We start from the raw sequence: 54,903 nt of genomic DNA, 5'->3' as shown, positions 1-54,903 counted from the left end.
GATCTGGGCGAAGGCGCCGACGCCACGCTCGAACGCCGCGCCGAACCGCGCGCGCCCCGCAAGACCACCGCGCGCTCGCAACTGCCGCGCACGCCGCGCAGCACGGCGTCCGACTATCGCGTCGCCGAGCAGCCGGCTTTCGTGCTGCACAGCTATCCCTATCGAGAAACCAGCCTGATCATCGACGTGCTGTCGCGCGATCACGGCCGCGTCGCGCTCGTCGCGAAGGGCGCGAAGCGGCCGCATTCGGCGCTGCGCGGCGTGCTGCAAACCTTCCAGCCGCTCACGCTGAACTGGACCGGCAAGGGCGAAGTGCGCACGCTCACGGGCGCCGAATGGGTCGGCGGCATGTTGCCGCTGACCGGCGACGCGCTGTTGTGCGGCTTTTACGTCAACGAGCTGCTGGTGAAGTTTCTCGCGCGCGAGGACCCGCATCCCGCGCTCTTCAATCATTACGTCGTCACGCTCACGCGCCTCGCGCACGATCTGCCGCCCGTACAGGTGCTGCGCTCGTTCGAGCGCGTGCTGCTGCGCGACACCGGCTACGCGCTCGCGCTCAACCGCACCGTGAACCGCAAGACCGTGCTGGCCGAAGGGCGCTACGTGTTCGATCCCGAGCGCGGCGTGCGCGAAGCCTCGGACGAGTGGCCCGCGCAATGGCCGGTGCTTTCGGGCCAGACGTTGCTCGATATGGAAGAGGACGATTACCATCGTCCCCAGACCGTCGCGCAGAGCAAGGCGCTGATGCGTTTCCTGCTGAATACTTACCTTGGCGGCACGCCGCTCGCGACGCGCCAGATCCTGATCGACCTGCAGAACCTATGAGCTTCTTTCTGACTTCGCCCAACGTGATCGACCTCGGCGTCAACATCGACCACGTCGCCACGCTGCGCAACGCGCGCGGCACCGCTTATCCCGATCCGATCCGCGCGGCGCTGCTCGCCGAAGAGGCGGGCGCCGATGCGATCACGCTGCATCTGCGCGAGGACCGCCGTCATATCGTCGATGCCGATGTGCGCACGCTGCGTCCGCTGCTCAAGACGCGCATGAATCTCGAATGCGCGGTGACAGCCGAAATGCTCGACATCGCCTGCGAGATCCAGCCGCACGACGTCTGCCTCGTGCCCGAGAAGCGCGCGGAACTCACGACAGAAGGCGGCCTCGACGTCGCCGGCCAGTTCGAAGCCGTGGCCGCTGCCTGCCGTCAGCTCGCCGCAGCGGGTTGCCGCGTGTCGCTCTTCATCGATCCGGACGAAACGCAGATCCGCGCCGCGCAGGCCGCGGGCGCGCCCGTGATCGAACTGCACACGGGCCGCTACGCCGAAGCGCACGAAGCCGCCGAACAGCAGCGCGAGTACGAGCGCGTGGTGGCGGGCGTGAACTGCGGCATGAGCCTCGGCCTGAAGGTCAACGCGGGCCACGGTCTGCACTACACGAACGTGCAGCCGATCGCCGCCATCGAAGGCATTCACGAACTCAACATCGGCCACGCGATCGTCGGGCATGCGGTGTTCGTGGGCTGGGAAAACGCGGTGCGCGAGATGAAGGCGATCATGGTGTCGTCGCGTCTCGCCGCGCAGAACGCGTAACAGCGCCGCGCCGCGCGCGTCGCGTGTTGTGCCGCGCGCGCCACGACCATCCGTTCATCACGAGGAATACATGGCGATTTACGGCATCGGCACGGACATCATCCAGGTGAGCCGTGTGCAGGCAGTGATGGAGCGCACCGGCGGGCGCTTCGCGCAGCGCGTGCTCGGCCCCGAGGAACTCGCGGTCTACGAGGCGCGCAAGGCGCGCTCGGCCACGCGCGGGCTCGCGTATCTGTGCACGCGTTTTTCGGCGAAGGAAGCGTTCTCGAAGGCGATCGGCCTCGGCATGCACATGCCGATGACCTGGCGCGCCGTGCAGACGCTCAACGCGCCCGGCGGCAAGCCGTACATGGTCGCCAATGGCGACCTCGTGCAATGGCTCGAGGAGCGCGGCATCACGACCCATGTGACGATCACCGACGAACGCGATTACGCTGTCTCGTTCGTGGTCGCCGAAACCGACCGCCCGCCGGTTCAGACGCCCGTTCGCTGATCCCTTCCATCCGCTCGCGCCGCGCGCCGCTCGCGTGGCGCGGCCTTCTACGCCCAATACGCCCAACGATCGATGAAACTCATTCCCGGACCGGTCATGCTCGACGTGGTCGGCACGTCGCTCAACGATGACGACGTGCGCCGCCTCGCGCATCCTTCCACCGGCGGCGTGATTCTGTTCGCGCGCCACTACGAGAACCGCGCGCAGCTCGTCGCGCTGACCGATGCGATCCGCGCCGTGCGCGACGACCTGCTGATCGCCGTCGATCACGAAGGCGGCCGCGTGCAGCGCTTTCGCACCGACGGCTTCACCGTGCTGCCCGCGATGGGCCGCATCGGCGCGCTGTGGGACAAGGACGTGCTGCTCGCGACCAAGCTGGCGACGTCGGTCGGCTACATTCTCGCGAGCGAGCTGCGCGCCTGCGGCATCGACCTGAGCTTCACGCCGGTGCTCGATCTGGGCTACGGCCAGTCGAAGGTGGTGGGCGACCGCGCGTTCCACCGCGATCCGCGCGTGGTTACGCTGCTCGCCAAGAGCCTGAATCACGGCCTCGCGCTCGCGGGCATGGCGAATTGCGGCAAGCACTTTCCGGGGCACGGTTTCGCGACCGCCGATTCGCATGTCGCGGTGCCGGTGGACGAGCGTCCGCTCGAATCGATTCTCGGCGAGGACGCGCTGCCGTACGACTGGCTCGGTCTGTCGCTCGCGGCGATCATGCCGGGTCACGTGATCTATCCGAAGGTCGACGAGAAGCCGGCCGGTTTTTCGCACGTGTGGGTCAAGGAGATCCTGCGCGACCGTCTGCGTTTTCCGGGCGCGATCTTCAGCGACGATCTGTCGATGGAAGCGGCGCGCCAGGGCGGCACGCTCGCGCAAGGCGCGCGCGCCGCGCTCGACGCGGGTTGCGACATGGTGCTGATCTGCAACCAGCCGCACGAAGCCGAAAAGGTGCTCGACGCGCTGCGCACGGAAGAGCCGTCGCGCGAGCGCAAGGCGTCGTCGAAGCGCATCCGCCGTCTGATGCCGCGCGGCAAGGCGCTGCGCTGGGACAAGCTGGTGGCCGATCCCGCGTATCTCTCCGCACAGGCGCTGCTGCGCAGCGTGCTGCCTTGAACTGAGCGCCAGACGCGTGGCCACACAGCAAAACGGCGGTCCTTCTGCTGAGAAGGGCCGCCGTTTTTTCGTGCGCGAATGCGTCGTGCAGATCAGTTCAGGCGCATGCGCTGCAGCTTGTTGTAGAGCGTCTTCGGGCTGATGCCGAGCAGCGACGCCGCACGATGGCGCGTGCCGCCGACGGCGTCGAGCGTGGCGCGGATCAGCATTTCCTCGACGTCGGCGAGCGGCGTGCCCACCGTCACCTGCACGCGGTTGCCGTTGCCGTCGCGCGTGCCGCCGCCGTTGCTTTCTTCGGCCTGCAGCGTCTCCAGCACTTCGCCGGACGCGTGCCACGCGCGCTGCACGCGTTCGTGCAATTCGCGCACGTTGCCCGGCCAGTCATAGCCCAGACATTCGCGGATAAAGGCCGGCGACACGAGCCGCGTCGTGCCGGTCAGTCCGCGCGAGTGCGCCTCGATATTGAGCGCATCGACGCACGCGAGGGCGAGGAGGGCGGCGTCTTCGTCGCGCTCGCGCAGCGGCGGCAGTTGCAGCGCGGCGGCGTCCAGACGCAGCCACAGATCCTCGTGCAGCATGCCTTGCTGCACCGCATCGCGCGGCACGGTGCGCGTAGCGGCGATGAGGCGGAAATCGGTGCCGACTTCGCTGCTGCCGCCGACGCGCATGAAGGTCTGCGAGTCGAGCGCGCGCAGCAGCGCTTCCTGCTGGGCGCGCGGCAGATCGGTGAGTTCGTCGATGAAGAGCGTGCCGCCCGACGCCTGATCGACGAGACCGGGCTCGCGCTGCTCCGCGCCGTTGAACGCGCCGCGCTCGTGGCCGAACAGGATGCTCGCGAGCGGCCGTCCGCCCGCGGCCTCGGCGGCCAGCGCGCGCACGTCGCAGACCACGAACGGCCCTTTGCGGCGTCGGCTCAGCTGATGCAGCGTGCGCGCGGCGACTTCCTTGCCCGTGCCGGGCTCGCCCTGCACGAGAATCGCCGATTCGGTCGGCGCGAACTGTTCGATCGCGTCGTAGACGTGCTGGATCGCGTTGCTGCGGCCGAGCATCGGGCCGAAACGGCCGAGTTCGCGCAGCGACGCGCGCAACGTGCGCACTTCCTCGCTGAGTTCGTACGGACGCGGAATGCGTGCGAGCAGGCTGCGCAGGCGCGGGATGTTGACCGGCTTGAGCAGGTAGTCCCAGATGCCGTGGCGCAGGCCTTCGATCGCGCTTTCGACCGTCGCGTTGCCGGTCATCACGATCACGGGCAGCGCGCCGCCGGGCGGCTGGGCGGGCAGATGCGGGAGCAGTTCGAGGCCGCTGCCGTCGGGCAGGTTCAGGTCGACGAGCACGACGTCGGGGATGAAGCGTCCGAGCGCCGCGCGCGCGTCGGCGAGCGTGGCGGCGGTATCGACCGAGAAACCATCGGCGGCCAGGATGGCGGAGAGGCCGGACAGGCTATTGGGATCGTCTTCGACAATCAGGGCGTGTGGCATGGCGCAAGGGCTGACGGATGAGCGCAGACACGCCCGACACGCGCGCAGACGCACGCGCCGGACCAGCCCGACGCGGCGTCGCGGCACGCACGGGCGCGGCGCGATACGGAAGAGTTCAACGGGATCACCGCAGTGTCCCGAGGCAGGTTATTCAGTTCCGGTCCTCCCAGATTGGCGCTCGCTTCCAGCGGTCCTGCTGCGTCTGTCCGCTTTTTCGTTTCGCGGACCCGCGGTGCATTTCGCGGATCCGGCAGCCGACTCGCCGCGCGCTGCGCCGGCCCTGAGCGCCGCAAGATGCCGCGCCGGGCCGTTTTTTTACCCCCAACACCGGCCGCCTTTATCGGGCAGCCGGCTTGAACCTGCGTAATTCCTGCTTGTTCCTGCTTGTACCCGCTCTGCTTGTACCAAGGTCCGGGCAACTATCCGCAAATCAGCGCGCAAACCGGCGCTGACATCAGTCGAACGGCCGATGCGCGTCGAACCAGCGCCGCACTTCCAGTTCCGCCTCGTCACGCGTCTTGCCGTAACGTTCCTGGATCAAACCGGCGAGGCGATCGGCGTGGCCTTCCGCCTTGGCCAGCTCATCGTCCGTGAGCTCGCCCCAGGCGGCCTTCGCCTTGCCGATCAGCTGCTTCCACTTGCCTTCTGCGATGTCGTTGTTCATCGAGTTCTCCTGGTTCCGGGAAGAGGGTGCGTTAGCCGCGATAAAAAGTGGCTATCCCAGAAATAAACCAGCAGAAACCATGCCAGGAGCGCCTTGCCTTGCTGCGCCGATATTGCTCACGTTTTGCGCACCGGCAAAACCGGTAAGGTTTTCCCATGGCACTCACAAACATACACGTTCGGCAAAAAAAGAAAAAGCGCCCCGAGGGGCGCTTTCGCGATTGCATCCGCCATGCATCGATGCGGACGCGTTCGCGTTGCCGTTTGCCTCGTGAAGCTTAGGCGCGGCTGCGGTACTCGTTCGTACGCGTGTCGATTTCGATCTTGTCGCCGATGTTGCAGAACAGCGGCACTTGCAGTTCGAAGCCCGTGGTCAGCTTGGCTGTCTTCAGCACCTTGCCCGACGACGTGTCGCCCTTGACAGCCGGTTCCGTGTAGATGATTTCGCGCACGAGCACCGTCGGCAGTTCGACCGAGATGGCCTTCTCGTTGTAGAACACGACTTCGCAAGCCATGCCGTCTTCGAGGTAGTTGAGGGCGTCGGCCATCATCTCGCCTTCGACTTCGTACTGGTTGTAGTCGGCGTCCATGAACACGTACATCGGGTCGGCGAAGTACGAGTACGTCACTTCCTTGCGGTCGAGCACGACGACGTCGAACTTGTCGTCCGCCTTGTACACGGTTTCCATGCCCGCGCCGGTCAGCAGGTTCTTGAACTTCATCTTCACGACGGCGGAGTTACGGCCCGATTTGTTGTATTCGGCCTTCTGCACGACCATGGCGTCGTTACCGATCATCACGACGTTGCCGACGCGGAGTTCCTGTGCGGTCTTCATAAAAAACTGTCCTGTCCAGATTTAGATAGCTTTGGGTGTGCGCGACGGCAAACGTCGCAAGCGTTCGTTGTGGCCCCCTGCCGGAACGCGTAGCGCTTCGAACGGCGTGTTCGTGTGCGTATTCGCGTATGACCTGCAAGGCGTGCGGAAATCGAGGTCGCTTGAGACGGCTGCCGCCGGATAACCGCTTATTTTAACTGAGTTTTTGCGAATTCGGCCAGATTTCCAGCGAGATCGCCGGTCAGGGCCAGTTCGGCTGCCCAGCCGTGCGCGCGCGCTTTCAGGGCGGGCAGGTGGCGGGCGAGGTCGGCCCAATCCGGCACACGATCCGGCGCACGATCCGGAGCCTTTTGCGCGGTGCCTGGCGCGATCTCAGGCGCGGTCTCAGGCGCGGTCTCAGGCGTGGCGTTATCGGCGGCCGCGATCGTCCCGCTCGCGCCACCGTCGTGCGCGCCAGCCGCGTGCCCGGTGTTGCCGTTCCACGCGTGCCAGAAGCGTTCGAGCGCCTCGCGCGGCGCGGCGTCGAGCGTGCGCGTGTAGTGCTCCAGGGCGGCGTCGAGCTTGGGCAGATGCGCGTCGTCGGCTTGCGGATAGATGTGCCAGACGAACGGCCGCGCCGCCCACTGCGCGCGCACGAACGAATCTTCGCCGCGCACGAAGTTCAGATCGCTCGCCCACAGGAGCGCGTCGTAGCCGCGCTGATCGGTGAAGGCGAGGCTGTGCGCCGTGAGCGACCCGCGCTCGCCGCGCGCGCCCGCGCCGAACGACGGGACGCCGAAGAAGCGCGCGAGCGCGCCCGAAATGCGTCCTTGGGGCGCGAGCAGCACGACCGGCGTCGGATTGTCGCGCCACTGTTCGAGCAGCGTGTCGATGGCGGGATTCTCGTAGGCGAACAGCGAGATCACCGTGGCTTCCGGGCCCGGCGGCGGGCCGCCGGTCGCGCGTTGCCACCACGCCTCGCGCGCGTCGGGCGAGCTTTCGAACGCCGCGCGCGCCGCGTCGAGATCGCGCTCCTTGAGCACGCCGCCCGTGCCCGCGCCGAGGCCCGGAAAGAAAAAGTGCTTGAGCAGCCCGTAACGCGGATGCGGCGACGGACGCAGATGGAAATCGGCGACCCAGTCCTCGGCGCTCAAATATTCGAGATTGAGCCACACGGGCGTGGGCGTGCGTTCGGCCATCGCCGCGACATACGCCGACGGCAGTTCGCAGGCGAACGCCTCGATCACCACATCGGCGATCCGCAGCGTTTCGCCCACGTGATCGGTCTCATGCCAGTGCTCGACGACCACGCCTTCGACCATCTGCGACGCGCGCGACGCGTCGAGCGTCGGGCAGAGCTTTTCGAACGCATGCAGATCGTCGACGAACAGGCGCACCTCCCAGCCGTGCTCGCGCGCGAGCTGACGCGCGAGACGCCAGCAGACGCCGATGTCGCCGAAGTTGTCGATCACGGCGCAGAAGATGTCGCAGGCGAGGGGCGCGGCGGCGTCGTGCGGACGGACGGCGTCGGGCGCGGGGCCGGCGGTGGAGCGGGGAGCGTGGGACATGACGTGGGCTGGCGAGTAGGGCTGGCGGCGGGCGGGCTGCTTCGAGCCGGCTTGTGGGCGCGGCTTTGGGCGGCTTCCGGGTTGCATCCCGGGTACTTCTGGCCCGCGCGGAATGATCTAAACTTGCGATTCTAGGGCAGCCGCATGACCGCGTCGCGTCGCGCGCGCGGATGTTCACCGCCGCTCACCCGCAAGCCTGCCCCGACACGACGCAACTCGACGCTCACAGACGTCCCCAGACTGGATGACCGATTCTCACGATCCCGCCGACTCCCACGGTTCCGCCGCCGACTCCAACGATCCCGCAGACGCGCCCGAAGCCGCCGCCGAAGTCGTCGCTGAAGCCGTAGTCGAAGCGTTCGACCCGAAGGAAGTGCTGGCGCAACTGCCGCATCTGCCCGGCGTCTACCGCTACTACGATGCGCGCGACGCGGTGCTCTACGTGGGCAAGGCGCGCGACCTGAAGAAGCGCGTCTCGAGCTATTTCAACAAGACGCAGCTCTCGCCGCGCATCGCCATGATGGTGACGCGCATCGCGCGTATCGAGACCACGGTCACGCGCTCGGAAGCCGAAGCGCTGCTGCTCGAAAACAACCTGATCAAGGCGCTCGCGCCGCGCTACAACATTCTCTTTCGCGACGACAAGTCGTATCCGTTCCTCAAGCTCACGGGCCACAAGTTTCCGCGCATGGCGTATTACCGCGGCGCGGTCGATCGCAATAACCAGTACTTCGGACCGTTTCCGAGCGCCTACGCGGTGCGCGAAAGCATCCAGATCCTGCAGCGCGTGTTTCAGTTGCGCACCTGCGAGGATTCGGTGTTCAACAACCGCACGCGGCCGTGTCTGCTGCATCAGATCGCGCGCTGCACGGCGCCGTGCGTCGGCGCGATCAGTCAGGACGATTACGCGCGCGATGTAAGCAACGCCTCGCGTTTTCTGCTCGGCCGTCAGAGCGAGGTGATGAAGGAGCTGGAGACGAAGATGCACGCGTTCGCCGCCGAGCTGAAGTTCGAGCAGGCCGCGTCGGTGCGCAACCAGATGAGTTCGCTGTCGACCGTGCTGCATCAGCAGGCGATCGAGACGGGCAGCGAGAGCGACGTCGATATTCTGGCCGTGGTCGCGCTGGGCGGGCGCGTCTGCGTGAATCTCGCGATGGTGCGCGGCGGCCGCCATCTGGGCGACAAGGCGTACTTCCCGGCGCACGTCGAGCGCGCGCTGACCGACGAAGAGGGCGGCGTGGCGGAAACCATCGGCGAGGAAACGGTGGTCGCGGCGACGGCGCTGAAGTCGCTGCCGTCGCTCGCGCGCAAGGCGCTGGTGGCGAGCGCGGGCGCGGCGGCGCAGGCGGAAGACGAAGAGAACGCGGCTGATGAAGCAGGCGCGGACGCAAGTGAAAGCGTAAGCGAAGACATAAGCGAAGACGCAGGCGACCAGCCCGATCCGCTCGCGATCGCGGAAGAACTCGGCAGCGAAACCGAAGCGTCCGACGCCGCTGACAGCCTCGACGAAACCTCCGCCGCGAAGCCGAAATCGTCGAAACGCGCGGCCCGCGCGAACGGCATCGAATCCGAAGTGCTCGATGCTTTCATCGCGCAGCATTACTTCGGCAACCGCGTGCCGCCGGTGCTGGTGGTGAGCCATCCGCCGGCGAACCGCGAGCTCGTCGACGTGCTGTCCGAGCAGGCCGGCCACAAGGTCGCGGTGCTGCGCCAGCCGCAAGGCCAGAAGCGCGCGTGGCTCGCGATGGCCGAGCAGAACGCGCGTCTCGCGCTCGCGCGGCTGCTCTCGGAACAAGGCTCGCAGCAGGCGCGCACGCGCACGCTCGCGCAACTGCTCGGTCTCGAACTCGACGATCTCGCGCATCTGCGCATCGAGTGCTTCGACATCAGCCACACGATGGGCGAGGCGACGCAGGCGTCGTGCGTCGTCTATCACCATCACAAGATGCAGTCGAGCGAGTACCGGCGCTACAACATCACGGGCATCACGGGCGGCGACGATTACGCGGCCATGCGCCAGGTGCTCACGCGCCGTTACGAGAAGATGGTCGCGCAGTCGGCGCGCAACGAAACCGATGAAGCGCAGGCGCTGCAAAGCACCGATCCCGCCGATCCGTCCGCGTCGCCGGACGGCGCGGAACCGGTCGCGACGGGGGGCACCTTGCCCAACATCGTCCTGATCGACGGTGGCAAGGGGCAGGTTGAGATCGCGCGGCAAGTGTTCGACGAACTCGGACTCGACCCTGCGATACTCGTGGGCGTGGCCAAGGGCGAAGGGCGCAAGGTCGGCCTCGAAACGCTGGTGTTCGCCGATGGCCGCGCGCCGCTCGAACTCGGCAAGGAGAGTGCGGCGTTGATGCTGGTCGCGCAGGTCCGCGACGAGGCGCACCGTTTCGCGATCACGGGCATGCGCGCCAAGCGCGGCAAGACGCGCCAGACGTCGCGGCTCGAAGAACTGGAAGGCGTCGGCGCGAAACGGCGTCAGCGGCTGCTCGCGCGCTTCGGCGGTCTGCGCGGCGTGATGGCGGCGAGCGTCGAGGATCTGGCGAGCGTCGAAGGCATCTCGCATGCGCTGGCGGAACAGATCTATCAGCAGCTTCATTGAGGCCGTGTCCGCGCACGGGGAATCGACGGTGCGCGGACGCCAACCTTACGCTTGCTTGTGGCAGCCCCGGTGACGCGGCACAATTGCATCTCCCATAATTGCAACTCCCCCTGACAGACTGCGCGCGCCGATGCCGTTCAATATCCCGATTCTCCTGACGTGGCTGCGGATCGTGGCGATTCCGCTCGTAGTGGGCGTGTTCTATCTGCCGCAGTCGATGCTGAGCCCGATGCATCAGAACGTCGCAGCCATGTGGATCTTCATCCTCGCGGCGCTGACCGACTGGTTCGACGGCTATCTCGCCCGCAAGTGGAACCAGACTTCGTCGTTCGGCGCGTTCCTCGATCCGGTCGCCGACAAGCTGATGGTCACGGCCGCGCTGCTCGTGCTCGTGCACCTGCAACGTCTCGACGCGGTGATCGCGCTCGTGATCGTGGGCCGCGAGATCGCGATTTCGGCGCTGCGCGAGTGGATGGCGCAGATCGGCGCTTCGAAGAGCGTGGCGGTGAATCAGCTCGGCAAGTTCAAGACGGCGTGCCAGATGGTCGCGATTCCGATGCTGCTGTTCTACGCGCCGCTCACGCTCGACGGCAAGACGCTGTTCGATTCGCGCGTGTGGGGCACGTGGCTCATCTACGTGGCAGCGGTGCTGACGATCTGGTCGATGCTCTATTACATGAAGCTCGCGTGGCCGCAGATCCGCGAGCGCGGAAGCCTCTGAGCAGAGGAAATTTCGCGCGGTCGGTCGATTCAGTCACCGACAGCGATCGGCGCGAATTGACCCCGGCGCGCATCTTTTTCCAAAAAGATCACACGAAGGGGTTGACACGATTCAGCGGGTTATACATAATCTCACTTCTCCGCTGCACGACAAGCAGCAAACGAAGCAGATGCGGTGGAGATAGCAGGAAATAGCCGAAGATAAGCAGTCAATCAGCGGCGAAGGTAGTAAAGCAGCAAATACGCGGGAGTAGCTCAGTTGGTAGAGCGCAACCTTGCCAAGGTTGAGGTCGCGAGTTCGAGACTCGTCTCCCGCTCCAGATTCTGGATGCGGCGTTTTGCAAAACTGTGAAACGAAGTATCGGTAGTAAAGAGTAGTGAAGCAGTAAATATGCGGGAGTAGCTCAGTTGGTAGAGCGCAACCTTGCCAAGGTTGAGGTCGCGAGTTCGAGACTCGTCTCCCGCTCCAGATTCTCGGGGAAGCAGCGCTTCCCCTTTTGTTTGGTGGGCCGCAAGGCCATCGCAAAAATCTGTCGGTGGTTGTGAGCGCAAGCAGTTTTTTGCGCCCCAGACATCGAACAGTCCGCTTTTGGCGCGATAGCAAAGCGGTTATGCAGCGGCCTGCAAAGCCGTGTAGGCCGGTTCGACTCCGGCTCGCGCCTCCAAGTAGTTCAAGAAAAAGCCACCTTCGGGTGGCTTTTTCTTTTTCCGCTTTCTGTCTGCTTCCGTCTGCTTCCAGTTCGCTGCTCTATTTCTTCGCGGATGCGCCATCGATCGCCGCGCGCCACGTCGTCATCGCGCGTGCACAATAGCGAATCGCTTCCCACCGGATCTCCGCCATGTCCATCGAACTTCCCGACGAAGAGCGCGCGCTCGCGATCGCGTCGATCCAGCGTTACTTCGAAGCCAACATGGAAGAACCGATCGGCAATATCGCCGCGGGCGGTCTGCTGGGTTTCTTTCTCGAAGAGATCGCGCCGGCCATCTACAACCGCGCGATCGCCGACGCCCAGGAGCGCATGCAGGCGCGCATCGTCGAACTCGATATCGATCTGCACGAAGAGCCGTTTCAATACTGGCGCAAGTACGAGACGCCGCGCCGTCGCAAGTAGTGTTTCGCTCGTGCCGCAAGGCATAATCAGCCTTTCAGCAAGCTTCGATGGAATTCCTATGACCGCGCAGTCCCCCGCATTGCCGACCGTTCAACTCGACTGGCAATGGCAAGCCTTCGATGCACTCAGCGCGCGTGACGTGTACGCCATGCTCAAGCTGCGCTCCGACGTGTTCGTGGTCGAGCAGAACTGCGTCTACGGCGACATCGACGGCGAGGACGACACGGCATGGCATCTGTTCGCCTGGGGCGAGCGCGACGGCAAGCGCGCGCTGGCGGGCTATCTGCGCGTGCTGGTGCCGAGCGCCGACGACCCCGACGTGCGGATCGGCCGGGTGGTGACGTCGCCGGCTTTTCGCGGCATCAAGCTCGGCAACGGGCTGCTCGAACGCGCGATCGCGCACAGCGCGCGTCAATGGCCGGGCGTGCCCATGCGACTGCATGCGCAGGCGCATCTGCAGAAGTTCTACGGTGCATTCGGCTTCACGCCGGTTTCGGAGATTCACGACGAAGACGGCATCCCGCACGTGTGGATGCGTTCGGCTTGATGGTTTGACACCCGAAGCGCTCAGGTGCGCAGCGGCTTGTCTTGCTGCTGTTCCTGCTGCGCGGCGCGTGCGCGGCCACGCCTCGGCTGCGCACGCTGCAGACGTCCGCGCGCGGAAAGGCGCATCCAGTGGCGCAACGCCAGCAGCGCGCCGATCACGCTCATCATCGAGCCCGGAATCCACAGCAACAGGCCGCCGATCTGCTGATCGCGCATCGGCGAAAGCCAGGTGAACGCGCGTCCGCAGATCGAGTAAATCGGATAAAGCTCGTGCGACGTGAAGAAGATGAACGCGCCGAGCACGATCTGCGGCGGAATCGCGGCGATTACCACCAGCACGCGTTTGCCGGGCGCGAGACGCGCGGGCGGCGCGGGGCGCGGGTCGAGCACGAGCCACCAGAACAGCAGCCCGTCGATCACCATGCTCCAGTTCATGACGCGATAAAGCCGCCAGTCGAGCATCGCGACGAAGTGAATCGGCGAGAGCAGCCAGAAATAGATCAGCCCGACGAACAGCGTCACGGCGACGACGGGATGCATCACCACGTCGAGCGCGATGCGCACGGGCCGCGCGGCGAGCGCGGGCCGCACGAAACGCTGACGCCACGCGAACGGAATGCCCGCGCGCAGCGCCGCGCCCGGGTACGAGAGGGCGATGAAGAACGGCCCGAGATGATGCAGCACGAGATGCTGCGCGCGATGCATGAAGAACTCGTGCTCGAAGAAGTAATCGAGCCGCGTGTGCAGCGCGATGTAGAGCGCGCCGAGTCCGAACCAGAACGAAAGCCGGCGCGCGAGCGTGACGCGCGCCTTTTGCTGGCCGCGCACGAAAAGCAGCGCCGCTACGCCAATCGCGATCACGACGGTCGGCGAAGGCTCCCAGGGATCGAGCCAGTAGAGCGGGTTCATCGCGGGCTTCTGCTCGGGTTCATTGCGGGTTCATCACGAGGCGCTGAGTGGAGGCGCTTTGAAGCGTCAGCGACGCGTTACTGCTGCGACGGCGGCTTCACCGCGAACGGCGTGTCGAGCGTCGCGCCATCCGAGAACTTCAGTTTGAGGTGCACCGTGTCGCCCGGCGCGACCTTGTGCTTTGCATGCTCGAGCATCAGGTGATAGCCGCCCGGCGCGATGTCGAGCGTGCCGTGCGCGGGCACCGTCGCCTTGTGAACCATCACCATTTTCTGCGTCGAACCGTTCGACACCGTCTGATGCAGCATCACCATGCCGTAGTCGTCGCTCGATACACCGACGAGATCGACGGGCTTCTCGCCATCGTTCTTGAGCGTGACATAGCCCGCCGCCGGCAGATCGTTCGGCAGCCAGCGCACCCATGCGTTCTGCGCGCTGATCGCCACGTCGGCGGCGTGAGCCGCAGGCGCGAACGCGCTGAACGAGCAGGCAAGCGCAAAGCCGAACGTTGCGGTGAGGGACTTGAGTTTCATCGTCATGGCAGTTCCTGTTGCGGGTAGTACGGGAAATCGGTTCATGTTGCGCGCGGCGCGTGGCTAGTCGTCCTTAACCGTCATGCGCCGTCATGCGGGCGTGTCGATGACGCGGCGCACGTCCTGCGCGATTGCGGCGGGTGTGTCCCGGTCGGTGGCGAGCAGGCGCGCGTGGCCCTGCGCGTCGAACACATAGACGGCCGAGCTGTGCGTGACTTCGTAGCTGCCGTCCGGATCGCGCTTCTCCATCTGATACGCGACGCGATAGCGTTTTGCGAGCGCTTCCACCTGCGCGTCGCTGCCCGTGAGGCCGAGCGCGTGCTGCGCATCGAAAGCGCCCACGTAGGCGTGCAACGCGCTCGGCGTGTCGCGCGCGGGATCGACGGAGATGAAGAGTATCCGCACGTGCTGCGCGTCGGGTCCGAGATTCGCTATGACCTGCATCAGCCGCGCCATGGTTTCCGGACACACGTCCGGGCAATGCGTGTAGCCGAAGTAGACGAGCGTGGTCTGGCCGCGCAGATCGCGGGCCGTCATCGGCCGGCCGTTGTCGGCGGTGAGCGTGAAGGCGAGGTCGGGCAGATGGCCTTGCACGTCGGTCAACTGCCACGGTTCGGCGGGATGCGAGCAGGCGCTGAGTAATGCCGCGGTGGCCAACGCGGTGCCCGATGAAGCGATCGCCGGGACAAATCGCTGCGCGGCGCGCGCCATTCGGCGTGCGAGGCGCGAGGAAAGGGAGGCGGCGAACGGGCGGGTCAAAGGCTGTCTCGGGAAAGCGTTGCTTTGAGGATGTCGACCGGCGCGGGCGGACCGTAAGCCCGGTTGGGCGCGGCGGTCGGCTCCGCGTCATGCCGGTGGACTGTAGCAAAATTGCGGCCTCGCTGCCGCGCGTGCTTCGTCCAGGCGGCGGCCGGCTGTCGAATCGGGGACAAAATGACGCATCAATTCGCGCTCAGGCGACGCCAGCCGGGCGATGCGTCCGGGCCGCTTTTTGTGCAAGAAAGTGTGTCAAAACGCGTCCGCAGGGCCGTTTTCTCGATAATTAAAGGCAGTCGCGGTAAGATTCGCACACTTTCCCAGGCAGGCGCACGCGTCTGCCGAACCGATATCCGGCGCACGCGCCGAGGGGTGAAAAGGCCGTAATGCAAGCAATTCCGCAAGCACTTCCCGCAGCACTGCCGTTCGACAAGACGGCATTTTTCTTCGATTTCGACGGCACGCTCGTCGAGCTCGCGCCCACGCCCGACGGCGTGCTCGTGCGTCCCGACATGCTGGCGCTGCTCGCCGAACTGCGCCGCGCGACGAACGGTGCGGCGGCGATCGTCTCCGGGCGCGGCATCGACAGCATCGACGACTTTCTCGCCATGCCCGACCTGCCGATCGCGGGCCTGCATGGCGCCGAGCGCCGCGACGCGAATGGCGACACGCAGCGCGTCGGTTTTCACGACGCGCGCCTGCTGCACATGGAGCAGGTGCTCGCGGAAGTCGTGCGTACGCATCCGGGCACGTTGCTCGAGATCAAGGGCGCGGCGCTCGCGCTGCATTACCGCAACGCGCCCGAGCACGCCAACGCGGCGCGCGTGGCCACGGAAGCGCTCGCCGCCGAGTTCGCCGACGCCTACGTGCTCCAGCCCGGCAAGATGGTCTACGAAATCAAGCCCAAGGACGTCGACAAGGGTCGCGCGCTGCGCGCGTTCCTCGACGAACCGCCGTTCGCGGGCCGCACGCCGGTGTTCGCCGGCGACGATCTGACCGACGAGAAGGGCTTCGCCGTGGTCAACGAATTCGGCGGTTTGTCGATCAAGGTCGGCGGCGGCGACACGATTGCGCGCACGCGCGTCGACTCGGTCGAGGCGCTGCTCGCCTGGCTCACCGCACTGGTCGCTGCGGCGCGCGGCGCCTGATGGCGTTGCGCGCGTTGTCTCTCTCGCTTCTCGCGCCGGCTGGTCCGGCGCATCTGTTTCACTCCCAGCACGGAACCTGCATCTCATGAGCCGACTGATCATCGTGTCGAACCGGGTCGCGCCGATTTCCGAAGGCGGCCCGGCCGCCGGCGGTCTCGCGGTCGGCGTGTACGACGCACTCAAGGAAACCGGCGGCATGTGGTTCGGCTGGAGCGGCGACGTGCTGTCGTCCGGCCAGCCGAGCATCCAGCTCGAAGAACGCGGCCCTGTCACGTTCGCGACCATTGGCCTGCTGCGCCGCGACTACGACCAGTACTATCGCGGCTTCTCGAACGCCACGCTGTGGCCCGCGTTCCACTATCGCGCCGATCTGGTCCAGTACGACCGCCACGACTACGAAGGCTATTGCCGCGTGAATGCGTGGCTCGCGCAACAGCTCGTGCCGCTGCTGCACGACGACGACGTCATCTGGGTCCACGACTATCACCTGATCCCGTTCGCGCAGGCGCTGCGCGCGGCGGGCGTGAAGAACCGCATCGGCTTCTTCCTGCACATTCCGTTTCCGGCGTCGCAAGTGCTGCTGGCGGTGCCGCCGCATCGCGAGCTGGTCGAGGCGCTGTGTTCGTTCGATCTGCTCGGGTTTCAGACCAAGCCCGATCTGCGCGCGTTCTGCGATTACATCGTCAACGAGGCGAACGGCTCGGTCGAGAAGCGCGCCGACGGTCTCACGCAGATCACGGCCTTCGGCAAGACGCTGGCCGCGAACGATTATCCGATCGGCGTCTATCCCGACGAAGTGGCCGAACTCGCCAAGGCCGGCGAGCGCGGCAAGCCGGTGCGCACGCTAAAGGCGGCGCTGCATGGCCGCAAGGTCATCATGAGCGTCGATCGTCTCGATTATTCGAAGGGGCTCGTCGAGCGTTTTCGCGCCTTCGAGCGGCTGCTCGAAAGCGCGCCGGCGCAGCGCAACAAGGTCTCGTTCGTGCAGATCGCGCCGCCCACGCGCGCCGACCTGCACGCGTATCAGGACATCCGTCTGCGGCTGGAAGCGGAGTCGGGCCGCATCAACGGACGTTTCGCCGAACTCGACTGGACGCCGATCTGGTACATCCATCGTCAGTACGAACGGGCCGTGCTCGCCGCGCTGTTCCGCGCCTCGCACGTGGGCTATGTCACGCCGTTGCGCGACGGCATGAACCTCGTGGCGAAGGAATACGTGTCCGCGCAGGATCCGGAAAATCCGGGCGTGCTGGTGCTGTCGCGTTTCGCGGGCGCGGCGCAGGAGCTGGGCGGCGCGCTGATCGTGAATCCGCTCGACATCGACGGCATGGCCGACGCGCTCGGCAAGGCGCTGGCGATGCCGCTCGCCGAGCGCCTCGCGCGCTACAACGACATGATGGTCCAGCTGCGCGAGAACAACGTCTCGGTGTGGCGCGACCGCTTCATGCGCGATCTTACGGACGTGCCCAAACGCTCGGTCGCCTGATCGTCCGGGCGCGTGGTGCGGGCGAGGGCGCTACGTTCGCGGTCACGCACTCGCCAAAGAAAAAAGCCGCTTCTTTCGAAGCGGCTTTTTTTGCGTCCAGGTTTCGCGAGTGAAATTCGCGAGCGGTATTCGCGAAGGACGTTAGCAGGCAACTCAGGCGACGTGTTTTTCGTCGGCCTTTTTGTTGCCGAGATGCAGCGTCGAGCCCTTGCCGTACTGCTTCGCGAGCAGTTCGCGATAGAGGCCCGGACGGTTGCGCAACTCATCGGGATTGCCGTCGTCGATCACCTTGCCCGTGCTCATCACGATGATGCGGTCGAAGTTTTGCAGCGTCGACAAGCGGTGCGCGATGGCGATCACGGTGCGGCCGACCATCAGACGGTCGAGCGCCTGCTGGATTGCTTCTTCCGACGCGCTGTCGAGCGCCGAGGTGGCTTCGTCGAGCAGCAGGATCGGCGCGTTCTTGAGGATCGCGCGCGCGATGGCGATGCGCTGACGCTGGCCGCCCGAGAGCTTCACGCCGCGGTCGCCCACGATCGTGTCGTAGCCTTCGGGCATCGCTTCGATGAAGTCGGCGCAGCGCGCCTCGCGGGCGGCGGCGAGCACTTCCTCGCGGCTCGCCTCGGGGCGGCCATAGGCGATGTTCTCGTAGATCGAGCGGTGCAGCAGCGAGATGTCCTGCGGCACCAGCGCGATGGCGTGGCGCAGGCTGTCCTGCGTCACGTGCGCGATGTCCTGGCCGTCGATCTTGATCGAGCCGCCCTGGGTCTCGTAGAAATGCTGCAGCAGCGCGAGCACGGTGGTCTTGCCCGCGCCCGACTTGCCGATCAGGCCCACCCGCTGGCCTGCCTGAATCTGCAGATCGAAGTGATCGAGAATCGGCTTGCGGTGCGGATAGGCGAAAGTCACGCCTTCGAAGTCCACGCGGCCGCCTTGCGCGATGAGCTCGCTCGCGTCGTCGCGGTCGGGCATGCCGTGCGGCTCCAGCAGCGTCTGCACGGCTTCAGCGAGACGCGCCACGTGCTGCGTCACGTCGACGAGCGCCACGGCCAGGTCGCGCGTGCCGTGCAGGATCGTGAAGCCCAGCGAGCTCACGAGCACGATGTCGCCCGAAGTGGCCTTGCCCTGATCCCAGAGCCACAGCGCCCAGCCGAGCAGGCCGGCCGAGAGCATGGCCGTGATCACGGCGTGCAGTAGACGCAGCTTTTCGAGGTAGAGCAGGCTCTGGCGGCGCGCGTCCAGTTCGGCCTTGACGGTCGAGCCGAAGCGCTTCTGCTCGCGAAACGTCATGCCGAAGGCGCGCACGAGCGCCATGTTGCCGATTACGTCGACGAGCTCGCCGTCCACGGCGGCCGCGCGGGAGGCGAACGCGTGGTGGCGGGCCGAGCCGCGACCGGCCAGCTTGAACAGGATCACCGAGAGGATCGCCGAGCAGAGCAGCAGACCGGCCGCCATCAGCGGATTCACGGCGATGATCATGACGATCGCGCCCGCGACCGCGATGCACGGCGGCAGCACGTTCCAGGCGGTGGTGTTCTCGGCCGTGTAGACGGCGTTCGAGGTGGCGGTGATCCGGCTGGCGAGCGTGCCGGGCTGTTTCTCCGAGTAATAGGTGGGCGAGTGGCCGCTCAGGTACTGGAACAGGTCGCGCCTGAGGTCGCCGGTGACGGCGACGAACGTGTGCGCGGCGAACCAGCCGCCGACCCGCCAGAGCAGGTTGTCGGCGGCAATCAGGCCCACGAGGATCGCGAACGCGGTCCACAGCGGACCAGGATGGTGACGGCCGGTACCGAGCACGTCGATCAGATGCTTGATCGCGTACTGCGAAGCAAGCGCGCAGCCGACAGCCGCAAACACGCTGGCGAGCACGACGGCGTGGGCGAACGGATGGCGCTTGATGTAGCGGAAAAGGAACGCGAGCGGCCGCCGCGCATAGCTCGCGAGCTTTGCGTTGTGGGCGTTACGCTGGGCGATGGTCAGATGTTCCAATTGATCGGTGGTCGGTCTGACGGAGCTTCGTCCGTACGAGGTGGAAAAAGAGATAGGAAGGCGCTGCGGCAAACCTGACGGAATATCCGCATTGTAAACATCCATTACGCGGGGCGCATGCCCCGTGCCCGCTGCGCGCGCATCTTATCGCGACTACGCGGCAACCGGTGTGCCTTCCTGCAAGGTGTCGTGGCCAAGGTTCAGCAAGTTTTCCCGGCCTTTTTAGAGATACAATTATGGATTGCGTTCGGAATTCCTTGATGCGCTGTCGCATCACGTTATCCGAACAGTTTGCGAATAGTTTGTGAACATTGCGCGAATGGTCCGCGCCAGTGTCTCACAGTGAACCAGGACAACCGCGTGCGATTCGTAAGATGTCGCGTACAGCACGTGCCAGGCGGCGCGTGATGGCCCGGTTCCGGTTGCCGGCGCCACGCGCCGGCCGGAAACGCTCCCCTAATTTATAACTGTCTTTAAAAACAGGGGGTTGCGGAGTGTTTCCAGTTTGTAACAACGTAAAGACTTTGAAATGTTCTAGCCGGCTATGGGTGCAAACCCGGATAATGCCGACTCGAACGGCGTAGGGAAATTGACAGCTTTTGTGTCAACGACAGCGACCCCTGCGCGTTTACCGCCTGAGCCGCCGCGCGTGACGATCCGTCACGAGACAACTGCGTCGGTCTGTGTGCCGGGCATCCGGCGCGGTTAGCGGTACGGAACGCCTGGCAGGGCGAGCGGCACAGGCCGCGGCTCGCGAGGTCGATTGTCAAACTTGCAGTACTTTGCCCGATTTATTACGAGGAAGGAGTTCACCACTATGCGAATCGCTCAAATCGCTCCGTTGCACGAGGCGGTTCCTCCCAAGCTGTACGGCGGCACGGAACGGGTGGTCTCCTACCTGACCGAAGCGCTGGTCGAACAGGGTCACGATGTTACGCTGTTCGCGAGCGGCGATTCGATCACCTCGGCGAAGCTCGAAGCCTTCTGGCCGCAGGCGCTGCGCCTCGACCCGACGATTCGCGACGTGATGGCCCCGCACATGCTGCTGCTCGAAGAAGTGCGCCGCCGCGCGCATGAATTCGACGTGCTGCATTTCCACATCGACTACTACCCGTTCTCGCTGTTCCAGCGTCAGGAAGTGCCTTTCGTCACGACGATGCACGGCCGCCTGGACCTGCCCGAACTGCAACCGATCTTCAACGCGTTCAGCGACGTGCCGGTCGTCTCGATCTCGGACAACCAGCGCCTGCCGCTGCAGCAAGCCAACTGGCAACAGACCGTCTACCACGGCCTGCCGGAAGACGTGCTGCGTCCGATCGACAACGTCGAGCCGGGCTATCTCGCCTTCCTCGGCCGCGTTTCGCCGGAGAAGGGTCTGGACAAGGCGATCCGCATCGCCGGTCAGGCCGGCATGAAGCTCAAGGTCGCCGCCAAGATCGACAAGGCCGACCGCGCCTACTACGAAGAAGTCATCAAGCCGCTGATGGCGCAGTCGCACGTCGAGTACATCGGCGAAATCGGCGAGCACGAAAAGCGTGAATTCCTCGGCAACGCGCACGCGCTGGTGTTCCCGATCGACTGGCCGGAGCCCTTCGGTCTGGTCATGATCGAAGCCATGGCTTGCGGCACGCCGGTCATCGCGTTCAAGCGCGGTTCGGTGCCGGAAGTCATCGACAACGGCGTGTCGGGTTTCGTCGTCGAAGACGAAATCAGCGCAGTCGCGGCGGTCAAGCGCCTGTCGACGCTGTCGCGCGAGAAGGTGCGCGGCGCGTTCGAATCGCGCTTCTCGTCGAAGGTCATGGCGAAGAACTACGTCGCCGTGTACGAAGAAATGCTGCGCCAGAAGCGCCGCACCGTGCTGCGCGAAGTCAACGCCAGCTAAGTGCGCGGTTCGAGCCGTCGTCTGACGGCTCGCGCGGATTTTTACAACGCCTCAGTGCCTTGCACTGGGGCGTTGTTACATTTACGCCGCACGTAAGGGTCCTCACTGGCTGCGAGCGTGAGGGGCGGCGGCAATGTCCCTATAATGGCCGTTCCGCGAAATTGGCGGCCTTTTTTTACGACAGCGACAACAGGAGAAGTGCCTTGGCAAGAACCCGACCGACGCGCGCCGTCACCGTTCCCGGTGCCGGCACGATGTTCGCGTTGCGCGCGATCGGTCTCGTGATCCTTGCGCGCTGGCTCCACTCGATGGCTCAGATGAATTTCATCGCGGCGCTCGAGGGGATGGCCTCGTCGCCGGTCGCGTGTCTGAATCTCGTCTTCCTGTTTCTGCTGATCGTGTTGCCGGGCGCGAAGGCTCGCGTGGAGCGTCCGTTCCATCCGCTGCCTCAGTGGCTGCGCCAGGCGCTGCGCTTCTTCGGCATTTTCGGTTGCCTGTTCGCGCTCTGGTCGATTGGCGCTTTCGTGTGGATGGCGGGCTGGCGTCGCGCCGTGCACGCCGCCGCCGAGACCAACGGCTGGCTCGTGGTGCTGCCCGCGCTGTACGCGGCCGTCGTGTGGATCTGCCGTCCGCGTGCGCTGTGGCGGTCGAACTTCGCGGCGCGGCGGTTCGCGATCGGGCGCTATGCGGTCTCGATCGATGTCGCGACGCGCACGACGGTGGTCTGGCTCGAAAGCCGCAAGCTCGGTCAGTACGACGCACGCGAGTTGTCGGTGCGCTGGCCCGGCGATGCACGGGTGCGGAGTGAGTCGAATTTGCAGCGTGGGGCGGGTGGGGCGGGCGGCGTCGGCGTCGTGCCCGTTAGCGAGCCGATCGATGAGCCGGTCACGCCGAGCGTGCCGCTCGATGCCGAGGCCACGCTGGCGGCTACGCCTGAGTCGGCCGCGCCCGTGGTTCCGGCTGCACCGGCAACGTCGACGAGTACGCAGATCGCAGTGATCCCGCCGCCTCAAGCGGCTGCGTCGTCGCACGAGCGCCGTCCGAAAATCGAATTGATGTGGGACTCGCCGGCCGCGGCGGGTCACAACCGTCAGACCGTGTTCCGCAGCCGTCTCATGACCGAGGGCGATCGTGTGGCCGCCCGCGCGCTGGATGCCGCGCTGAAACAGGCTTGAAGCGCGAGCGCGGTTCGCCGCCTCGCGGGTTGCAGCCTGGTTTCTCGCGTTTCTGCTATTCCTTCTGCTTGTCTCTGTTTCGATCGTCTTTCCGATTCCCGTCGTAACCGCGGAGCGCGCTCCGCCGCAGCTTGCCGATCCATCGTCGCTTCGAAGGAGTCGCCATGCTTATCCGCTGGTTGCTTGCCGCCATTCATCTGCTGGCCTTCGGATTCGCGCTCGCCTCGATCCTGCGGCGTTCGCGCGGTCTGCGCCGCTGCACTTCGACAGAGGAGCTGCCCGCCATCTTCAGCGCCGATAACGGCTGGGGCGGCTCGGCGGTCGTGCTGATCGTCACGGGCGCGATGCGCGCATTTGGCGGCTTCGAGAAGGGCGCGGATTACTACCTCCACGAACCGCTCTTTCACGTAAAGATGGGCGCGCTCGTGCTGATCCTTCTGCTCGAAATTGCACCGATGATGGCGCTCGTGCGCTGGCGCAACGCCGTCAAAAACGGCGACGTGCCCGATCTCACGCGCGCGCCGAAATATGCGCGCATCGGTATGTGGCAGACGCTGCTGCTCGTTGTGATGGTGTTTGCCGCGACGGGCATGGCGCGCGGCATCGGGCTGGCGGGGATGGATGCGGATGGCGCGTCGTAGTGGGGCGGGCGGGTGGATGTGTCCCGAACTCCATTCATCAGCAGTCCGAATCGATGGCCGGAAATGAAAAAAGCCCCGTTGCTTGCGCAACGGGGCTTTTTATCTTCGGTGCTTGTCTTTACCAACACCAGAATCCTGGTGGGTAGTACTGGGATCGAACCAGTGACCCCTGCCGTGTGAAGGCAGTGCTCTACCGCTGAGCTAACCACCCGAAGAGATTCAGATTATGCCGGGCATTTTCAGTCTTGTAAAGCCCTTTCTTAAGTATTTTGCACAGTATCGGAATTTTCTTCGCTGACGGGCTGTGTGCGCCAGACCGAGGTGCCCTTGAGCGCCTTGTCGAGGCCGTCGAGCAGGGCGTCGTGCTCGCTCATCTCGTCGGCGCTCGCAGCGATCACAGGCAGCGCGAGCGTCTCGAAGCGCACGCGCGGCGTGGCGCTTGCATCGTTCGCGTCGTGCGCGCTCGACATGTCGATCACGAGGCTTTCCTGGCCGCGCGTCATCGCCAGATAGACTTCGGCGAGCAGTTCCGAGTCGAGCAGTGCGCCGTGCAGCGTGCGGTGCGCGTTGCTGATGCCGAAGCGGTCGCACAGCGCGTCGAGCGAATTGCGTTTGCCCGGGAAGATCTGCTTGGCCTGCACCAGCGTGTCGATCACGTCGCCGCAATGCTGCTTGAGCGGCGCCAGGCCGACCATCGCGAGCTCGGCATCGAGAAAGCCGATATCGAACGGCGCGTTGTGAATGATCAGTTCCGCGCCGCGAATGAAGTCGAGAATCTCGTTCGCGACTTCGGCGAACTTCGGTTTGTCGGAGAGGAATTCGGTGGTCAGGCCGTGCACCGCAAGCGCGCCGGGGTCGCTGTCGCGTTCCGGGTTGATGTAGAAGTGCAGGTTGTTGCCCGTGAGCCGGCGGTTCACGAGCTCGACGCAGCCGATTTCGATGATGCGGTCGCCCGTGCGGGCGTTCAGGCCGGTGGTTTCGGTATCGAGAATGATCTGGCGCATGGCGTTTGAAACAGGATTGCGTGGGCGGCGCGCGTGTCGGCAGACAGGACGCGCCGCGTTTTAAAGGCTCAGAGTTCGGTGAGCGTGGCGACGCCGCGGTTCGCGAGCGCGTCGGCGCGCTCGTTTTCCGGATGGCCGGCGTGACCCTTGACCCAGCGCCACTCCACCTCGTGTTGCGCGACGAGCGCGTCGAGGCGCTTCCACAGGTCGTCGTTCTTGACGGGCGTTTTCGCGGCGGTCATCCAGTTCTTCTTTTTCCAGCCGTGAATCCACTCGCTGATGCCTTTTTGCACGTATTGCGAATCGGTGTGCACGATCACCTTGCACGGGCGCTTGAGCGCTTCGAGCGCGGCGATCACGCCCATCAGCTCCATGCGGTTGTTGGTCGTGCCGGCCTCGCCGCCGAACAGTTCTTTTTCCTGCGCGCCGAAGCGCAGCAGCGCGCCCCAGCCGCCGGGGCCAGGGTTGCCCTTGCAGGCGCCGTCCGTGAAGATTTCGACGAAGTCGGGTGTGCTCATGAGTCCTTGTTGCGTGTAGGGGAAGGGGTGGTGGCCGCGGCCTTCAGGCTCGGCGCCAGCACCGGTTTCTTGACCTTCAACGGTCCGACGAGGCGCATGCCGCGCACGCGCTTGATCGCCGTAATCATGTAGACCGCGCCGAAGATCGCCCACCAGCGGTCGCCCGCGGCTTCCATGAAGCCATAGCGGCCGAGCCATTTGTCGGTCGAAAGCGGCGGCCGATAGCAGCCGAAGCGCCCGCGTTCGAGTTCGAAGCCGAGCAGCTTGATCCAGTCTTTCAGACGCGTGAAGGCGATCAGGTCCTGACGCGCGGGCAGGAAAGGGCGGCCCGTGAGTTTGCCCGCCGACTGGCGCGCGCCCCACAGCGACAGCGAGTTGAAGCCGACGATCACGAGCTGGCCTTCGGGCATCAGCACGCGTTCGGCTTCGCGCAGCAGGCGGTGCGGGTCGCTCGTGAATTCGAGCGTGTGCGGCATGACGATCAGGTCGACGCTCTGCGCCTCGAACGGCAGATCGAGATGATCGCACCAGATCGTGCTGCGCCCGGCCGGGGCATGCAGCGACGGCGCGGCGCTCGTATCGATGCGGCCGGCGCTCGGCCCTGCGTGAACCGAACCGTGATGCGAGCCGCCCGGCGCGAGCGGCGCAACATAAGGCGCGCTGGCCGCGCTCGCGCCGTCGAGCACGAGCGCGCGGCACGACATGCGGTTTTCGCGCAGCGCGTCGAGTTGCGGCAGGCCGATTTGCAGCGCATGGTAGCCGAAAATGTTCGACACCATGCGGTCCAGTTGCTCCTGCTCCCAGTCGAGCACGTACCTTCCGGCGGGCGAAGCGGTCCAGGCGGGCCAGTCTATAATCGTTCGGTCAGACATGTCGAAGAGTACGTCGCCCCATGAAGAGTCCGCTTGAGCACGCGCGCGCGTCTTCCGCTGCGCTCGAATACGTGCCGGTTCCGGCTTTTGAAGATAACTACATCTGGGTCGTGTCGGACGGCCGCAATGCCGTCGCCGTCGATCCGGGCGACGCCGCGCCGGTTCGCGATTATGTGGCGAAACGAGGCTGGCGGCTCTGCGCTATTTTACTCACCCATCACCACAACGACCACGTCGGCGGAGTGGCCGATCTCCTTTCGGATGAGCGCGTTCCCGTCTACGGCCCGGCCGGCGAGGCGCTCGGCCCGCTCGATCCGTTCGTCACGCGCGTGCGCGGCGGCGACACGGTGCGCATCGAAGCGCCTGCGCTCGATCTGAAGGTGATGGATGTGCCGGGTCACACGCGCGGACACATCGCGTACTTCCAGGCGGCAGGTTCGCTGAACGCCGTGCCCCATCTTTTTTGCGGCGACACGCTGTTCGCCTGCGGTTGCGGTCGCCTGTTCGAAGGCACGCCCGCGCAGATGCTCGCGTCGCTCGATTCGTTCGCCGCATTGCCCGGCGACACGCAGGTCCATTGCGCCCACGAATACACGCTTTCTAACATTCGTTTCGCGCTCGCCTGCGATCCGGACAACGCCGCGCTGCACGGCTGGAGCGCGAAGGCTTCGGCGCTGCGCGAACGCGGTGTGCCGACCTTGCCGACCACGATCGCCCACGAGCGCGCGGTGAATCCTTTCCTGCGCGCCGACGATCCTGCCGTGCAGGCCACGCTTGCCGAAGCGCTGCATGAAACGGTGCCCGACCGGCTGGCCGCATTCACGCTGATGCGCGAGTGGAAAAACCGCTTCCGCTGAAGGTTCCGCTGACCCACCGCGATGCGTGGGTATGCTCAACCCAAACGTATGGAACCACACCCAAGCTGCGGATTTTCATGGCTTTTTCCAATTATTCCGATTGACGGAAACGTGTGCGTTCCGTACTATCGGCTGCAAATTCCAGCCTTGCGGATGTAGACGTTCATGCGATTTATCCTAAGTGCGCTGCTGGTCCTCATGCTCGCCGCGTGCGCGAGCGGCGGGCCTGCGGCGAATTCAGCCAGCTCTCTTTCTCCCGCCGATCCCCAGGCGCGCGCCGACCAGATCCGTAAGACTTCCGCAGCGAAAGAAACGATTAACGTCGATAACGGCTCGGTCGATCAGCTCACGAGTCCGGACGCCGACCTTTGGGGTCGTATTCGCCGCGGTTTCCAGATGCCCGATCTGCAGAGCGATCTGGTCGACATGAATGCGCAGTGGTACGCGGAGCGTCCCGACTACGTGGCGCGCATGACCGAGCGCTCGCAAAAATATCTGTACCACATCGTCGAAGAGCTCGAAGCGCGCCATATGCCGACCGAGCTCGCGCTGCTGCCGTTCATCGAATCCGCCTATAACCCGCAGGCGCTGTCGGTCGCGAAGGCCGCGGGCATGTGGCAGTTCGTGCCGGGCACGGGCCGCACTTACAACCTCAAGCAGAACATGTGGCAGGACGAGCGCCGCGACGTGCTGGCCTCGACCAGCGCCGCGCTCGATTACCTCTCGCGTCTGCACGACATGTTCGGCGACTGGTATCTCGCACTCGCCGCGTACAACTGGGGCGAGGGCAACGTGCAGCGCGCCATCGCGCGCAACCAGGCCGCCGGTCTGCCGACCGACTACCAGAGCCTGCGCATGCCCAACGAGACGCGCAATTACGTGCCGAAGCTCCAGGCCGTCAAGAACATCGTGATGAATCCGCAGCAGTACGGCCTCACGCTGCCTTCGATTCCGAACCACCCGTATTTCGTCACCGTCACCACCTCGCACGATATCGACGTGGACGTCGCGGCCAAGCTCGCGAACATGGCGCCCGACGAGTTCCGCTCGCTCAATCCGTCGTTCAAGAAGCCGGTCATTCTCGGCGCCACCGATCCGCAGATCCTGCTGCCGTTCGATAACGCCAGCGCATTCGAGCGCAACCTGAAGTCGTATTCGGGCCAGCTCTCGTCGTGGACCGTGTACACCACCGACTCGCGCGCCACGCCGGCGGCCATCGCGCAGAAGATCGGCGTGGACGCGGACACGCTCATGTCGGTCAACAAGATTCCGGCGGGCATGCGCCTGAAGGCCGGGTCGACGCTCGTGGTGCCGCGCACCGACGACGGCGACGACGAAGACATCAGCGCCGACGTTGCAGAAAGCGCCGTGCTCGCGATGGAGCCGGACGTGCCCGACACGCGCAAGATGCTGATCCGCGTGCGCCGCAAGCAGTCGATGGAAACGATCGCGGGCCGCTACGGCGTCTCGGTCGGCCAGCTCAAGGCGTGGAACCGCACGCATCGCGATCTCGCGTCGCCGGGTCAGGTGCTGGTGCTGCACGTGCCGGTCGGCAAGTCGATGCCGAGCGAGCCGGGCCCCGAACGTCTGGCAACGAACGTTTCCGGTGGTGGCGTGCAGCGCATCGGCACCCGGATTGCAGACACCGGCTCGAAGTCGCGCTACGATAAGAAACACGGTCGCGCGCGCAACGAAGTCGTGAAGGTTTCCGAACCGGTCAAGGCCAAGGCTTCCAGCGCAGCGCCCAGCAAGGCGTCGAAGGGTACGGCGAGCCGCTCGAAGGCCGACACCCACACGCAGAAGCACAAATCCAAATAGCGGCAGCGTAGGGTGCTCAGCTATGCGTTGCGGGGGCAGCGCATGGTGTTTCGCTCCGATCACTACTAGCTTTTTGACGCCGTCACCCCGCCAGGTGGCGGCGTTTTCGTTGGTGCGTCCCGAATGCGTTGGGTTGCATTCCATGCGCGCGCGATTGTTGCAACACGCGCAGTGCGGTCAGGCGATAAAAGGGCGCGAGCATCGCAATGAGAGGCGCGCAACGAAATCGCCCGATCCCGCCATCCACTTGTCCTGCGCGCCGCGCCGCCTATAGTGGAAAGGGCGTCGTTGTGCCGCCCGGCACCGCGCCGATGGCCCGACGTCATCTTGAAATTTGAAGGAAAGGGCAATTTCGCGCTATAATTTCAAGGTTTGAGCTTATCAACCCGCACCCTAGCGCCTACCTCCCCCCATCCGTTCATCCGCCGCCCGCGCTTTACCGTCGAAATGGCCGGCTGCCGCCCGATCGAGCGTCACAAACGCACGTTCAGGCCCGGCGCCCAGACTGCCAGACGCACGGATAAGCCGCGCAACGAGTGCGCCGCGCGCGCGTCCTGATCCCGCCGTACAGGATGCCGACGCCGCAGCCGCTCCAGGTCGCAAGATCGCAACGTCGGACAACAGGTCGGCACAGGGTGCTCCCCCAAGGAGTCTCCCGTGTTGCCGTCATTCTCTCCCGCTCTGCTCGCGCTCGCCGACGGCACGGTCTTTCGTGGTTATTCGATCGGCGCGCCCGGCCATACGATCGGCGAAGTCGTGTTCAACACGGCTATCACCGGTTATCAGGAAATCCTGACTGACCCGAGCTACGCTCGCCAGATCGTCACCCTCACGTATCCGCATATCGGCAATGTCGGCGTCAATGCCGAAGACGTCGAAGCCACGAAAGTCCATGCCGCCGGTCTGATCATTCGCGACCTGCCCGTGCTCGCCTCCAACTTCCGCATGGAGCGCACGCTCGGCCAGTATCTGAAGGACGAAGGCGTGGTCGCCATCGCCGGTATCGATACGCGCAAGCTCACGCGTATCCTGCGCGACAAGGGCGCGCAGAACGGCGCGATCCTCGCCGGTTCCGACGACGAAGCCAAGGCCATCGAACTCGCGCGCTCGTTCCCGGGCCTCGCGGGCATGGACCTCGCGAAGGTCGTCTCGACCGAAAAGACCTACACGTGGAACACCACGGAGTGGCGTCTGGGCGAAGGCTACCGCACGCAATCGGCGCCGAAGTACAAGGTCGTCGCGTTCGACTACGGCGTGAAGCAGAACATCCTGCGCATGCTCGCCGAGCGCGGCTGCGACGTCACGGTGCTGCCGGCGCAAGCCACGGCTGAAGACGCGCTCGCGCTGAACCCGGACGGCGTGTTCCTCTCGAACGGCCCCGGCGATCCGGAACCGTGCGACTACGCGATCAAGGCGGCGCAGACGCTCATCGAGCGCGGCATCCCCACGTTCGGCATCTGCCTCGGTCACCAGATCATGGGCCTCGCCGTCGGCGCGAAGACGCTCAAGATGAAGACGGGCCACCACGGCGCGAACCATCCGGTGAAGGATCTCGGCGATGGCCGCGTGGTCATCACGTCGCAGAACCACGGCTTCGCGGTCGATGCTGCATCGCTGCCGGCGAATGCGCGCGTGACGCACGTTTCGCTGTTCGACGGCACGCTGCAAGGTTTCGAGCTGACCGACAAGCCCGCGTTCTGCTTCCAGGGTCACCCGGAAGCGTCGCCCGGCCCGCACGACATCGGCTACCTGTTCGACCGCTTCACGGCGCTGATGGACAAGGCGCAGGCGTAAGCGCGGCCCGCAGGAACGAGCAGAGCAGAGTGCGCAGCGAGCCGGGTTTCGATCCGGCCCACGCGCGCACCCGGCGGCGAGCAGAGCAGGCAAGCCGCCAGACGTAAAAGACACAGGAATATTTAGCGAGAGCGTTATGCCCAAGCGGACAGACATCAAGAGCATTCTCATCATCGGCGCGGGTCCGATCATCATCGGCCAGGCGTGCGAGTTCGACTATTCGGGCGCGCAGGCATGCAAGGCGCTGCGTGAAGAAGGCTACAAGGTCATCCTCGTCAACAGCAATCCGGCGACGATCATGACCGACCCGAACACGGCCGACGTCACCTACATCGAGCCGATCACGTGGGAAGTGGTGGAGCGCATCATCGAGAAGGAGCGCCCGGACGCGATCCTGCCGACGATGGGCGGCCAGACCGCGCTGAACTGCGCGCTCGATCTGCATCACCACGGCGTGCTGACGAAGTACAACGTCGAGCTGATCGGCGCATCGCCGGAAGCCATCGACAAGGCCGAAGACCGCCAGAAGTTCAAGGACGCGATGACCAAGATCGGTCTCGGTTCGGCGAAGTCGGGCGTTGCGCACTCGATGGAAGAGGCGCTCAAGGTGCAAGGCGAGATCGCCGAATTCACCGGCACGGGCGGCTATCCGGTCGTGATCCGTCCGTCGTTCACGCTCGGCGGTTCGGGCGGCGGCATCGCGTACAACCGCGAAGAGTTCGAAGAGATCTGCAAGCGCGGTCTCGACCTCTCGCCCACGCGCGAACTGCTGATCGAAGAATCGCTGCTCGGCTGGAAGGAATACGAGATGGAAGTGGTCCGCGACAAGGCGGATAACTGCATCATCGTGTGCTCGATCGAAAACCTGGATCCGATGGGCATCCACACCGGCGACTCGATCACGGTCGCGCCGGCGCAAACGCTCACCGACAAGGAATATCAGATCCTGCGCGACGCCTCGCTGGCGGTGCTGCGCGAGATCGGCGTGGACACGGGCGGTTCGAACGTGCAGTTCTCGATCGATCCGAAGACCGGCCGCATGATCGTGATCGAAATGAACCCGCGCGTGTCGCGTTCGTCGGCGCTGGCTTCGAAGGCCACGGGCTTCCCGATCGCCAAGGTCGCGGCGAAGCTGGCCGTCGGCTACACGCTGGACGAGCTCAAGAACGAAATCACCGGCGGCGCGACCCCGGCGTCGTTCGAGCCGACCATCGACTACGTCGTCACGAAGATTCCGCGTTTCGCGTTCGAAAAATTCCGCGAAGCCGATTCGCGCCTCACCACGCAGATGAAGTCGGTCGGCGAAGTGATGGCGATTGGCCGCACGTTCCAGGAATCGTTCCAGAAGGCGCTGCGCGGTCTCGAAGTCGGCGTCGACGGCCTGGACGAAAAGACCACGAGCCGCGACGAGATCATCCGCGAGATCGGCGAAGCCGGTCCGGACCGCATCTGGTATGTGGGCGACGCATTCCGCGTGGGCATGACGCGCGAAGAGATCTTCGAAGAAACCGCGATCGATCCGTGGTTCCTCGCGCAGATCGAACAGATCATCCAGAAGGAAGAGGCCGCGAAGGGCCGCACGCTCGAAAGCCTGTCGAAGGACGAGCTGAAGTACCTCAAGCAAAGCGGTTTCTCGGATCGCCGTCTGGCGAAGCTGCTGGGCAGCAACGCCGCGGACGTGCGCAAGCGTCGTATCGAGCTGAACGTGCGCCCGGTCTACAAGCGCGTGGACACCTGCGCGGCCGAGTTCGCCACCAAGACCGCCTACATGTACTCGACCTATGAGGAAGAGTGCGAGGCGAGCCCGACGAACAACAAGAAGATCATGGTGCTGGGCGGCGGCCCGAACCGGATCGGCCAGGGTATCGAGTTCGACTACTGCTGCGTGCACGCCGCACTCGCGATGCGCGAAGACGGCTACGAAACGATCATGGTCAACTGCAACCCGGAAACGGTGTCGACCGACTACGACACGTCCGACCGTCTGTACTTCGAGTCGCTCACGCTCGAAGACGTGCTCGAAATCGTCGACCTCGAAAAGCCGGTTGGCGTGATCGTGCAGTACGGCGGCCAGACGCCGCTGAAGCTTGCGCTCGACCTCGAGGCGAACGGCGTGCCCATCGTCGGCACCTCGCCGGACATGATCGACGCGGCCGAAGACCGCGAGCGCTTCCAGAAGCTGCTGCAGGACCTGAACCTGCGCCAGCCGCCGAACCGCACGGCGCGCGCCGAAGACGAAGCACTCAAGCTCGCCGAAGAAATCGGCTACCCGCTCGTCGTGCGTCCGTCGTACGTGCTGGGCGGCCGCGCGATGGAAATCGTTCACGAGCCGCGCGACCTTGAACGCTACATGCGCGAGGCCGTGAAGGTGTCGAACGACTCGCCGGTGCTGCTCGACCGCTTCCTGAACGACGCGATCGAATGCGACGTGGACTGCATCTCGGATGGCACGGACGTGTTCATCGGCGGCGTGATGGAGCACATCGAACAGGCGGGCGTGCACTCGGGCGACTCGGCTTGCTCGCTGCCGCCGTACTCGCTGTCGCAGGAAACGGTGACCGAGCTCAAGCGTCAAACCGCCGCCATGGCGAAGGCGCTGAACGTGGTCGGCCTGATGAACGTGCAGTTCGCGATCCAGCAAGTGCCGCAGGACGACGGTTCGAAGAAGGACATCATCTACGTGCTGGAAGTGAACCCGCGCGCGTCGCGTACGGTGCCGTACGTGTCGAAGGCGACCAGCCTGCCGCTCGCGAAGATCGCGGCGCGCGCGATGGTCGGCCAGAAGCTCGCGGATCAAGGCGTGACGAAGGAAGTCGTGCCGCCGTACTTCAGCGTGAAGGAAGCGGTGTTCCCCTTCATCAAGTTCCCGGCAGTCGATCCGGTGCTCGGACCCGAAATGCGTTCGACCGGCGAAGTGATGGGCGTGGGCAAGACCTTCGGTGAAGCGCTGTTCAAGTCGCAGCTCGCGGCCGGTTCGCGTCTGCCGGAGTCGGGCACCGTTTTCATCACGGTGATGGATTCAGACAAGCCGAAGGCCGTCGAAGTCGCGCGCATGCTGCACGAACTCGGCTACGGTCTGGTCGCCACGCGCGGCACGGCAGCGGCGATCGAAGCGGCCGGCGTGCCGGTCAAGCTCGTCAACAAGGTGAAGGACGGCCGTCCGCACATCGTCGACATGATCAAGAACGGCGAGATTTCGCTGGTCTTCACGACCGTCGACGAAACCCGCGCGGCGATCGCCGACTCGCGTTCGATCCGCATGAGCGCGCAGGCGAACAAGGTCACGTACTACACCACGATGTCCGGCGCGCGCGCCGCCGTCGAGGGTCTGCGCTACCTGAAGAACCTGGAAGTCTATGATTTACAAGGCCTCCACGCTCGCCTAAACTAAGGCTTCCTTTGCCTGTCCAATACGTAACGAGGCAGGCAAACAGCTGAATGTGCCGCGGTTAAGCGGCGTTCCAACAGGGTCTTCAGGCTGCGCACGCATGCGCCGCCACCCTCGCGGAATGCACTTAACCGCGGAATTTTTTTTATGGCCGTCCGCGCAGTCGCGGGCGGCATCAATACGGCCCCAAGCGGCTGAACGAGTTGTTTATGAGCACGATTCCCTTGACCAAGCGCGGCGCAGATCAACTTCGCGAAGAATTGCAGCGCCTGAAATCCGTCGAGCGTCCGGCGGTCATCAATTCGATCGCCGAAGCGCGCGCCCAGGGCGATCTGTCGGAAAACGCGGAATACGATGCCGCGAAGGAAAAGCAGGGCTTCATCGAAGGCCGCATCGCCGAAATCGAATCGAAGCTGGCGGCCGCGCAGGTCATCGACCCGTCCACGCTGGAGGCCGAAGGCCGCGTCGTGTTCGGCTCGACCGTCGATCTCGAAGACCTCGAATCGGGCAACACGGTCACGTACCAGATCGTCGGCGACGACGAAGCCGACCTCGAGCACGGCCTCATTTCGGTGAGCTCGCCCATCGCGCGCGCACTGATCGGCAAGTCGGAAGGCGACGTGGCCGCGGTGCAGGCGCCGAGCGGCGTGCGCGAGTACGAAGTCATCGAGGTTCGTTACATCTGAGAAGGCGCCGATCATGGGTCACGACGTGAAAAATGACGTGAGCGCCGACATCGCGGCCAGCCGGCAGGGCGGCTCGCTCGTGCCGCACCGCCTGTTCGCGCTGATCGCGATGCTGTGGGTCGGCAGCCAGCTGACGATCGGTTATGCGGTGGCGCCCGTGCTGTTCGCGTCGCTCGACCACATGTCGGCGGGCGCGATCGCGGCGCAGGTGTTTCGCATCGAAGGCATGATCGGGCTCGTGAGCGGCGTGGTGCTGCTCGTGCTCGCGAACGTGTTCGTGAAGCGCGGCGAGATCGGTTATCGGCGGCTGCGCTGGTTGCTGGTCGGCATGCTGCTGTGCGTGGTGGTCGGTTATTACGCGCTGCAGCCGTTCATGAACGCCATGCGCATGAACGCGGCGCAGGCGGGTATCGACATCGCCCATTCGGCGTATGCGAGCCGCTTTGGCATGCTGCACGGCATTTCGAGCCTGTTCTATCTGATCGAAAGCCTGCTGGGCGCGTGGCTCGTGTGGCTGCTGCCTTCGGCGCGCGGCGTGCGCCGCTGAGTGAAGTACGCGCGACTCGATCGCGCAACAAAAAAGCGCGGCATGCGTGCCGCGCTTTTTTATTTCGGCCATCGGGCGAAGAAGCTGTCGCCCCGAACGGCTCGCTTACTTGGCGTTCTGATGCGAACGCTTCGCGCTGGTCTGACGCTTCTTGGCGCGCTTGACGTTGCCGCCTTGCGTGACGCGTTCGTTGCCCTTGACCGTGACGCTTTGCTTCTTCGGCTTGCGCATCGGGTTGTCCGACGGCTTGACGACCTTGACCACGCGCGGCGACGCGCCACGCTTGCCGGCTTCGCGTGCGCTCGGCACGTCGCCTGCCGGGCGCGACACGGTGCCGCGTGCGCCGGCGCGAGCCAGGGTGGTCTTCGGCTTGGCCTGCTCGGGCTTGTAGATCACCAGCAGCTTGCCGATGTGCTGGATGGGCGCGGCGTTCAGTCGGTCGCAGATCTCTTCGTAGATCGCCACGCGTTCTTCGCGCTCGTCGCCGAACACGCGGACCTTGATGAGCTGGTGCGCGTCGAGGTGAACCTGGATTTCCTTGAGGACGGCGTCGGTCAGTCCCTCGGCGCCGATGAGCACGACCGGTTTGAGCGCGTGAGCCGCGGAACGAAGTTCGGAGCGCTGTTCGGCAGTAAGAGTGAGGGCGGGCATGGGATGTGGCAGACTCGACTAAAATGACGGCGCTCGCCATGAATCGCGGCCACACAACAAGGGGCCGCCGGGCGAAAGGCGCGTCGGAAACAACGGAAAAAACCGTGGAGGACGGCGCGGCGCGGGCAGAGACCGGCAGGCGCGGCGGTGCAAACACGCCACAGAAACCGGACGGGCCGCGACGGCCGCACGAATTAAACGCGTATTATCCGCTAAAAGCGCGACATCACGCAGCAAGAGTTCATCTTTAATGGCAAAAAACCGCTTCAACACGTCGTGGCTGCACGACCATATTAACGATCCGTATGTGAAGATGGCGCAGCGGGAGGGTTATCGCGCCCGCGCCGCCTACAAGCTGAAGGAAATCGACGAGCAGGACAAACTGATCCGCCCGGGCATGGTGATCGTCGACCTCGGCGCCGCCCCGGGCAGCTGGAGCCAGTACGCGCGCAACAAACTCGTGCAGAGCTCGAAGCGCGACGAGCAGCGTCAGGGCGGTATCGACGGCACGATCATTGCGCTCGACCTCCTGCCCATGGAGCCGATCGCCGACGTGCAATTCCTGCAGGGCGACTTCCGTGAAGACTCCGTGCTCGCGCAACTGGAAGAATCGCTGGGCGGTCGTCCGGTGGACCTTGTAATTTCGGACATGGCACCCAATCTGTCCGGAGTCGCGTCTGCGGACGCCGCGCGTATCGAGCATATTTGCGATCTCGCGCTCGAGTTTTCGCAGAATCATCTGAAACCTGATGGTGCCCTTTTAGTAAAATGCTTTCACGGCAGTGGTTACAGCCAGATCGTCGAGAACTTCAAGCATCAGTTCAAGGTCGTGGCCGCGCGCAAGCCGAAGGCTTCGCGCGATAAATCGTCCGAAACGTTTATATTGGGCAAACATCTGAAGCGACCCCGTTAAACCGGGCAACGCGAAGAATCGGTTCCGGTGCAGCAAGCGCTTTGCAATAACTGTCATGAAGCGGTGCGAAAAAGCTTCGCGCCGGCCTCCGGAGGCAGTTCCCACAAGGCGCGCGGGCTATCTCGGCGGTAGCGAAACGTTATGGCGAGGCCCTGCGTACTGGATTAGAATGCTTTGGTGGTGTCGCAAGGCAAATGTAGGCGCCCGTCTATGAGTGAAGGAGTGGTGCTTTGAACAACAACATGTTTTCGAAGGCAGCGGTGTGGCTGGTAATCGCACTGGTGCTGTTTACGGTGTTCAAGCAGTTCGACAAGCCCCGTGTCCAGGAAGGCGTTTCCTATTCGCAGTTCATGGACGACGCGAAGAACGGCAAGGTCAAGAACGTCGTGGTGCAGGGGCGGAACCTCACAGTCACTCCGGCCGACGGCCAGAAATATCAGATCGTCTCCCCGGGTGACATCTGGATGGTCGGCGACCTGATGAAATACGGCGTGCAGGTGAGCGGCAAGGCCGACGAAGAGCCGAATGCGCTCGTGTCGGCGCTGTACTACCTCGGGCCGACGATCCTGATCATCGTGTTCTGGTTCTACATGATGAGACAGATGCAGGGCGGCGGCAAAGGCGGGGCGTTCTCGTTCGGCAAGTCGCGCGCGCGTCTGATCGACGAAAACAACAACGCGGTCAACTTCTCCGACGTCGCAGGCTGCGACGAAGCGAAGGAAGAAGTGTCCGAGCTCGTCGACTTCCTGCGTGATCCGCAAAAATTCCAGAAGCTGGGCGGTCGCATTCCGCGCGGCGTGCTGCTGGTCGGCCCTCCGGGTACCGGTAAGACGCTGCTTGCGCGCGCCATCGCCGGCGAAGCGAAGGTGCCGTTCTTCAGCATCTCGGGTTCGGACTTCGTCGAAATGTTCGTCGGCGTGGGCGCGGCCCGCGTGCGCGACATGTTCGAGCAGGCCAAGAAGCACGCGCCCTGTATCGTGTTCATCGACGAAATCGATGCGGTCGGCCGTCATCGTGGCGCCGGCATGGGCGGCGGTAACGACGAGCGCGAACAGACGCTGAACCAGATGCTGGTGGAGATGGACGGTTTCGAGGCGAACTCGGGCGTCATCGTGATCGCGGCGACCAACCGTTCGGATGTGCTCGACAAGGCGCTGCTGCGTCCGGGCCGTTTCGACCGTCAGGTCTACGTCGGTCTGCCGGACATCCGTGGTCGCGAGCAGATCATGAAGGTTCACCTGCGCAAGGTGCCGATCGCCAACGACGTGGACGCAGCGGTCATCGCACGCGGCACGCCGGGCTTCTCGGGCGCCGACCTCGCGAACCTCGTGAACGAAGCCGCGCTGTTCGCGGCGCGTCGCGGCAAGCGCATCGTCGAAATGCAGGATTTCGAAGACGCGAAGGACAAGATCTTCATGGGTCCGGAGCGCAAGTCGGCTGTTATCCGCGAAGAAGCGAAGCGTGCCACGGCGTATCACGAGTCGGGTCACGCAGTGATCGCGAAGCTGCTGCCGAAGGCCGATCCGGTTCACAAGGTCACGATCATTCCGCGTGGCCGTGCACTGGGCGTGACGTGGCAGTTGCCCGAGCACGACAACGAAACGTACTCGAAGGACTATCTGCTGGATCGTCTGGCCATTCTGTTCGGCGGCCGCGTAGCGGAAGAGCTGTTCATGAACCTGATCAGCACGGGCGCGTCGGACGACTTCAACAAGGCAACGCAGACGGCCCGCGCCATGGTCACGCGCTTCGGCATGACCGACGCGCTCGGACCGATGGTCTACGCTGACGACGACAACGACGGCGGCGCATTCGGCAAGGGCTTCACGCGTGTGATTTCGGAGGCCACGCAGCAGAAGGTCGACGCGGAAATCCGCCGCGTGCTCGACGAGCAGTACAGCCTCGCGAAGCGTCTGCTCGATGAAAACCGCGACAAGGTCGAAGCCATGACCGCCGCGCTGATGGAGTGGGAAACGATCGACGCCGATCAGATCAACGACATCATGGCCGGCCGTCCGCCGCGCTCGCCGAAGAGCAGCCCGTCTGCGGGCGATGCGTCGTCGGGTGGCAGCAGCACGGGCACCGAAGTCAAGCCCGGCAGCAGCGCCACTGCGCCGGCCTGACCGCCTGCGGTGCGTCAGATCGAGTAAAGTTGCGGGCCGGTGTGAACATCACGCCGGCCCGTTTTGCATTTCTGGTCGCTGGGCTGCGCAGGCCGTCGAGTTTGCGTTTGCGCGCGGCCGTATTTCGTTACACCTCTGACGTTTCTTGACGTGCCCAATCTGACTTCACAGGGTCATAATCTTCACCCTGAGCTTGCCCCGGAGCCGCTCGCCTGCGGCCGTTTCACGCTGACCTTCGAGCGCCCGCTCGTCATGGGGATACTCAACGCCACGCCCGATTCGTTTTCCGACAGCGGCCGCTACGTGGCATTCGATGACGCGTTGCGCCGCGCCGAGCAGATGGTGCTCGACGGCGTGGACATCATCGACATCGGCGGGGAATCGACGCGTCCTGGCGCGCCGCCCGTGCCGCTCGACGAAGAGCTCGAACGCGTGATTCCGCTCATCGAGCGGCTCAAGGACGCGAATGTGCCGCTGTCGATCGATACCTACAAGCCGGAAGTCATGCGCCACGCGCTTGCTGCGGGCGCGGACCTGATCAACGACATCTGGGGCTTTCGCATGCCGGGCGCCGTCGACGCCGTGCGCGAGAGCAATTGCGGGCTGTGCGTGATGCACATGCTCGGCGAGCCGCAGACGATGCAGGTCGGCGAGCCAGATTATGTCGACGTGGTGCGCGAAGTGCGCGAGTTCCTGGCCGAACGCTGCGCCGCACTCGAGGCGGCGGGTATCGCGAAGGCGCGCATCAGCGTCGATCCGGGTTTTGGTTTCGGCAAGTCGGTGATCGAACACAATTACGCGCTGCTCGCGCATCTGCCGCAGACCGCGCCCGCGGTGCCACAGGGCGTCGCGCCGTATCCGGTTCTCGCGGGCATGTCGCGCAAGTCGATGCTCGGCGCGCTCGTCAACCGGCCCGCGCCGGAACGTGTGGCGGCCAGCGTGGCCGCGGCGGTGTGCGCGGCGCAGAAGGGCGCGGCGATCATCCGCGTGCACGACGTGGCGCCGACGGTCGATGCGCTCAAGGTGTGGGGCGCCATGCGCGCCGCCGAGCGCGTTTAAGCACGCGAGCCGCGAAAATCGGCAGCAAAAGACAACAGCACAGCATGAAAAGCGCGGCGCGAAGTCGCCGCAAAATAGAACCAAAGAGAGGTTTGAGGTATGGGACGTCGTTATTTCGGAACCGATGGGGTTCGCGGCAAGGTTGGCGTCGCGCCGATCACGCCCGATTTCGTGCTGCGGCTGGGTTACGCGGCGGGCAAGGTGCTGGCCGGTGCCGCGCCGGCGTCGGGGCCGCGTCCGTCCGTGCTGATCGGCAAGGACACGCGCATTTCGGGCTACATGCTGGAAGCGTCGCTCGAAGCGGGGCTGTCGGCTGCGGGGATCGACGTGATGCTGGCCGGACCGATGACCACGCCCGGCATCGCCTATCTCACGCGCGCGCTGCGTCTGGCCGCGGGCGTGGTGATCAGCGCGTCGCACAATCCGTACTACGACAACGGCATCAAGTTCTTCTCGGCCGACGGCAACAAGCTGCCCGACGAAGTCGAAACGCAGATCGAGGAACAGCTCGAGTTGCCGCTCGACTGCGCGCCGTCCGAGCAGCTCGGCCGCGCGCGCCGTCTGCATGATGCGGGCGGGCGCTACATCGAGTTCTGCAAGAGCACGTTCCCGCAGGCGTTCAATCTGCGCGGCCTGAAGCTCGTGATCGACTGCGCGAACGGCGCGGCCTACGACATCGCCCCGCACGTGTTCCACGAACTGGGCGCGGACGTGATTCCGATCGGCGTATCGCCGAACGGCTTCAACATCAACGACGGCGTGGGCGCGACGGCGCCGGACGCGCTCGTGCGCGCGGTGCGCGCCAATCACGCGGACCTCGGTATCGCGCTCGATGGCGACGCTGACCGCCTCCAGGTAGTCGACGCACAGGGGCGCCTCTACAACGGCGACGAGCTGCTCTACGTGCTCGTGAAGGACCGTATCGCGACCGACGGCAAGGTGGAAGGCGCGGTCGGCACGCTGATGACCAACCTCGCGGTCGAGCAGGCGCTCGAGCGCCTCGGCGTGCAGTTCGTGCGCGCGAACGTGGGCGACCGCTACGTGCTGGAGCAACTGCGCGAACACGGCTGGCAGATCGGCGCGGAAGGGTCCGGCCACATTCTCTCGCTGGACCGTCATACGACCGGCGACGGCATCGTGTCCGCGCTGCTGGTGCTCGCGGCCATGAAGCGCAGCGGCCAGACGCTCGCGCAGCTCACCGACGGCGTCACGCTGTTCCCGCAGAAGCTCATCAACGTGCGCATCGCGCAGGGCGCCGACTGGAAGGGCAACGCCGCCATCCAGAAGTCGATTGCCGACGCCGAAGCCGAGCTCAAGGGCAAGGGCCGCGTGCTGATCCGCGCCTCGGGCACGGAGCCGGTGCTGCGCGTGATGGTGGAAGCGCGCGACGAGCGCGACACGCTCCATTACGCCGAATCGATCGCCGATACGGTGAAGCGCGCGATCGCCTGATTCGCGTGATCGGTTGGATCCCGGGCCGCGCAATGCGGTCCTGATGTCTGCGAAAAAACGCGATGCTGGGCGCGACAATGCGTCGCGCATCGCGTTTTCCATGTGCGCCGCACCACATTCTTCAGCGGAAATTTCGCTGTTCGAGCGAACGTTCCAAAACGTTTGCGAACCGCCCACGCGCGTTTTCGAAAAGCTTTCAGACGCCTGCATGCGGCATTTCCAGTCGGACCCCGCTGCACGGGCAAACGCCCGCCGGGCGGGGCAGGGCGGCCGCAACGGCTTGCCAGCCGGGCATTCGCGCTTTTGAAGCGAACGCCTAATTTCTCGATTCCCCGACTTTCAGGCGGTAATCGTACTGTCACGAACGCTTCATGAATCGTCACAGTACTGTCACACAGAGGCCCTATTCTTCGCCCTGTCGTTCATCCGCTCACACACCTGGAGGTCTCATGAAATTGATGCAAACCGCGCTCGCTGGCGTTGCTGGCGCCCTCTTCGCGATGGCAGCCCACGCTGCTGACATCACCGGCGCGGGCAGCACCTTTGCAGCACCGATCTACACGAAATGGGCGGATGCCTATCAAAAGTCGGGCGGCGGCAAGGTGAACTACCAAGGCATCGGCTCGTCGGGCGGTATCAAGCAGATCGTCGCCAAGACGGTTGATTTCGCAGGTTCGGACGCGCCCCTGAAGGACGACGAACTGGCGAAGGAAGGCCTGTTCCAGTTCCCGACGGTGGTTGGCGGCGTCGTGCCGGCGATCAACGTGCCGGGTATCAAGGCTGGCGAAATCACGCTGTCGGGCCAGGTGCTCGGCGACATCTACCTCGGCAAGGTCAAGAAGTGGAATGACCCGGAAATCGCCGCGCTGAACCCGAAGGTCAAGCTGCCGGATCTGGACATCGCCGTGGTTCGCCGCGCCGACGGTTCGGGCACCAGCTTCATCTGGACGAACTACCTGTCGAAGGTCAACCCTGAGTGGAAGAGCAAGGTCGGCGAAGGCTCGACCGTGAACTGGCCGACGGGTACGGGCGGTAAGGGCAACGACGGCGTCGCCGCCTTCGTGCAGCGTCTGCCGGGCGCGATCGGCTACGTCGAGTGGGCGTACGCCAAGCAAAATCACATGGTCTACACTGCCATGAAGAACGAGTCGGGCGCGGTCGTCGAGCCGAGCACGGACACGTTCAAGGCCGCTGCCGCCGGCGCAGACTGGAAGAAGTCGTTCTACCAGATCCTGACGAACGAACCGGGCAAGGACGCATGGCCGGTCGTGGGCGCCACGTTCGTGCTGCTGCACACGGCACAGGACAAGCCGGATCAAGGCAAGGAAACGCTCAAGTTCTTCGACTGGGCGTTCAAGAACGGCACCCCGGCTGCTGACAGCCTCGACTACATTTCGCTGCCGCAATCGGTCGTGAGCGAGATCAAGTCGCAGTGGAAGGAAAAGGTCAAGGACGCAAGCGGCAAGGCTATCGCCGAATAAGCGGACCGACCGTGTAGCTGAACCGGGCCGCCCGCCTCACGCGTGCGGCCCGTGCTGCTTCCGGAACACTGGTTATGCAGTTGTAATAAATCTGCAATATTTCCGTAAATACACCCGCTACGATGTGCCGCCCTGATTGCTGATCGACCGGTCAATGGACCGGCGCAGGGCGGTCGGCGGTTCTGGAACCGCATCAACGTCGCGAGCCTCGCTTGCGGCAACTGGATACAGGTCATCATGTCCGACGTCCCGCTCGTCTCGAACCCGCCCGGCAACGCCGCGCAGCAGAAAGCGCCCAGCCCGGCAGGGGACATCATTTTTGGCGGCCTCACCCGCGGCGCCGCCATCGTCACGCTGTTGCTGCTCGGCGGCATCATCGTGTCGCTGGTCGTCGCTTCGATGCCGACGATCCAGAAGTTCGGTCTCTCATTCCTCTGGACGGCCGACTGGGATCCTCCCAGCGACCAGTTCGGCGCGCTCGTGCCCATCTACGGCACGATCGCCACCTCGCTGATCGCGCTGATCATTGCCGTGCCTGTGAGCTTCGGCATCGCGCTGTTCCTCACCGAGCTGTCGCCGGCGTGGCTGCGCCGCCCGCTCGGCATCGCCATCGAACTGCTTGCCGCGATCCCGTCGATCGTGTACGGCATGTGGGGTCTGCTCGTGTTCGCGCCGATCTTCGCGCAATACTTCCAGCGCCCGCTCGGCCATCTGCTCGGCGACGTGTGGCTGATCGGCCCGCTGTTTCAGGGCCCGCCGATCGGTATCGGCATTCTGTGCGCGGGCGTCATTCTCGCGATCATGATCATTCCGTACATCGCCTCGGTGATGCGCGACGTGTTCGAAGTCACGCCCGTGCTGCTCAAGGAGTCGGCGTACGGCATCGGCTGCACGACGTGGGAAGTGATGTGGAAGATCGTGCTGCCCTTCACCAAGACCGGCGTGATCGGCGGCGTGATGCTCGGCCTCGGCCGCGCGCTCGGCGAAACGATGGCCGTGACCTTCGTGATCGGCAATACGAACCTGCTCGACAACGTCTCGCTGTTCTCGCCGGGCAACAGCATCACCTCGGCGCTCGCCAACGAGTTCGCCGAAGCGAGCCCGGGCCTGCACACGGCGGCGCTCATGGAGCTCGGCCTGATTCTGTTCGTGATTACCTTCATCGTGCTGGCGATCTCGAAGATCATGCTGCTGCGCCTTGAAAAGTCGGAGGGTGCGCGATGAGCGAGCCGCTGCTGAAAATCCCGGGCGCCATCTACGGCCCCGAACTCGAACGCATGCGCGGCAAGCTGCAAAGCCGCCGCCGCGTGACCAACGCGATCGCACTGACGGCGTCGCTCGGCGCGATGGCCTTCGGCCTGCTGTGGCTCGTGTGGATTCTCTACACGACGCTGTCGCTCGGCGTGGGCGGTCTGTCGGTGCAACTGTTCACGCAGTCGACGCCGCCGCCGAACACCGATGGCGGCGGTCTCGCCAACGCGATCGTCGGCAGTCTGCAACTGGTGGCGCTGGCGACCTTCGTGGGCACGCCGATCGGCATCCTGGCGGGCGTCTATCTCGCCGAATACGGCCAGAAGGGCTGGCTCGCGAGCATCACGCGCTTCATCAACGACATTCTGCTGTCGGCGCCGTCGATCGTCGTCGGTCTGTTCGTCTACGCGCTCGTGGTCGCCAAGATGGGCCACTTCAGCGGCTGGGCCGGTGCGATCTCGCTGGCGCTGCTGGAAATCCCGATCGTGATCCGCACGACCGAGAACATGCTCAAGCTGGTGCCGAACGCGCTGCGTGAAGCGGCCTTCGCACTCGGCACGCCGAAGTGGAAGATGGTGCTGTCGATCACGCTCAAGGCGTCGATCGCGGGCATCGTGACGGGCGTGCTGCTCGCCGTGGCGCGTATCGCCGGCGAAACCGCGCCGCTGCTCTTCACGGCGCTGTCGAACCAGTTCTTCAGCATGGACATGAATCAGCCGATGGCGAACCTTCCGGTCACCATCTACAAGTTTGCGATGAGCCCGTTCTCCCAATGGCAGTCGCTTGCCTGGGCCGGCGTGTTCCTGATCACGTTGGGCGTGCTGGGGCTGAATATCCTCGCGCGCACCATCTTTTCGAAAAAGTAAGGGCGGAGTCATCCGATGAATATGGCAGAGAGTCACCTCAATCCCGCTGCAAACGGTACCGCGCCGTCGGGCCTCGACCCCGCCCAGGGCAAAAGCGGCCTCATGCTCGGCAAGCCGAAGATCGAAGTGAAGGACCTGAACTTCTTCTACGGCAAATACCACGCGCTGAAGAACATCAACCTGCAGATTCCCGAAGGCAAGGTGACGGCGTTCATCGGCCCGTCGGGCTGCGGCAAGTCCACGCTGCTGCGTACCTTCAACAAGATGTACGCGCTCTATCCGGAGCAGCGCGCCGAAGGCGAGATCCTGATGGACGGTGAGAACCTGCTCACCTACAACAAGGACATTTCGCTGCTGCGCGCGCGCGTCGGCATGGTGTTCCAGAAGCCGACCCCGTTCCCGATGTCGATTTACGACAACATCGCGTTCGGCGTGAAGATGTTCGAGAAGCTGTCGCGCCCGGAAATGGACGACCGCGTCGAGTGGGCGCTCACCAAGGCGGCGCTCTGGAACGAAGTGAAGGACAAGCTCAACCAGAGCGGCTACGGCCTCTCGGGCGGTCAGCAGCAGCGTCTGTGCATCGCGCGCGGCATTGCGATCCGTCCGGAAGTGCTGCTGCTCGACGAGCCGTGCTCGGCGCTCGACCCGATTTCCACGGGCCGCATCGAAGAGCTGATCGCGGAACTCAAGAGCGACTACACGGTGGTGATCGTGACCCACAACATGCAGCAGGCCGCGCGTTGCTCGGACTACACTGCGTACATGTATCTCGGCGAGCTGATCGAATTCGGCGACACCGAGAAGATCTTCATCAAGCCGGTCCGCAAGGAAACGGAAGACTACATCACCGGCCGCTTCGGCTGATCCCGTTGGGCGACGCCCAAGCGGAAGAAGGGAGAAACGACATGTCCGACAAGCATCTGTCCAGCCAGTTCGACGCCGACCTGAACCTGATTTCGTCGAAGGTGCTCGAAATGGGCGGCCTCGTGGAATCGCAGATCATCACGGCGATGCAGGCCCTCAACGAGTTCGACGGCGAAGCCGCCGAGCGCGTGATCGCCGCCGAAGACCGCCTCAACACGATGGAAGTCGAGATCGACGAAGAGTGCAGCAACATCATCGCGCGCCGTCAGCCGGCCGCGCGCGATCTGCGTCTCGTGCTCGCGATCTCGAAGACCATCACGAACCTCGAGCGCGCCGGCGACGAAGCCGAAAAGATCGCCAAGCGCACCAAGCGTCTGATGGAAGACGGCGCTTCGCGCGCGGTCAATATCGCCGAGATCAAGGTCTCGGGCGAGATGGCCGTGTCGATCCTGCGCCGCGCGCTCGACGCGTTCGCGCGTCTCGACACCGTGGCGGCCGCGCAGATCGTGCGCGACGACAAGGCGATCGACGAGGAATTCCGTGCTTTCGTGCGCAAGCTCGTGAGCTACATGATGGAAGATCCGCGCACGATTTCCGTGGGCCTCGACTATCTGTTCATCGCCAAGGCGATCGAGCGGATCGGCGACCACGCGAAGAACATCGCCGAATTCATCATCTACATCGTGAAGGGCACCGACGTGCGCCACAAGTCGCGCGACGCACTCGAGCGCGAAGCGCTCAGCTGATCCTTCACATCACGTAACAACGGTTTAACAGGTCTTAGTGCCAGAGGTGCCGATGCCCAGCAGCATTCTCGTCATCGAAGATGAGCCCGCGATTTCCGAGCTGATTTCCGTGAACCTGCAACACGCGGGTCATTGCCCGATCCGCGCGTACAACGCGGAACAGGCGCAGAACCTGATCAGCGACGTGCTGCCCGACCTCATCCTGCTCGACTGGATGCTGCCGGGCAAGTCGGGCGTCAATTTCGCGCGCGATCTGCGCAACAACGAGCGCACGAAGCATATTCCGATCATCATGCTGACCGCGCGCGGCGACGAGCAGGACAAGGTGCTTGGCCTCGAAATCGGCGCCGACGATTACGTCACGAAGCCGTTTTCGCCGAAGGAACTGATGGCGCGCATCAAGGCGGTTCTGCGCCGCCGCGCGCCGCAGCTCACGGAAGACGTGGTTGCCATCAACGGTCTCAAGCTCGATCCGGCCACGCACCGCGTCGCGGCGCACGCCGAAGGCTCGGAGATCAAGCTCGATCTCGGCCCGACCGAGTTCCGCCTGCTGCACTTCTTCATGACGCATCCGGAGCGCGTGCACAGCCGCACGCAACTGCTCGATCAGGTGTGGGGCGATCACGTGTTCGTCGAGGAGCGGACCGTCGACGTGCATATCAAGCGTCTGCGCGCCGCGCTCAAGCCCGCGGGCTGCGATGCTATGATCGAAACGGTGCGCGGCAGCGGCTACCGGCTCGCCAAGAGCGCCTGAACCGGCGACCGGGTGAGCGGGGCGCTCAGTTGCTGAGCCGCTCCGAAGCCTGAGCGCCTGCGCTCGGGCGGCAGTACGCCGGTGACGGGCGCAAGCCTGCTTGATGCGCGCGCCGGCGCTTTCCGATTCCGCAGCGCCCCGGTCCGGACTCCTCTTCTCATCGATCGCAGGAACATGAACATCATCTGGGCGCGCGCCCTCGTATCGATCGTGCTGCTTGCGCTCGTCTGCACGGGCGTCGGCGCATTTTTCGGCGTGAAGCTCGCACTGGCGCTGGCCGTCGCGCTGCTGGCCGCGCAAATGGTTTTCAGCACCTTCCACAAACAGCGCCTGTGGCGTCTGCTCGACGCGCCGGTCTACGGCGAAGTGCCGAGCGCGCCGGGCGTGTGGGGCGAAATCTACTACCGTCTGCACAAGCTCGCGAAGCGCTGGCACGCCCAGGTGCGCCAGGTCGAACAGCAGCACTCGCGCTTCATCCAGGCCATCCAGGCGTCGCCCAACGGCGTGGCCATGCTCGACGATCACGACCAGATCGAGTGGTGCAACGCGATCTCCGAAGTCCATTTCGGCCTCGACGCCAAACGCGACCTGCGCCAGCACATCACCCATCTCGTGCGTCAGCCCGACTTCGTGCGCTACCTCAATTCGCACGACTACAAGGACATGCTGATCATGCGCGGCATGGGCACGAAGCGGCAGAACGTGCTCTCGGTGCAGGTGTTTCCGTATGGCGACAACCGCAAGCTCGTGCTCTCGCAGGACATCACCGAGCTCGAACGCACGGACGCCATGCGCCGCGACTTCGTGGCCAACGTCTCGCACGAACTGAAGACGCCGCTCACGGTGCTCTCGGGCTTTCTGGAGACGATGCGCGAGTTGCCGCTGTCCGAAGACGAGCGCAACCGCTATTTCGACCTCATGGAGCAGCAGGCGTCGCGCATGCGTCACATCGTGACCGATCTGCTCGTGCTGGCGAAGCTCGAAGGCGAAGGGCGTTCGCCGGGCGATCAGATGATCGACATGCGCGCCGTGCTCGTCCACGTGCGCGAGGACGCGGAAAGCCTCTCGGGCGGTCATCATCAGATCAGCGCCGATTTCGACGACGGGCTTTCGCTCACTGGTTCGGAAACCGAAATTCTCAGCGCGCTGGGCAATCTCGCGACCAATGCCGTGCGCTACACGCCCGAAGGCGGCAAGGTGCATCTGGCGTGGCGCGTGGAAGGCGGGCAGGCGGTGTTCTCCGTCACCGATACCGGTTTCGGCATTCCGGCCAGCGACATTCCGCGCCTGACCGAGCGCTTCTATCGCGTGGACCGCAGCCGTTCGCGCGACACGGGCGGCACGGGTCTCGGGCTCGCGATCGTCAAGCACGTGCTGCAGCGTCACGATGCGGCGCTCGAAGTGAAGAGCGAGGAAGGGCGCGGCAGTACGTTCACCGTGCGCTTTCCGTCGGCGCGTACGACGCGGCGTCAGCCTGCGCCGGTTTGAGCGCAATGTGAATGGTGGTCATCGCGTGGCGCAGGTTTTTCCCGGCGCCCAATGAAAAAGCCGCTTCGATCGAAGCGGCTTTTTTTACGTCATCAGCGAAGGCTCGGGCTTTAAACCGGCTTCAAACCCTCACGAACAGAACTTCGCGAGCAGGCTCATCTGCGCGTTGCGCACGGCCTTGCCGGCGCGGCGGCGCTTGTAATGGCCGTCGCTCTGCATGAGCCACGCCGACTGGTTGTCGCCGAGGAAACACGAAAGCCCTTCGGCGATCACGCGGCGCTTCAGGCGGCGGTCGTGAATCGGGAACGCCACTTCGACGCGGCGGAACAGATTGCGGTCCATCCAGTCGGCGCTCGACAGATAGACGTTTTCCGCGCCGCCCGCGTAGAAGTAATAGATGCGGTGGTGTTCCAGGAAGCGCCCGACGATCGAGCGCACTGTGATGTTCTCCGACAGGCCCGGCACGCCCGGTTGCAGCGAGCACACGCCGCGCACGATCAGATCGATCTTCACGCCCGCCTGCGAGGCTTCGTACAGCTCGTCGATCACGGTGGGTTCGAGCAGCGCGTTCATCTTCGCGACGATGCGCGCTTTCTTGCCCTGGCGCGCGGCTTCGGCTTCGGCGCGGATCGACTCGACGAGCTTCGGATGCAGCGTGAACGGCGACTGCCACAGTTCGTGCAGTTGCAGCTCGCCGCCGATGCCGGTGAGCTGCTGGAACACGTGATGCACGTCCTCGCAGGTCTTCGGCTCCGAGGTCATGAGGCCGAAGTCGGTGTAGAGACGCGCCGTGCGCGGATGATAGTTGCCGGTGCCGAGGTGCACATAACGGCGCAGCTGCATGCGGCCGTTCACGGGCACGCGGCGCACGATCAGCATCATCTTGGCGTGGCACTTGTGGCCGACCACGCCGTACACCACATGCGCGCCCACGGCTTCGAGCTGCGAAGCCCAGTTGATGTTGGTCTCTTCGTCGAAGCGCGCGAGCAGCTCCACGACCACCGTCACTTCCTTGCCGTTGCGCGCGGCCTGCATGAGCGCGTCCATCAGCGGCGAGTCGGTGCCGGTGCGGTAGATGGTCTGCTTGATCGCGACCACGTTCGGATCGTTGGCGGCTTGCAGCAGCAGCTCCAGCACGGGCTGGAAGCTTTCGTACGGATGATGCAGCAGCACGTCGCCCTGATCGATCACGTCGAACATGTTGCTGTTCGCGACGATGCGCTGCGGAATCGCGGGCACGTGCGGCACGAACTTGAGATCGGGGCGATCGACCATCTCGGGCAACTGCATGAGGCGCACGAGATTCACGGGGCCGTCGACGTAGTAGCAGTCCTTCTCGTTCAGGCCGCTCTCGTCGAGCAGACGCCGCACCAGATGCACGGGCGTATCCGCCGAGACTTCGAGACGCACGGCGTTGCCCAGATGGCGCGCGGGCAGTTCGCCCTGCAGCGCGACGCGCAGATTGGTGATTTCGTCTTCGTCGACGAACAGCTCGCTGTTGCGCGTGATGCGGAACTGATTGCAGCTGCGCACCACGAGGCTCGGGAACAGCTCGCCCACGAAGCGCTGCAGCAGCGAGCCGAGCAGCACGAAACCGTGCTGGAAGCCCGACAGTTCCTGCGGCATCCGCACGAGTCGCGGCAGCGCGCGCGGCGCCTGCACGATGCCCATCACCGCCTGACGGCCGAAGGCGTCCTTGCCTTCGAGTTCGACCACGAAGTTCAGGCTCTTGTTGAGCACGCGCGGGAACGGATGCGCGGGGTCGAGGCCGATCGGCGTGAGCACGGGCAGCAGTTCGTCGAGGAAATACTTGCGCGCCCAGGCCGTCTGCGCTTCGTTCCAGGCGTCGGTGCCGTGAAAGTAGATGCCTTCGTTTTCGAGCGCGGGCAGCACGGTGTCGTGCAGCATGCGGTACTGGCGGTGCACGAGACGCTGCGCGCGCTCGACCACGAGCTCGTAGACGTGTTGCAGCGACATGCCGTCGGGCGAGAGCACGCCCGGGTTGTCGCGCATCTGCTCCTGCAGCCCGGCCATGCGGACTTCGAAGAATTCGTCGAGATTGCTGCTGGTGATGCAGATGAAGCGCAAGCGCTCCAGCAAGGGAACGGTTGGGTCGGCGGCCTGTGCGAGCACACGCTCGTTGAATCCCAGAATGCCCAGTTCGCGATTGAGAAGGGGGTAGCGGATGGACATTGGCAATGAAAGCGGAATTTCGGGGGATGATTCGAACGGACGCTCGGAAATTCTCACAGTAATATGACTTTATTGTGACAATTGGTGTGTCATAAATTCTACGCCGCATTTTCACGTGTTCGACACCTTGCGCAGTAATCATGCACAGTGGGTCAGGGTGTCCCTGGAAGTCCGGTAGCGGGCGTTTCTGACCGTCACTCGCGCGAGGTGCGACATGACGAAGTCGGGTACGCTTAAAATGGCATATTTGGACAACGCGGCCGCCGCTCAACGAGCGCGCATGACCGCGTTCGCACGCATGGAGCCCGCCCCCTCGATGGTCACCAATCCGCAATTGCTTGCCGCCGTCGATCTCGGTTCGAACAGTTTTCGTCTGATCGTCGGCCGGGTCGAAGAAACCGATGCCGGCAGCCAGATCTACCCGGTCGACGCCCTGCGTGAGCCCGTGCGCCTCGCCGCGGGCCTGTCGAAGGACAAACAGCTCGACCGCGCCTCGCAGGTGCGCGGCTGGGACGCGCTCAAGCGTTTCGGCGAGCGCCTGCGCGACTTTCATCCCGATCACGTGCGCGCCGTGGCGACCAACACGCTGCGCGTCGCCAAGAACTCGCGCGAGTTTCTCGTCGAGGCCGAAGCCGCGCTCGGCTTCCCGATCGAAGTGATCGCGGGCCGCGAAGAAGCGCGTCTCATCTACGCGGGCGCCGCGCACTCGGTGCCGGCGAGCGCGGGCAAGCGCTTCGTCGTGGATATCGGCGGCGGCTCGACCGAGTTCATCATCGGTTCGCACTACACGCCGATCCGCATGGAAAGCCTGTATATCGGCTGCGTGAGCCATAGCCGCCAGTTCTTCCCGGCCGGCAACGTCGACGAATACACCATGCGCCAGGCGGAACTCGCCGCCACGCGCGAAATCCAGATCATTTCCTCCGACTACCGCGCGACCGGCTGGGATCAGGCGATCGGCTCGTCGGGCACGGCGCGCGCGCTGGCCGAACTCGTCGAGGCGAACGGTTTCAACGATGCGGGCATCACGCACGGCATTTCGCGCGGCGGTCTCGAACGTCTGAAGCGCGCGCTGATCAAGGCGGAGAACGTCAACCGCCTGAAGCTCGTCGCGCTCAAGCCCGACCGCATTCCGGTGCTGGCGGGCGGCCTCTCGATCATGATCGCGGTGTTCGACGAACTGGGCATCGATTACGTCGACACCACCGACGGCGCGCTGCGTCTGGGCGTGCTCTACGACCTGCTCGGCCGGTCGCAGCACGAAGACATGCGCACGGTCACGGTGGAAGGCTTCATGCGCCGCTATGGCGTGGATCGCGCGCAGGCGAGCCGTATCGCCGAACTCGCGGTGAGCTTCTACGATCAGCTCGAAGAGCCCGACGCGGAACGCCGCGAGGAAAACCGCAACTTCCTGAACTGGGCGGCGTCGCTGCACGAGATCGGCCTGTCGATTTCACACAGCGCGTATCACAAGCATTCGGCCTATATCGCCAGCAACGCCGACATGCCGGGTTTCTCGCGCACCGACCAGGCGCGCCTCGCGGCGCTCGTGCTCGGCCACGTGGGCAAGCTCGGCAAGCTCTCGCAGGCGCGCGACGTCGAATGGCCGCTGCTGTTCTGCCTGCGTCTGGCCGCGCTGCTGAGCCGCCGCCGCGCCGATGTCGGCCTGCCGCACATCAAGCTCATGCGCGAGGGCGAAGGCTTCGAGGTGCTGCTGCCGAACGCCTGGGTGCAGAACAATCCGCTCACCGATTACAACCTCGTTCAGGAAGCGGCGGAGTGGGGCAAGATCGGCATTCCGTATCGCGTGGTTTATACGGAAGAGTGATCGCGCGCTCCGCGTGATCTGCGCGTTCTGCGTGACGATGTCGAAATGAAAAACGCCCGGCTCGATGGCCGGGCGTTTTGTCTTGCGATGTCGCGGCGGATCAGCGCGTGGCTGCGTCGCCGAGGAAGTGGCGCGCGTAACGCTCGTTGATGTCCGAGAGACGGAACAGCGTCAGGAAGTCGGCGGTGTTGAAGTCCGGATCCCAGGCCGGCGCGCCGCAGATCTTCGCGCCGAGACGCAGATAGCCCTTGATCAGCGGCGGCGGCACGGCGCTGCCGCCGGTGCGCAGTTCCTCGACGGGCAGCGGCGTGTGCGGGAAGGCGCGGTATTCCGGATCGGTCAGCGCGTTCGCGCCGAGCGAGGCGTAGAGATTGGCCGCGTAGTGGCCGCCGTCGGCCATCGCCACGCTCGCGCAGCCGAGCATCGTCTCGTAGCCGTTGTGCGTCATGTAGGCGCCCAGACCGCCCCACAGCGACATGATGACCGAGCCGCTGCGGTAGTCGGGATGCACGCACGAGCGGCCCACTTCGACCATCTTCGGGCGCAGATGTGCGAGGCGCGACACGTCGAATTCGCTCTCGGCGTACAGGCGGCCGATGCGCGTGGCTTCGTGCGGCGGCAGCACGCGATAGGTGCCGACGACCTTGAGCGTGTCGAGATCGCGCACGATCAGGTGATCGCAATAGTGGTCGAAGGCGTCGACGTCGAGACCGGCCGGGCCGGTCAGACGCGCGCCCATTTCCTCGGCGAACACGCGGTAGCGCAGGCGCTGCGCTTCGCGCAGTTCTTCGTCGCTGCGAGCCCAGGCCACCTGAAGGCGGTGCTGCGCGGTGACCGTTTCTTCGGCACGCGGCAGACGCCGATTCGACTCGAAGAGGCTCGAGGCGAAGGGCAGGGTGGGCATCGGCAGATCTCGCATGGGGCGTCCTGGTCGGGAAGTAAGAGAACTTTCCCGGCAATTTAGTAATACGCGGTTACGTTTCCATGAAAACGCAATGACGATTCGATGACGCTCTGTAAGCCTGACAGATCGGTGCGACGCCGTTGTGCGGTTTAGTGACGCCGTTTGCGGGATTTCAGCGGTTTCAGGCGGGAAGTTGCGCCGCGAGCGGCGGCGCGTGAGGATAGGGCGAAGATGGCGCGCGCCGTCGCGCAGTGTGGCGCCGATCAGACGCGATCGGCGCTGCCTGACGTGGATCAGATGCGGATCAGAAGGGAATCAGACGCGGATCAAACGAGTTCGGGCGTGATGGCGGCGAGCAGGACGGCTTCGCCGTCGCCGTTGCGTTCGCGGCTTTTGATCCAGAGGACGCCCGACTTCTTCACGGGCCAGCCGCGACGGTCGCTGTCGTGCGACAGCAGGTGCGCGGCGACTTCGCCGAGCGTCGGCTGATGGCCGACCACCACGACGGTGGACGCGATGCCATCGGGCCAGCCGGCGGCGGTGAGCACGGCGTCGACGCTGGCATCGGGCGCGATTTCGCGCACCACGCGGTACTGGTCGGTGAGCGCCTCGGCGGTCTGGATCGTGCGTGCGGCGGGGCTCGCGAGGATCACCGCGTCCTCGGGCAGACGTGAGCGCAACCAGCGCGCGACGTTCTGCGCCTGCTTGCGTCCGCGCGTGGTGAGCTGGCGCGCGAGGTCGCTCGATGCAAAGTCTTCGGCTTCGGCGTGGCGCCAGAGGATGAGATTCATGAGCGGCTCTCCTGGGAGTTGGGCGAGAGGGGCGAGATCGGCGGGATGTCGCGAGGCGCGGGGTTCGCCATGTTTTGCTGCTTCGTTTTTCGCCGGTGTTTTGCCATTGTAGGGAGCATGGGGTGTGCCGAAGGGTGCGGATTGCCCGGATTGCTGCGTAGCCGGGAATCGTCGGAGGACCGCCGGAAAAACAAAAAGCCCAGCCGGTTAAGGCTGGGCTTTTTGCTTGAAGCTGTGGTCGGAGCGATAGGATTCGAACCTACGACCCTCTGATCCCAAATCAGATGCGCTACCAGGCTGCGCTACGCTCCGAGGAACCGCGGATTGTAGCGTCTCCCTACCGGCGGCGTCAAATCCGTTTGCTCGCTGTTTTTGCCGGCGATGCTTTTGCGACGATCCCGGCACGCCATCCGCCCCTCAAAATTGCGCCTCGCGTCTTTGCCTGGCCACCTCTGGCCACCCAAAACTCCCTTCCAGGAACGCGCAGAAATACTGTATAAATATACAGGACTGCGGCGCCACCCGATGCGCCCGCCCAACTTCCTTCGTCATGCCCCTTCATTGCCGGGCAGGGCGAACTATTCCCGATCGACAGGGCAACCCGGCAACGGAGCGCACGCATGGCCGCCGCGATTCAGCTCACCGCGCATCTGCCGTCGCGGCTGCAAAGCCGCGTCTGGCAGGGCGATCAGCTCGCGTACGCGAGCGAGCGCACGGTGTCGAGCGGTCACGCCGCGCTCGACGCCCTGTTGCCCGGCGCCGGCTGGCCCGCGGGCAGCCTGACCGAGCTGCTGGTCGAGCAGGGCGGCATCGGCGAGATGCGGCTCGTCGCGA

General features: G+C 64.7%; 47 protein-coding genes, 5 tRNA genes and 1 pseudogene. 36 read left to right on the top strand and 17 right to left on the bottom strand.

Going from position 1 to position 54,903, the window contains the following annotated elements:
• The 4 genes from recO to nagZ form a co-directional block, all read left to right on the top strand.
• Positions 1-825 (top strand): DNA repair protein RecO (recO, locus tag G3N97_RS07960; protein WP_205992729.1); only part of this gene is annotated, 825 nt, incomplete at its 5' end.
• A complete protein-coding gene (pdxJ, locus tag G3N97_RS07955) occupies positions 822-1,589 on the top strand; it encodes a pyridoxine 5'-phosphate synthase (RefSeq protein WP_205992728.1) in 768 nt (255 codons plus the stop codon). The genes recO and pdxJ, both read left to right, overlap by 4 nt.
• 70 nt (positions 1,590-1,659) lie before the next feature.
• A complete protein-coding gene (gene acpS, locus G3N97_RS07950; RefSeq protein ID WP_065061321.1) occupies positions 1,660-2,082 on the top strand; it encodes a holo-ACP synthase in 423 nt (140 codons plus the stop codon).
• A 72-nt stretch (positions 2,083-2,154) separates the two neighbouring features.
• A complete protein-coding gene (gene nagZ, locus G3N97_RS07945) occupies positions 2,155-3,195 on the top strand; it encodes a beta-N-acetylhexosaminidase (RefSeq protein WP_205992727.1) in 1,041 nt (346 codons plus the stop codon).
• A 92-nt stretch (positions 3,196-3,287) separates the two neighbouring features.
• Here nagZ and G3N97_RS07940 read toward each other — a convergent pair whose 3' ends face one another.
• The 4 genes from G3N97_RS07940 to earP all read right to left on the bottom strand — a co-directional run bounded on the left by G3N97_RS07940 (position 3,288) and on the right by earP (position 7,719).
• A complete protein-coding gene (locus tag G3N97_RS07940; protein WP_205992726.1) occupies positions 3,288-4,673 on the bottom strand; it encodes a sigma-54 dependent transcriptional regulator in 1,386 nt (461 codons plus the stop codon).
• Positions 4,674-5,127: 454 nt separating this feature from the next.
• Positions 5,128-5,337 carry a CsbD family protein gene (locus G3N97_RS07935; RefSeq protein WP_065061324.1) on the bottom strand — a complete coding sequence of 70 codons (210 nt, stop codon included), beginning with the start codon at positions 5,335-5,337 and terminating at the stop codon, positions 5,128-5,130.
• Positions 5,338-5,614: 277 nt separating this feature from the next.
• On the bottom strand, positions 5,615-6,172 hold the full coding sequence (gene efp / locus G3N97_RS07930; protein ID WP_205992725.1) for an elongation factor P: 558 nt from the start codon (positions 6,170-6,172) through the stop codon (positions 5,615-5,617).
• Positions 6,173-6,360: 188 nt separating this feature from the next.
• Positions 6,361-7,719, bottom strand: coding sequence for an elongation factor P maturation arginine rhamnosyltransferase EarP (earP, locus tag G3N97_RS07925; RefSeq protein ID WP_205992724.1), 1,359 nt, complete (start codon positions 7,717-7,719; stop codon positions 6,361-6,363).
• Positions 7,720-7,963: 244 nt separating this feature from the next.
• Here earP and uvrC point away from each other — a divergent pair, with 244 nt between their 5' ends.
• The 7 genes from uvrC to G3N97_RS07890 all read left to right on the top strand — a co-directional run bounded on the left by uvrC (position 7,964) and on the right by G3N97_RS07890 (position 12,703).
• Positions 7,964-10,324 (top strand): excinuclease ABC subunit UvrC, encoded by a 2,361-nt coding sequence (gene uvrC, locus G3N97_RS07920; RefSeq protein ID WP_205992723.1) that lies wholly within the window; start codon positions 7,964-7,966, stop codon positions 10,322-10,324.
• A gap of 130 nt (positions 10,325-10,454) precedes the next feature.
• Positions 10,455-11,045 (top strand): CDP-diacylglycerol--glycerol-3-phosphate 3-phosphatidyltransferase, encoded by a 591-nt coding sequence (pgsA, locus tag G3N97_RS07915; protein ID WP_205992722.1) that lies wholly within the window; start codon positions 10,455-10,457, stop codon positions 11,043-11,045.
• A 243-nt stretch (positions 11,046-11,288) separates the two neighbouring features.
• Positions 11,289-11,364, top strand: a tRNA-Gly gene (locus tag G3N97_RS07910).
• 73 nt (positions 11,365-11,437) lie between these two features.
• Positions 11,438-11,513, top strand: a tRNA-Gly gene (locus G3N97_RS07905).
• A gap of 122 nt (positions 11,514-11,635) precedes the next feature.
• A tRNA-Cys gene (locus G3N97_RS07900) sits at positions 11,636-11,709 on the top strand.
• A 174-nt stretch (positions 11,710-11,883) separates the two neighbouring features.
• Positions 11,884-12,156: a DUF2164 domain-containing protein gene (locus G3N97_RS07895; protein WP_205992721.1), complete on the top strand. Its 273-nt coding sequence runs from the start codon at positions 11,884-11,886 to the stop codon at positions 12,154-12,156.
• A gap of 58 nt (positions 12,157-12,214) precedes the next feature.
• Positions 12,215-12,703 (top strand): GNAT family N-acetyltransferase, encoded by a 489-nt coding sequence (locus G3N97_RS07890; RefSeq protein WP_065061328.1) that lies wholly within the window; start codon positions 12,215-12,217, stop codon positions 12,701-12,703.
• A gap of 20 nt (positions 12,704-12,723) precedes the next feature.
• Here G3N97_RS07890 and G3N97_RS07885 read toward each other — a convergent pair whose 3' ends face one another.
• The 3 genes from G3N97_RS07885 to G3N97_RS07875 all read right to left on the bottom strand — a co-directional run bounded on the left by G3N97_RS07885 (position 12,724) and on the right by G3N97_RS07875 (position 14,855).
• On the bottom strand, positions 12,724-13,611 hold the full coding sequence (locus G3N97_RS07885) for a cytochrome c oxidase assembly protein (RefSeq protein ID WP_241030455.1): 888 nt from the start codon (positions 13,609-13,611) through the stop codon (positions 12,724-12,726).
• Positions 13,612-13,688: 77 nt separating this feature from the next.
• Positions 13,689-14,150 carry a copper chaperone PCu(A)C gene (locus G3N97_RS07880; protein WP_205992720.1) on the bottom strand — a complete coding sequence of 154 codons (462 nt, stop codon included), beginning with the start codon at positions 14,148-14,150 and terminating at the stop codon, positions 13,689-13,691.
• Positions 14,151-14,234: 84 nt separating this feature from the next.
• A complete protein-coding gene (locus tag G3N97_RS07875; protein ID WP_205992732.1) occupies positions 14,235-14,855 on the bottom strand; it encodes an SCO family protein in 621 nt (206 codons plus the stop codon).
• Positions 14,856-15,286: 431 nt separating this feature from the next.
• On the opposite strand from G3N97_RS07875, the gene otsB reads away from it, so the two are divergent.
• Together otsB and otsA are read left to right on the top strand one after the other, a co-directional pair.
• On the top strand, positions 15,287-16,048 hold the full coding sequence (gene otsB, locus G3N97_RS07870) for a trehalose-phosphatase (protein ID WP_205992719.1): 762 nt from the start codon (positions 15,287-15,289) through the stop codon (positions 16,046-16,048).
• An 85-nt stretch (positions 16,049-16,133) separates the two neighbouring features.
• On the top strand, positions 16,134-17,534 hold the full coding sequence (otsA, locus tag G3N97_RS07865; RefSeq protein WP_176080974.1) for an alpha,alpha-trehalose-phosphate synthase (UDP-forming): 1,401 nt from the start codon (positions 16,134-16,136) through the stop codon (positions 17,532-17,534).
• 153 nt (positions 17,535-17,687) lie between these two features.
• On the opposite strand, the gene G3N97_RS07860 is transcribed toward otsA, so the two are convergent.
• Complete coding sequence (locus G3N97_RS07860) at positions 17,688-19,523, bottom strand: ABC transporter ATP-binding protein (RefSeq protein ID WP_205992718.1); 1,836 nt, start codon at positions 19,521-19,523, stop codon at positions 17,688-17,690.
• Positions 19,524-20,340: 817 nt separating this feature from the next.
• On the opposite strand from G3N97_RS07860, the gene G3N97_RS07855 reads away from it, so the two are divergent.
• The 3 genes from G3N97_RS07855 to G3N97_RS07845 all read left to right on the top strand — a co-directional run bounded on the left by G3N97_RS07855 (position 20,341) and on the right by G3N97_RS07845 (position 23,221).
• Positions 20,341-21,405, top strand: a complete 1,065-nt coding sequence (locus G3N97_RS07855; protein ID WP_205992717.1) for a glycosyltransferase family 4 protein — start codon at positions 20,341-20,343, stop codon at positions 21,403-21,405.
• 203 nt (positions 21,406-21,608) lie between these two features.
• Positions 21,609-22,580: a hypothetical protein gene (locus G3N97_RS07850; RefSeq protein WP_205992716.1), complete on the top strand. Its 972-nt coding sequence runs from the start codon at positions 21,609-21,611 to the stop codon at positions 22,578-22,580.
• A 164-nt stretch (positions 22,581-22,744) separates the two neighbouring features.
• Positions 22,745-23,221 carry a DUF2214 family protein gene (locus G3N97_RS07845; RefSeq protein ID WP_205992715.1) on the top strand — a complete coding sequence of 159 codons (477 nt, stop codon included), beginning with the start codon at positions 22,745-22,747 and terminating at the stop codon, positions 23,219-23,221.
• Positions 23,222-23,357: 136 nt separating this feature from the next.
• Here G3N97_RS07845 and G3N97_RS07840 read toward each other — a convergent pair.
• From G3N97_RS07840 to G3N97_RS07825, 4 genes are all read right to left on the bottom strand, one after another.
• Positions 23,358-23,432 (bottom strand) — tRNA-Val (locus G3N97_RS07840).
• Between the two features lie 49 nt (positions 23,433-23,481).
• Positions 23,482-24,225: a DNA polymerase III subunit epsilon gene (gene dnaQ, locus G3N97_RS07835; protein ID WP_205992714.1), complete on the bottom strand. Its 744-nt coding sequence runs from the start codon at positions 24,223-24,225 to the stop codon at positions 23,482-23,484.
• A 68-nt stretch (positions 24,226-24,293) separates the two neighbouring features.
• A complete protein-coding gene (rnhA, locus tag G3N97_RS07830) occupies positions 24,294-24,743 on the bottom strand; it encodes a ribonuclease HI (RefSeq protein WP_065061338.1) in 450 nt (149 codons plus the stop codon).
• Entirely contained in the window at positions 24,740-25,615 is an 876-nt protein-coding gene (locus tag G3N97_RS07825) for a class I SAM-dependent methyltransferase (protein ID WP_205992713.1), read from the bottom strand. The genes rnhA and G3N97_RS07825 overlap by 4 nt, the downstream gene beginning before the upstream one ends.
• Positions 25,616-25,635: 20 nt before the next feature.
• Between G3N97_RS07825 and gloB the strand changes: the two genes are divergently transcribed.
• From gloB to G3N97_RS07795, 6 genes are all read left to right on the top strand, one after another.
• Positions 25,636-26,472 (top strand): hydroxyacylglutathione hydrolase, encoded by an 837-nt coding sequence (gene gloB / locus G3N97_RS07820; RefSeq protein ID WP_205992712.1) that lies wholly within the window; start codon positions 25,636-25,638, stop codon positions 26,470-26,472.
• A gap of 165 nt (positions 26,473-26,637) precedes the next feature.
• On the top strand, positions 26,638-28,290 hold the full coding sequence (locus G3N97_RS07815) for a transglycosylase SLT domain-containing protein (RefSeq protein ID WP_205992711.1): 1,653 nt from the start codon (positions 26,638-26,640) through the stop codon (positions 28,288-28,290).
• A gap of 657 nt (positions 28,291-28,947) precedes the next feature.
• A complete protein-coding gene (gene carA, locus G3N97_RS07810) occupies positions 28,948-30,084 on the top strand; it encodes a glutamine-hydrolyzing carbamoyl-phosphate synthase small subunit (protein ID WP_205992710.1) in 1,137 nt (378 codons plus the stop codon).
• Between the two features lie 136 nt (positions 30,085-30,220).
• Positions 30,221-33,475: a carbamoyl-phosphate synthase large subunit gene (gene carB, locus G3N97_RS07805; protein WP_205992709.1), complete on the top strand. Its 3,255-nt coding sequence runs from the start codon at positions 30,221-30,223 to the stop codon at positions 33,473-33,475.
• A 206-nt stretch (positions 33,476-33,681) separates the two neighbouring features.
• Positions 33,682-34,158, top strand: coding sequence for a transcription elongation factor GreA (greA, locus tag G3N97_RS07800; RefSeq protein WP_205992708.1), 477 nt, complete (start codon positions 33,682-33,684; stop codon positions 34,156-34,158).
• A gap of 79 nt (positions 34,159-34,237) precedes the next feature.
• Positions 34,238-34,705, top strand: a complete 468-nt coding sequence (locus G3N97_RS07795) for a DUF4149 domain-containing protein (protein WP_205992731.1) — start codon at positions 34,238-34,240, stop codon at positions 34,703-34,705.
• Between the two features lie 105 nt (positions 34,706-34,810).
• On the opposite strand, the gene yhbY is transcribed toward G3N97_RS07795, so the two are convergent.
• Positions 34,811-35,356, bottom strand: a complete 546-nt coding sequence (yhbY, locus tag G3N97_RS07790) for a ribosome assembly RNA-binding protein YhbY (protein WP_065061345.1) — start codon at positions 35,354-35,356, stop codon at positions 34,811-34,813.
• Positions 35,357-35,606: 250 nt separating this feature from the next.
• On the opposite strand from yhbY, the gene G3N97_RS07785 reads away from it, so the two are divergent.
• The 12 genes from G3N97_RS07785 (at position 35,607) to phoR (ending at position 48,353) form a co-directional block, all read left to right on the top strand.
• Positions 35,607-36,269, top strand: coding sequence for an RlmE family RNA methyltransferase (locus G3N97_RS07785; RefSeq protein WP_065061346.1), 663 nt, complete (start codon positions 35,607-35,609; stop codon positions 36,267-36,269).
• Between the two features lie 230 nt (positions 36,270-36,499).
• A complete protein-coding gene (gene ftsH, locus G3N97_RS07780) occupies positions 36,500-38,392 on the top strand; it encodes an ATP-dependent zinc metalloprotease FtsH (RefSeq protein WP_205992707.1) in 1,893 nt (630 codons plus the stop codon).
• Positions 38,393-38,644: 252 nt separating this feature from the next.
• Positions 38,645-39,451 carry a dihydropteroate synthase gene (gene folP, locus G3N97_RS07775; protein WP_205992730.1) on the top strand — a complete coding sequence of 269 codons (807 nt, stop codon included), beginning with the start codon at positions 38,645-38,647 and terminating at the stop codon, positions 39,449-39,451.
• A 99-nt stretch (positions 39,452-39,550) separates the two neighbouring features.
• Complete coding sequence (glmM, locus tag G3N97_RS07770; RefSeq protein ID WP_205992706.1) at positions 39,551-40,903, top strand: phosphoglucosamine mutase; 1,353 nt, start codon at positions 39,551-39,553, stop codon at positions 40,901-40,903.
• A 43-nt stretch (positions 40,904-40,946) separates the two neighbouring features.
• A complete protein-coding gene (locus G3N97_RS07765; protein ID WP_205992705.1) occupies positions 40,947-41,210 on the top strand; it encodes a hypothetical protein in 264 nt (87 codons plus the stop codon).
• Between the two features lie 142 nt (positions 41,211-41,352).
• Complete coding sequence (gene pstS, locus G3N97_RS07760; protein ID WP_205992704.1) at positions 41,353-42,384, top strand: phosphate ABC transporter substrate-binding protein PstS; 1,032 nt, start codon at positions 41,353-41,355, stop codon at positions 42,382-42,384.
• A gap of 237 nt (positions 42,385-42,621) precedes the next feature.
• On the top strand, positions 42,622-43,608 hold the full coding sequence (gene pstC / locus G3N97_RS07755; protein ID WP_205992703.1) for a phosphate ABC transporter permease PstC: 987 nt from the start codon (positions 42,622-42,624) through the stop codon (positions 43,606-43,608).
• Positions 43,605-44,501 carry a phosphate ABC transporter permease PstA gene (pstA, locus tag G3N97_RS07750; RefSeq protein ID WP_065061351.1) on the top strand — a complete coding sequence of 299 codons (897 nt, stop codon included), beginning with the start codon at positions 43,605-43,607 and terminating at the stop codon, positions 44,499-44,501. The genes pstC and pstA overlap by 4 nt, the downstream gene beginning before the upstream one ends.
• Positions 44,502-44,516: 15 nt before the next feature.
• On the top strand, positions 44,517-45,365 hold the full coding sequence (pstB, locus tag G3N97_RS07745; RefSeq protein WP_205992702.1) for a phosphate ABC transporter ATP-binding protein PstB: 849 nt from the start codon (positions 44,517-44,519) through the stop codon (positions 45,363-45,365).
• A 41-nt stretch (positions 45,366-45,406) separates the two neighbouring features.
• The gene (gene phoU / locus G3N97_RS07740) at positions 45,407-46,111 is read left to right on the top strand and encodes a phosphate signaling complex protein PhoU (protein WP_065061353.1); all 705 of its coding nucleotides are present in this window, start codon (positions 45,407-45,409) and stop codon (positions 46,109-46,111) included.
• Positions 46,112-46,163: 52 nt separating this feature from the next.
• The gene (gene phoB / locus G3N97_RS07735) at positions 46,164-46,865 is read left to right on the top strand and encodes a phosphate regulon transcriptional regulator PhoB (RefSeq protein WP_027817258.1); all 702 of its coding nucleotides are present in this window, start codon (positions 46,164-46,166) and stop codon (positions 46,863-46,865) included.
• Between the two features lie 174 nt (positions 46,866-47,039).
• The gene (gene phoR, locus G3N97_RS07730; RefSeq protein WP_205992701.1) at positions 47,040-48,353 is read left to right on the top strand and encodes a phosphate regulon sensor histidine kinase PhoR; all 1,314 of its coding nucleotides are present in this window, start codon (positions 47,040-47,042) and stop codon (positions 48,351-48,353) included.
• A gap of 129 nt (positions 48,354-48,482) precedes the next feature.
• Here the strand turns inward: phoR and ppk1 are convergent, their stop codons facing one another.
• On the bottom strand, positions 48,483-50,546 hold the full coding sequence (ppk1, locus tag G3N97_RS07725; RefSeq protein WP_205992700.1) for a polyphosphate kinase 1: 2,064 nt from the start codon (positions 50,544-50,546) through the stop codon (positions 48,483-48,485).
• Between the two features lie 280 nt (positions 50,547-50,826).
• Between ppk1 and ppx the strand changes: the two genes are divergently transcribed.
• Positions 50,827-52,374 carry an exopolyphosphatase gene (ppx, locus tag G3N97_RS07720; protein ID WP_241030454.1) on the top strand — a complete coding sequence of 516 codons (1,548 nt, stop codon included), beginning with the start codon at positions 50,827-50,829 and terminating at the stop codon, positions 52,372-52,374.
• A gap of 100 nt (positions 52,375-52,474) precedes the next feature.
• Here ppx and G3N97_RS07715 read toward each other — a convergent pair whose 3' ends face one another.
• The 3 genes from G3N97_RS07715 to G3N97_RS07705 all read right to left on the bottom strand — a co-directional run bounded on the left by G3N97_RS07715 (position 52,475) and on the right by G3N97_RS07705 (position 54,381).
• Positions 52,475-53,293, bottom strand: coding sequence for a GNAT family N-acyltransferase (locus tag G3N97_RS07715; RefSeq protein WP_205992698.1), 819 nt, complete (start codon positions 53,291-53,293; stop codon positions 52,475-52,477).
• A gap of 311 nt (positions 53,294-53,604) precedes the next feature.
• Positions 53,605-54,069 carry a phosphohistidine phosphatase SixA gene (gene sixA, locus G3N97_RS07710; protein ID WP_205992697.1) on the bottom strand — a complete coding sequence of 155 codons (465 nt, stop codon included), beginning with the start codon at positions 54,067-54,069 and terminating at the stop codon, positions 53,605-53,607.
• Positions 54,070-54,304: 235 nt separating this feature from the next.
• Positions 54,305-54,381: transfer RNA gene (locus G3N97_RS07705), tRNA-Pro, on the bottom strand.
• Positions 54,382-54,689: 308 nt separating this feature from the next.
• Here G3N97_RS07705 and G3N97_RS07700 point away from each other — a divergent pair.
• Positions 54,690-54,903: pseudogene (locus tag G3N97_RS07700) on the top strand (hypothetical protein); the annotation flags it as partial.

The sequence above is a fragment of the Paraburkholderia sp. Ac-20347 genome (genome assembly GCF_017104805.1).
GTDB classification, from domain to species: Bacteria; Pseudomonadota; Gammaproteobacteria; order Burkholderiales; family Burkholderiaceae; genus Paraburkholderia; species Paraburkholderia tropica.
Note: the sequence above shows the minus strand (reverse complement) of the source record. Positions and strands in the feature narration are given on the sequence as shown.

Bases quoted from the DNA above. Each gene is read 5' to 3' on its own strand.
- pdxJ (WP_205992728.1), top strand. From the start codon at position 822: ATGAGCTTCTTTCTGACTTCGCCCAACGTGATCGACCTCGGCGTCAAC.
- acpS (WP_065061321.1), top strand. From the start codon at position 1,660: ATGGCGATTTACGGCATCGGCACGGACATCATCCAGGTGAGCCGTGTG.
- nagZ (WP_205992727.1), top strand. From the start codon at position 2,155: ATGAAACTCATTCCCGGACCGGTCATGCTCGACGTGGTCGGCACGTCG.
- G3N97_RS07940 (WP_205992726.1), bottom strand. From the start codon at position 4,673: ATGCCACACGCCCTGATTGTCGAAGACGATCCCAATAGCCTGTCCGGC.
- G3N97_RS07935 (WP_065061324.1), bottom strand. From the start codon at position 5,337: ATGAACAACGACATCGCAGAAGGCAAGTGGAAGCAGCTGATCGGCAAG.
- efp (WP_205992725.1), bottom strand. From the start codon at position 6,172: ATGAAGACCGCACAGGAACTCCGCGTCGGCAACGTCGTGATGATCGGT.
- earP (WP_205992724.1), bottom strand. From the start codon at position 7,719: ATGTCCCACGCTCCCCGCTCCACCGCCGGCCCCGCGCCCGACGCCGTC.
- uvrC (WP_205992723.1), top strand. From the start codon at position 7,964: ATGACCGATTCTCACGATCCCGCCGACTCCCACGGTTCCGCCGCCGAC.
- pgsA (WP_205992722.1), top strand. From the start codon at position 10,455: ATGCCGTTCAATATCCCGATTCTCCTGACGTGGCTGCGGATCGTGGCG.
- G3N97_RS07895 (WP_205992721.1), top strand. From the start codon at position 11,884: ATGTCCATCGAACTTCCCGACGAAGAGCGCGCGCTCGCGATCGCGTCG.
- G3N97_RS07890 (WP_065061328.1), top strand. From the start codon at position 12,215: ATGACCGCGCAGTCCCCCGCATTGCCGACCGTTCAACTCGACTGGCAA.
- G3N97_RS07885 (WP_241030455.1), bottom strand. From the start codon at position 13,611: ATGAACCCGCTCTACTGGCTCGATCCCTGGGAGCCTTCGCCGACCGTC.
- G3N97_RS07880 (WP_205992720.1), bottom strand. From the start codon at position 14,150: ATGACGATGAAACTCAAGTCCCTCACCGCAACGTTCGGCTTTGCGCTT.
- G3N97_RS07875 (WP_205992732.1), bottom strand. From the start codon at position 14,855: ATGGCGCGCGCCGCGCAGCGATTTGTCCCGGCGATCGCTTCATCGGGC.
- otsB (WP_205992719.1), top strand. From the start codon at position 15,287: ATGCAAGCAATTCCGCAAGCACTTCCCGCAGCACTGCCGTTCGACAAG.
- otsA (WP_176080974.1), top strand. From the start codon at position 16,134: ATGAGCCGACTGATCATCGTGTCGAACCGGGTCGCGCCGATTTCCGAA.
- G3N97_RS07855 (WP_205992717.1), top strand. From the start codon at position 20,341: ATGCGAATCGCTCAAATCGCTCCGTTGCACGAGGCGGTTCCTCCCAAG.
- G3N97_RS07845 (WP_205992715.1), top strand. From the start codon at position 22,745: ATGCTTATCCGCTGGTTGCTTGCCGCCATTCATCTGCTGGCCTTCGGA.
- dnaQ (WP_205992714.1), bottom strand. From the start codon at position 24,225: ATGCGCCAGATCATTCTCGATACCGAAACCACCGGCCTGAACGCCCGC.
- rnhA (WP_065061338.1), bottom strand. From the start codon at position 24,743: ATGAGCACACCCGACTTCGTCGAAATCTTCACGGACGGCGCCTGCAAG.
- G3N97_RS07825 (WP_205992713.1), bottom strand. From the start codon at position 25,615: ATGTCTGACCGAACGATTATAGACTGGCCCGCCTGGACCGCTTCGCCC.
- gloB (WP_205992712.1), top strand. From the start codon at position 25,636: ATGAAGAGTCCGCTTGAGCACGCGCGCGCGTCTTCCGCTGCGCTCGAA.
- G3N97_RS07815 (WP_205992711.1), top strand. From the start codon at position 26,638: ATGCGATTTATCCTAAGTGCGCTGCTGGTCCTCATGCTCGCCGCGTGC.
- carB (WP_205992709.1), top strand. From the start codon at position 30,221: ATGCCCAAGCGGACAGACATCAAGAGCATTCTCATCATCGGCGCGGGT.
- greA (WP_205992708.1), top strand. From the start codon at position 33,682: ATGAGCACGATTCCCTTGACCAAGCGCGGCGCAGATCAACTTCGCGAA.
- yhbY (WP_065061345.1), bottom strand. From the start codon at position 35,356: ATGCCCGCCCTCACTCTTACTGCCGAACAGCGCTCCGAACTTCGTTCC.
- G3N97_RS07785 (WP_065061346.1), top strand. From the start codon at position 35,607: ATGGCAAAAAACCGCTTCAACACGTCGTGGCTGCACGACCATATTAAC.
- folP (WP_205992730.1), top strand. From the start codon at position 38,645: ATGGGGATACTCAACGCCACGCCCGATTCGTTTTCCGACAGCGGCCGC.
- glmM (WP_205992706.1), top strand. From the start codon at position 39,551: ATGGGACGTCGTTATTTCGGAACCGATGGGGTTCGCGGCAAGGTTGGC.
- G3N97_RS07765 (WP_205992705.1), top strand. From the start codon at position 40,947: ATGTCTGCGAAAAAACGCGATGCTGGGCGCGACAATGCGTCGCGCATC.
- pstS (WP_205992704.1), top strand. From the start codon at position 41,353: ATGAAATTGATGCAAACCGCGCTCGCTGGCGTTGCTGGCGCCCTCTTC.
- pstC (WP_205992703.1), top strand. From the start codon at position 42,622: ATGTCCGACGTCCCGCTCGTCTCGAACCCGCCCGGCAACGCCGCGCAG.
- pstA (WP_065061351.1), top strand. From the start codon at position 43,605: ATGAGCGAGCCGCTGCTGAAAATCCCGGGCGCCATCTACGGCCCCGAA.
- pstB (WP_205992702.1), top strand. From the start codon at position 44,517: ATGAATATGGCAGAGAGTCACCTCAATCCCGCTGCAAACGGTACCGCG.
- phoU (WP_065061353.1), top strand. From the start codon at position 45,407: ATGTCCGACAAGCATCTGTCCAGCCAGTTCGACGCCGACCTGAACCTG.
- phoB (WP_027817258.1), top strand. From the start codon at position 46,164: ATGCCCAGCAGCATTCTCGTCATCGAAGATGAGCCCGCGATTTCCGAG.
- phoR (WP_205992701.1), top strand. From the start codon at position 47,040: ATGAACATCATCTGGGCGCGCGCCCTCGTATCGATCGTGCTGCTTGCG.
- ppk1 (WP_205992700.1), bottom strand. From the start codon at position 50,546: ATGTCCATCCGCTACCCCCTTCTCAATCGCGAACTGGGCATTCTGGGA.
- ppx (WP_241030454.1), top strand. From the start codon at position 50,827: ATGACCGCGTTCGCACGCATGGAGCCCGCCCCCTCGATGGTCACCAAT.
- G3N97_RS07715 (WP_205992698.1), bottom strand. From the start codon at position 53,293: ATGCGAGATCTGCCGATGCCCACCCTGCCCTTCGCCTCGAGCCTCTTC.
- sixA (WP_205992697.1), bottom strand. From the start codon at position 54,069: ATGAATCTCATCCTCTGGCGCCACGCCGAAGCCGAAGACTTTGCATCG.